The sequence below is a fragment of the Mycoplasma sp. 527 genome, from assembly GCF_053851595.1.
Map to the genome: position 1 here is coordinate 1 of NZ_JBSQAY010000006.1, position 40,819 is coordinate 40,819.

Sequence of the window (40,819 nt, forward strand, 5' to 3'; positions counted from 1 at the left end):
ATCTATTAATTGGTCTTCAATTTTAATAATTTCTGTTCAATGTTTTATATTCTTTATTTTAAAGCATATGGGATAATTTAATTGAGCAGTTTTAAAAGACCTTTCAACAAAAGACTTAAATTGCAAAACACTAGAGGTTTGAACTTTAAAGCCTAAGGATTGCAAATACTCAGTAATAGGTGTGTATGAAGACTCTTTTTCAAAAAGTTGTTCTCTTATCGGTCTTTATAATCCGTGGAATTCCTTGTGTTCTAAAAAGTTTTCAATCAGATTCATATAACCAATATTGGTTTCCTCTTTAGACATATGGACTGCTAAAAGCCTACCAGTGGCAGGATCAATAGCGTGGTAAGTATGAAAAGTTTCACCCAATCCCATTGTGTCTGGCGTAGCATCGATCTCAACGATCATACCTGGAGAAAGATTTTTCCAGGTATTTTTTATTACTGCATTTTTTTCTATTGTTTTAAGATTCTCTAATTTACTATTTATTGCATAATAAAATATTGTTTCTAAAACTTGCGTTATTTAAAATATTTTTTGCGTTTCTTTTAGCTTCTTTTCTAGTCGCTTTGTGCGAGTGCTCTGTTGCATAGCCCCTTTTTAAAGTGCGTCTGTAAAGAGTTTTTAAAGAGATTATTGAACCTTTTGTTCTATAATAAATTGCCATAGTAACATTTCTAGTTCTATCTATGGGTTGATCAAAAACAAAAGAACTAAAATCTCTGATTTTTTCAATTTCAGAATCTACAAGATCATCACTAAACTTTTGTTTATATTTATTTCCCTTATTTTTGTGCGAGACATTAAATGTCCCACTAAAATTTATAGATTTTTTAATTTTAGAGACCGTAAAACGGCTAACTTCGTGTTTTATGGCGATTTGGTTTATTTTTAATTTTTTAATTAGTTATATCGGTATAAATATCTTTTCTTTTTTTCTTAAAATCTGCTAAATTCTGGATTTCTATTTTTTTATATTTCCCGTTACCTCTTATAATTATTTTAAACTATAGGATGTTGAAAATAATTGAGAATTGCAATGTAGCAAAATAATTGAGAATTTACAAAAATTAATTTTTTTTATTTTTTAAAAAATATATTATAATATTTAAGCATTAATCAATTAATGCCCAGGTGGCGGAATGGTAGACGCTACGGACTTAAAATCCGTTGGCTGTAATGGCCGTGCTGGTTCAAGTCCAGTTCTGGGCACCAGAAGCGCCCTTAGCTCAGAAGGTAGAGCAAATGGCTTTTAACCATTGGGTCAGAGGTTCGAATCCTCTAGGGCGTACCATTTCAGGTGACTGACATAAACAAATAAAAGACAGATTATCTGTCTTTTATTTTAATTTCTTTGTTTAATACTAAATCTTATGAAATATGAAGTGAAACTGATTAGCGCAATGATAATAAAACCTATTCACAAATAAGGCGAAACATCAGCTATATCTTTTGCTCTTGTTAGATTTGTTTTTTGGCCTAATAATGAAGAAGACAAAGAACCATAAATTATAAAATTTCTAGCTATTTTTTCTAGTTCTAGGCTAGCAAAGCTAATGAAATCTAGTCTAATTTTTGGGCGAATAAAATTTCTATATATCAAAAAATTAGAGAAGCCTAGTTTTTTTAATTCTTTTATTTTTTCTATACTAATGTTATTAATTGTCTGATATAAGTTTCTTGATATTGAAGATGCACTATGGATACCAAAAGCAAAAACAAATGATGCTGACAATTCTTCAAAAAGATTTGAAAGCATTAGAAATATAATAACAGCAGGTATTGCTCTTATTAATATATTTAAATACTTATAGAAGATACTCAAATGTTTTCCTACTATTGATTTAGACATTAATAGCATTCTAAAATATGAAATAAAATATGTTAAAATGAAGGTTAAGAATACAAGAGACGCAAATTGAATAATAATCCAAAAAATTCCATCTTCGCTAAAGCTAAAAATTATATCTTTTCAACTCCCCTTAAACATATTATTTAAAAAGCTAGTAGCTTCGGTCTCATAAAATTTTTCATGAGCTAAATCTTTTATAGCTATGCAAATTAGCACAAAGGTAAGTAAAATAAATAGTGAAATAAAAGTTTTTTTGATTATATTATTAGTTTGATATTTCTTAAAATTGATATTATCTTGTTTTCGAGATTCAAATAGGAATTTGTTTATATTTTCACTAATAATTTCCACTAAAAACAAGAAGGAAACTAGTATTAACAAAGGTATTATTAGTTCTGTATAATTTATTGGCTGAATTTGAGGATTTATTAAAATTCCTATCCCTAAAAAACCAATATTAGCTAGTATTGCTGACCAACGTAAATTTGTTTCAAATGCATAGATGAAGTAACTTATGAATTTTTTTCTAAGTTGAGGTCATATTTCTGTTCAAAAAGCCTTTTGTCTTGAGTGTTGTGATTTTACCAAATGATAAAAAATACTAAAATTAGCATTCTCAATTATTTGTGAAAAATACTCATGCAATCAAAGTCATGTAAATCAACAAAAAATTAATGCTATCGCTAGTTTTTTATCAAAAGAAATTTTAAATAAATATACAAAAAACAATTCTGGAAAAATTCTTAAAGCAATTACTATAACTTTAGATGGAATAGCTATATATTTGCTATTGGTTTTAATATTAGAAAAATACGAAGTGAGAAATGCAAGCATGAATCCAATAATTGTACTTAGGAAAATTATTTTTATACTATTTCATAAAAACAAAAAAGAAATATAAAAGAGATTTTGTTTATATATATTACTAAAACTACTTGGAGAAAAAAAATCTCTTAAATTTTTAATAAAGAGGTTAATACCTGATGGTGCAAAACTAAAATTAACAATATAGATTGAAGCTATAATTAATAAAATAATAAAAACAAAAAATGCTATTTTTCAAACTAGCCGATATGGTCCGTTTTTTAAAATAGTATTGCCTAATTTTAACTGTTCTTTAAAAATGTTTCTTTTTAATCACATATTAACTAAATATTTTATTATAAGGCTGTATTAATTCCTTATCAACATCATTAATTATTTTGTAGCCATTAAATCCTACGGTAGGACCATAATCATCTTCGTTATTTCTTCATAAGTCTATTATTATATTTTTTAAATAGTTTATTTGTTCCGTATTGAAATCATCTTTATTAACCACTACAACATTATACTTTAGTGGATCAGTGGCCGTTAAAAATTCAATTTTAACATTCTCATCATCAGGGGTGTAGAACTTGCCCCTTTTATTATTGCGATAGGCAAACGAGGCCATTTCATCGAAAACAATATGATATTTTTTAAGTGAACCATTCGCTATATTTTTTGCTTCTCCTTGCGTATATTTTTCGATATTTTTTATTTTATCTTCAGCAAAAGAATTAAATTTATTGTTTTCTAGATTAAAATGCTTTTTGAATAATGCTTCTTGTAGAATATATTTTGAACCGCTACTTTCCTTACCGGTCACAATACCAAAATTTCTAAAAGTATTTCAATCTTTATTGTCTCATGCTTTTTTAATTTGTTCTCTTTCTTCATTTGTGCCTTGAATCATTATAATGCCACGATAGTATTCAACTAATTCATTATTTTTTGCATAGAAATATTCGTATATATTTCCGTTTCAACTATATTCTTCATCGGTTCATGCGGTATATGCTTTTTTATTAAACAATTTCTGTAATTTAGCAGCAATAATTCTTAATTTGTCAGTGTTTGATCCATCTGAGTAGCTATCATTAAAATTTTTATCAAATTTAAATGCCCTAGTCATAGTTTGCAAGATAGGAATAATATTTTGGTCATTGTTTCTGATGAATAAAGGAGTCGTAATGATAGCAATGTTGCTTGTTTTTTTTCTAACAATACCAGCTATATCATTATTTGCTGAAACGTATCTTACTTTAATTGTTGCATCCTTATTTATTTTCTTTTTAAATTCAGATAAAATTTTGCTAAAAAATAGATGTTTTTTATTACCAAAAAAAGGCTCATTTATAACAAATTTTAATGTTAAATTAGCATCCTGCTTTGCGCTGCACGCAATAGAAATAAAGGCAAATGTGGACATTAGAGTGCTTAGGCTTAGTATAAACGCTATTTTTTTATTTTTCATAAAACAAAAATCCCTTCAATTTAATTAAAAAGGGATGATGACCAAAAAATAAGAACTCACTACGCCAGTATTATCTGGATCAGCTAACGAGGGTATTTCTCAGCCTTAATGGGCACCCCTGTTCATAAATTTATGATTCAATTATAGTACTTTTTAGTTTGCAAAAAGGAAAAAATCTCTTTTTACTTATGTTGTAATTAATATTGGATTTAAGAGTAAGTTTTATAGATATGCTATTTTGCTTTGAAAATATAAAATATACTTTGGATATCATAATTATTTTTTGTTATTTAGCATATAATTTATATGCTACTAAGTACATTTAAAAGGGAAAAAGATGAGTTATTCAGTCGGTCAAATAATAAAGGCAAAAGTTTACAAAATTTCAAGCAAATTTATAACTCTTATAACCAAAACCAACCATGTTGGTTATTTAGGCATTTCTGAAGTTAGTGATTATTATATAAGTAATTTGAATTCATTTTTTAAGATTAATGACATTAAAGAACTAATAATTATTGATATAGCAGCAAATGGTGAACTTATTTTTTCATTTAAGCAAATTCATCCAAAGGAATTAAGAAATCCTTTTAGTTTTAAACTTGATAAAAATGGCGCTAAGTTTGATAAATTGCTTGATTTTACAAATAAAGGAATACATTATGGCGATTAAAAGTAAGATAGATTTTTTATCTGACCAGGTTATTGACTCTAAATTATTTAGTGGTAAATATAAGGATATTATTAACGATATTAATGATAAAATAAAATCCAAAGAAATTGAAGGATATAAAAATTTTGGTTTTTTTGAAATTGATAGAAATATCCAAAGGAGTGATTATTCAAAGATAAAAAAAATTGTCAAATTTTTTAATGATGAAAAAATTCAAACCTTTGTTGTCATTGCTCCACAACATATATGTATTCAATCAAAGAGTATAATAGGCCTAGCGAATTCCCGCTTAAGAAACAATTGTGGAATTGAGATTATGTATGTTGATGAAAGTTATGAAGGAATAGATATCTTAAACCTAATTCAATATTTAGAAAATAGGTCATTTGCAATTAATGTTATATCAAAAAATGGAGAGGATATTGAGAGCTTAATTGTTTTTAGAGAATTGGTTACATTACTTAATATACAGGTTGGCAGAAATAATGCAACCAATTATATTTTTATAACAACCAATAACAACTATGGAAAATTATTCAATCTTGTTCAAACAAAAAATTATAATCATTTAGTTTTATTAGATAATACCCCTGAAAGATATTTAAACTATTCAGCAGCAGTTTTATTACCTCTTGCTTGTGCTAATATTGACATTGATGATTATATTGAAGGTGCAAAAGAAGCAAATGAATATTTTAGTAACACAAATTTAGAAAATAATAGTGCATATCGTTACGCTCTAGTTAGATATATATTTAATAAACAAGATCGCAATCATGAAGAGAAAGACATTTTTGCAATTGAGAATATTGTTTCGGGATCTAAAATTTATAAATGTTTAAATGATTTATTTGCTATGTATCTGGTTTCGTCTTCATATCGAAGTTATAAAGGAATACAGGTTAACACATTTATTCATCCTTCTGATACTAAAACGTTTGCTAATTTGTTTTATAATAAGCAAAGAAGAATGTTTAATACTCATATTTTGGTTCAAAATCCCATGTTTGACTTCAATATAGCTATTGTTAATGACAATGATGGCGATGAACTTAATTTTTTAATGAAGAAAACATTTAACAATGTAAATAAGGCATTATTGCAAGCAACTAAGGATTATTATCTAGGTATTCAAATACCTTTTATAGATATAGTTATTAGCGATTTAGAGGATAAAACATTGGGTTGAATTGTTTCCTTTATTCATCGTGCATCAATAATGAGTGCACATCTTATGAAGATAGATCCATTTGAAGAAACCGGATTAAAAACGTTTAATATCGTTATGGCTAAAAAAATTAACGAATTAATGGGGGGACAAAAAAATGACTAAAATAGGAATTATTGGCGTTGGGGCCGTTGGTTCGGCCTATTTATATGCTTCATTGAATAAATCGATTGAGGCTGATTATGTATTAGTTGATGCCTTTGTTGAATATGCAAAAGCACAAGCTAAAGATCTGAATGATGCTGCATGTTCGATGTTACAAAGCGGTTCAACATTTGTGGCTGGAACTTATCAAGATTTAGCAGATGCTGAGATCATTGTTATTACTGCATCGGTAAAACCGAAGGATGGAGTTTTAAAAGATCGACTTGAATTATTAACAGATAATGCTAAATTAATTGCTGAAATAGGAACAAAAATAAAGCAATCAGGTTTCAATGGTATTACTATTATCGCTTCAAACCCGGTTGACATTATGGCTTCAATATATCAACAAATCACAAAATTTGCTCCTGAAAGAGTTATATCATCTGGAACAATTCTTGAAACCGCTAGAATGAAAAAATTCCTGTCTGAAAAAATTAATGTTAAGGCAGGATCGATTACTGGATTTGTTATTGGAGAACACGGAGCAAGATGTTTAATTCCGTTTTCAAAAATAAGAATAGGACTTGGTTCATTAAAGGATTGATTAGCAAATAATACAATTTCGGAAGAATGATTACAAAAATTAAATCAAAAAGTTAAGGATGAAGCATTTGAAATTATTACTGGAAAAGGAATTACAAATTTTGGAATTGGTGAAAATCTAGCCGAAATTACGCAATCAATTTTAACTGATCGTCAAGCAATTTATTCATTAGGAGTTAAACTCCCACAAGAGTATGAAAATAGTGGTGTTTATTTTGGATTACCTGTAATTTTAGGAAGAAATGGTTATCGTCATTTACCAAAAATTAGATTAACAGATGATGAACAATCCATATTTGATTCATTTTCAAAGGAAATGAAGGAAACTGTTGTTGAAATTCTTAAAAATTTAGGTATAGAACCAGATTTTAAGTAATGATTAAAGCTATTGTTTAAACATGGAAATCTCTCTTTAATTGGGAGTTTTTTTATTTATTTCTTTTAAGTTTAATTTATTGAGAATTTATAATGTCATGCCTATTTGTTAATATTAATATGATGTAAATTTATTTTTTGCATAATTGCGTTATATTAATATGTTAAAAATTACAATATAATATTAAAATATGAAGAAAATTCAATTTGAGCATTATTATGCCGCATATCCAAGATCAAGGATGAATATATTAAATGATATAAATTTGTTAATTAATCAAGGTGAAATGATTGCTATTATAGGAAGATCTGGTTCAGGAAAAACTACATTGTTTAATGCCATTCTAAAACAACTAAAAACTAGTCAAGGCAAACTTTTTATTAATGAATATGATATAGAGAACATTTCGAAACGACAATGAAAAAAAATAGTAAAGAGAGTTGGTTATCTTTCGCAAGAAACAAATCTTATTGAGTCGCTAAATGTGTATGAAAATATTTTGCATTTTTATTCAAAATATAAAAATGTGTTATTTTCCTTGTTAAAAATAATAACTAAATCACAAAAACAAGAAATTTATAATGTTCTCGACTCCTTAGGAATTTTAGATAAGATCTTTACAAAAATTTCTGATTTATCAGGCGGTCAAAAACAACGTGTTGAAATAGCAAAAATTTTGCTAAGAGACGTTGATATTATTTTAGCTGACGAACCAACTAGTTCACTAGATATTAAGACATCAAAGGATATAATGTCAATTTTAAAAAATATCAACATGAAATATAACACAACAGTTTTAGTTAATATTCATGATTTAAATGTCCTTAGAAATAATTTTTCTAAATATATTTTTATTAATAATGGTCAAATAATTAAGAATGGAGACCTTTATAATCTTTCTGAAAAAGAATTAGAACAGTTATATGAAAGTTAGATATTAAGAGGTATGTTTATTACTTTTTTATTTTTTAAATTGTTGTTTAATGTAAAATTAAGTAAATATAAAATGGAAAGGTGACTTAATGGAAGTACAAAGTAGTGATCGAAGTAGTGCAAATATTGTGTTTTCACTAAGCACATTTTGTTAATTATGTAGAATTACTGCTTCCTTAAACATATTTTAAATATAAAGGAGGTGAATAATGAAGAAAGCAAAGGTTAATAATATTGAGAGTCAAAATATTAAATTATCTAAGCAAGATTTAGCAAAAAATAATCCGATAAATAAGCGACTAGTTGAAGCATCTATTAGTGATGTAGAACTTTTATTTGAAAAATATAAATCTTCTAAAAATGGTATCAAGATTGAAAAACAAGTTGAGCAAAACCGCGATGAATATGGTGTAAATAAAATTTCCAAAAAAGGGGCTGACACTGCTGGAAAAAGATTAATCCGCTCTTTCTTTAATTTGTTTAATATTATTCTTTTTATACTCACAATTATTACTGCTGTAGTCGATATTATATTGCCAATAAGCAGTGGTAAGTATAATGAAGTTAATTATATAACTGTCATTATTATTCTGGTAATAGTTTTTGCCAGCAGTATTATTCACTTTATTCAAGAACAAAAATCTGCTTCTAGTGCCAATAAACTTATTGAAATTATTGAGACAACTTGTTTGGTTGAGCGTGATGGGGTTTTAAAGGAAATACCGATGGACGAAATAGTTGTTGGTGATATTGTCCATTTAGCAGCTGGTGATATTATTCCTGGTGATGTTAGAATTATTGCGGCAAAAGACTTATTTGTTTCGCAATCCTCGTTATCTGGTGAAAGCGATGCAATTGAAAAATATAGTATTATTGATGCACAAACTAATTATGATAATCTGACAGATAGACCCAATCTTGCTTTTATGGGTTCAAACATTATTTCTGGTTCAGCAAAGGCATTGGTGCTAGTAGTCGGAAATGATACTGTCATTGGTAAGGTGGCTTCAAAATTAAATGAAAAACAAGTCCCTACTAACTTTGAAAAGGGTATTAAAAAAATTTCTGTAATGTTAACCTGCATCATTGCTTTTGTTATTCCTATCATTTTTTTAATTGTTGGATTAACCCATCAAAAGATTGAAGGAAACAATGCATGATTTAATGCCTTATTATTTGGTATATCTATTGCTATCGGATTAATCCCTGAAATGTTGCCAATGATTGTAACTGCTTGTTTATCAAAGGGTTCAATCGCAATGGGTAAGGCAAAAACTATTGTTAAAAATATTAACTCTATCCAAAATTTTGGTGCTATGGATATCTTATGTACTGATAAGACTGGAACAATAACTCAAGATGAAATTATTCTTGAAAGACACCTTGATGTTAATGGGAAAGAGGATTATCATGTTTTAAAGTATGCTTTTTTAAATTCTTATTATCAAACGGGATTAAAAAACCTACTAGATAAATCGATTATTAATCGTACCCTTGATTTAGCTGATGAACAAAAATCATTAGATAATCTTGAACTGCATTATTTGAAAATTGATGAGGTTCCTTTCGATTTCAATAGAAAGCGTATGTCAGTGCTTGTAAAGTCTCTTAAAAATAATAAGGTTACATTGATTACTAAAGGAGCTGTTGAAGAAATTATTAATGTATGTAGCACAATTTATTTAGATGGAAAAGTAATTCCTCTTGATAAAAAGGTAATCCGTAAAGTTTTGAATAAGGTTGAAGAATTTAGCGAAGAAGGAATGAGAGTTGTTGCTGTCGCTTCCAAAAAGTCTAATATTGATGCTGTCGGAAAACTGAGTGTAAACGATGAAAAAGATATGACTTTAATAGGCTATCTAACATTTTTAGACCCACCGAAAGATTCTGCTGAAGATGCTATTAAGAAGTTACATAATTTGGGCGTAGAAGTAAAAATACTAACTGGTGATAATCCACTGGTTACAAAGGCGGTTTGTTCAAAAGTCGGCATTCCTTATGAAAAAATATTGCTAGGAAAAGATATTACTAAACTTAGTGATGTCGAGCTAGCAATCGAAGTCGAAAAGACACAAATTTTTGCTAAACTTAGCCCCGATCAAAAAGCTAGAATAATTACCATTTTGCGTAATAATGGTCACGTTGTTGGCTACATGGGTGATGGTATTAATGATGCACCAGCAATGAAGGTTGCTGACGTATCAATATCTGTAGATACAGCAGTTGATATCGCAAAAGAGTCAGCTAATATCATTCTTCTTGAAAAAGATTTAAATGTTTTGGCTACAGGGATAGTTGAGGGAAGAAAAACTCATGCCAATATTAATAAATATATAAAAATGACTGTGTCCTCAAACTTTGGAAACATTTTTAGCGTAGTTATAGCCTCAATTATGCTTCCATTTATTCCTTTAGCACCTGTGCAAATTATTTTTTTAAATTTAATTTATGATTTTTGTTGTGGAACAATTCCGTGAGATAATGTAGATAAAGAATTTATTCAATCTCCGCGGCAATGGGGACATAAGTCTATTTGGCGATTTATGCTATGATTTGGCCCTGCTAGTTCAATTGTTGATGTTATGTCGTTTTGTTTATTATTTTTTGTTATCATTCCACAAGCAATTAAACAAACAACATTTACCAAAATTAGTGATTATAGTAATTTATCTCTTGAACAACAAAAAGAATTTAGATTGATGTTTTGAGCCGGATGATTAGTCATCTCAATGTGAACACAAACTTTTGTTATTCATCTATTAAGAACTGATAAAGTGCCACTAATTAAATCTAACGCTTCTACTCCGGTGATTGTTTCAACCTTGACCGGAGTTGCATTGGTAACTGCTCTTCCTTATATTCCAAAGCTAAATACTTCCTTGCAACTAGCACCGCTACCCTCGATATTTTATGCTTGGCTTGCACTGTTGCTTTCGACCTATACATTTCTTGTGATAATAACCAAAATTATTTATCGTAAGATCTATAAGCATTTCTTATAATTAATAAGTCAACTTGGCTTATTTTTTTAATTTTGTAATAATCTAAGAAAAAGTTAAATATTAACACATTAATATATTAAAATTAATATTAAAAATTAGGGAAGGAAAATTTAAGCTAAAAAAAAATGAAAAAATTAGATGAAAATGTAATTATTTTTGGGATGGATAATTCTGAAAAACTAGCTAATGAAATTGCTAAATATTTAGACACTGATGTTAAAAAGGTTAATAAAGTTGTTTTTGCTGACGGCGAGAATTTAGTTTATCCCGACGAAACTGTTCGAAATAAAACTGTTTTTGTTATCAACAATACAGGAAAACCAGTCAATGATAATTTGATGAGTCTTTTGATATTTATTGATGCGCTGAAGCGTGCTAGCGCAAAAAGAATTATTTGTGTTACTACTTATTATGGTTATGCAAGACAAGATAGAAAAACAAGCGGCAGACATCCAATTTCAGCCAAACTTGTTGCTGATTTATTAGAAACTGCTGGTGCTGATAAAATTATTGTTGTTGATTTGCACAATGCATCAATTCAAGGCTTTTTTAATATTCCTGTTGATGATCTAAGAGGTCAATTTATTTTTGCTAAGGAATTAAGAAAAAGAAAAGATAAATTTGTTATTGTCTCACCTGATCATGGCGGCGCAGTTAGAGCGCGTCAATTATCAGAATGCCTAAATTCCGATGAACCAATTGCAATTATTGATAAAAGAAGAACTGGCCCAAATGTATCTGAAATTATGGGCGTTTTAGGTAATGTTAATGGTAAGAATGTAATCATCTACGATGATATTATTGATACTGGTGGAACTATTATACATGCAGCAGAAACACTAAAGGCGCAAGGCGCTAACAAAGTTATTATCGCTGCAACACACGGGTTATTTTCAAGAGGTTTTGAAATGTTCGAAAGCAATCCTATCATTGATGAAGTTATAATAACTAATTCAGTAGATCACTCGCATTTATCACATTTTAAGAAGCTAAAAGAATTATCAATGGCCGAATTTCTTGGTTTAGTTATTGAGGCTAATACTAATAGCACATCAATAAGTGAAATTTATAAAGAATATAGTAATGGAAGAATTTAGAAGAATTATAACTCAATATCTTTGCATTGAAGATGAAGACATAATTGCTAAACTTTATTTATATTATCAGTTAATTGAAGAGGAAAATAAGAAGTATAATTTAACTGGTTTCTACGGTGAAAAATTAATTAAAGAGGGCATTATAGAATCAATTCTTATTTTTAAAAATATAAATAAAAATATTGCAAATCTATGTAATAAGGAAGTTCTTGACATTGGTTCAGGAGCAGGTTTTCCTATTATCCCTTATTTAATATATAGTCAAAATTTTAATCTTACAATTTATGAGCCGATGCAAAAAAGGGTAAATTTTTTATGGCTTGTAGTCAAAAAATGTAATTTAAAAAATGTAAGGATTCTTAAAATAAGATCAGAAGAATCATTAGAAAAGGAAAGATTTGATTTTATAAGCGCAAGAGCAGTTTCAGAATTAAAGAATCTTGTTGAAATATCTCATCATGTTGGAAAAATAGGCTCAATTTTTTGTTTTTTAAAATCAACTAATTTTCAAAAGGAAATTGATAATTCTAAAAATATTAAGAATATATTAAAAATTGAATTTAATACTTTATGTTTAAATAAATTTTTTACTATCGATAATGTCTTGGTTTATTATGAAAAAAAAATTCCTACCCCTAATTTTATCCCAAGAAAATGGTCGATAATTATTAAAGAAAATTCCAAAAAATAAATTTAAATTTTCTGCTCATTATGTACATGAGCAGAATTTTTTGTTGCATATTTAAAAAAATTTATTAAATAATAATTTAATAAACTATATAATTAACATTACAAAGTTTGGGAAGGGGTGAGAGATGAAGAGATTATTTAAAGAAGTTTTTAGGTCACTTGCTAAAAACAAAGTTACATTAATTTGTTTAACAATCTTAATTTTCTTAACAACATTTTTATTTACTTTGTTAAATGATGTTAAGACTTCATATTCACGAACAATAAATGCATATGATAAGGTTTCTAAATTGCATGATTTAACTGTTGATTTAGATATTAATCCTTCAGGAGTCATCCCTAGCCATGGATATAATCAAATTGATAAGGATAATCATAGCGTTATTACTTCGCCAATAAAATTCGAATCATCTAAAAATGGTTCGGATGTTTCTTATACGATTAATTTGCCGGGAAGCGAGCACAATTTTATTAACATAAAAGATACTATTGAAAATTGAAACACCAATCCTAAATATTATTTGAAGACTGAAGACTTTTTAAAATTATATTATGAACAACTTTCAGGTCAAGTTTCAAGTGTCAGATTCGAGATTAATAAAGAAAACCCTAATCCCCAAAAGATTAGAGAATTTACTTTTTCAGGTGAAAATAGAAAATTTAAAGTTTATCAAAAAGAGGGAAATAAATATTCTTTGGTAACTAAAGTAAACAGAGTTAATACCGATGACTTAATAAGATTTAAAACAAAAGTAAAATTAGGTGATATTTTAACTATATCATATGGTCCCAAAGGACCTTTTAATCAACAAACAATTAAAGATAGCGTTGTAGAATCCTCGCCTCTTTATATCAATACCGTAACTAAGCAAGCATCATTTTTGACCCAAGATTATGATGAATGAAAAGCAGAAGGTGTTTTATATGTTATTGAATCTAATAAAGTCCTTGAATTAATGGGATTTGAAAAAAAATCAAATGATCAAAAGTGATATTTTAATGAAGAAAAAGCTAAAAATGCAAAAATTAAAATCGCTGGCAACCAAAAAACAACACAATGAAATATTATTAATGATGATATCCTTGTTGATGATTTTAAACTCGGGACATTTGCAAATGTAAATAAAATAGTTTCTAATTCTCCTCTATATATCGAACTAGCTTCTAATAATACTTATAAAATTCCGGAAGGATGAATAAGAAGAGCTGAGCGAATGGTTTCATATAATTGATATCGTTACATTTTAAATTGAAATGAAAGCAATCAAGAAGATAAGTCCAATTGAAAAGGATCGTACTTTAAATTTATTGAGCAATTTAGCAAAAATCAACCTAAAGAATATGGGCAACATTTATATTTCTCTTATTGAGATAAGACCATAACCACTACCTATAGTATTGGAAATAAATATAAACAAACCTTTGTGCAAACGGTTCCAATTGATAAAAATGATATTGATGTTACCTTTAAACAGCCGTGAAGTGGAGGGAAAGAAAATACACGAATTCCTAAAAATAAACAAAACCTTGATGCCTTTAATTTATGAAATATTAAGCAAGTAGAATTTAATAAATTAGGATCGCAGCCATTAAGTGATGAAGAATTTCAAGATGTATCAAATGTTAGCAAGCTTAATGTAGCTCAAAATTTTATTCGTAATAATGCTTTAAGTTTTGCTCGTTCTTCAATACTGGAAGATATTAAAAAAACTGTTGGTAAAGATAATTTAGGTATTAGAAAAACCATCACTGTTGAAACAGTTAATGAAGGCAACGCAAAAAAGAATGTATTTCATTTTGTTAATATTGGTGATAAGGATAAAAAAATACTAGGATTTGAAAATAATGTCGGTAAGTTATATAACGAAAGTCTTAATCCATCTATTTTGCATTCAAGTATTTCAAATGAAAATGTTGATAAATTCTTATTAAAGCCAGATAAAAATAGCAATCTTATAACTAAAATTCCTGCTGTTTATACTAGGTCGTTAGTTGAAACTATTTTTCGTAATTTTACGCCAAATAATGAATATTTTAATGCGGATATAAGATTTGAAAAGTACTATGATTTTCTTGAAAACACAAAAATTCCAACCCTAGTTGATGGAAAAATATTGGTTTTAACTACTGCTACGCCAGAAATAAAGCGCCCCGGAGGATCTACTGTCGTTGGGGCAATTGCAATGCCTAGACCAAATAAATATATATTTTTAGTTCAAAGCAATATTGATGGTTTTACAGACGATATCGTGTGAAATAAGGTTTTAGTTAATGACAAGGAATATTTAAGCTTGGATGAAGTTTATAATTACCTTGTTCAACAAGATTATACTGTTCGTGGTGAAATAGGTGCAAACGGTTGAGCCGTTGTTAATCCTCAATTTAGAAACGCAATAAGTTTACCAATATCATTCGGATCAATTTCACCAGATTTAACTCTTGAAATTACACAAAAAAATACAATTAAAACCTTAGTTGATAGATTACGTTCAGTTCTTTTAGATACAGATTTTGGAAAATTATTTGATCGTCGTGATGTATATCGTATTTTCAAAGCTGTCACCGATTCTGTCGAAAGCAATGGGTTACATACATTGCTTGCCATCGGAAAAACTAACCGTTTTATTTTAGAAAAAACAATTTTAGATATTATTAAATTTTTAGTTAAACCTCTGCCGCAAGATAATAACCAAAATCTTGAATACATAAATATAAATGCAAATGCTTTCATTCATAATTTCTTTGCAAAGATATTTTTATATTTTAAAAAACAATATTTACTATCGGCTAAAACTAATGAGGAAAGGGAAAACTATCTTGTTTCACAAATAAATAATCTAAGCGGAATTTTAAATTTTTCTAATTTATACATTATTCCACAACTCAAGATTTCATTAAAAGATCTATTTGTTTATATAAGAGATAAAGAAAAAATTTTCGATATTTTAACCGAAATATTTTCATCAATTGATTTTGTTAAATTTTCAGCAATAATAAACGATTGATACGATCGCCATCCATATAAACCGTTTACTGCGGTAAATGATACATATTGAACAATGTCTCATGAACGGATGATTATTTCTTTATTAAGTTCATTGAATGAAGAAAAATTCAAAAAATCCATTAAGAACCTTTTTAATTTAGTAGATTTTAGTAAAATACTTGATCCAGAGCAAAAAAGCAGCTACTACCAAAAATGAGTTCAAGCATACAAAAATATAAATCAAGACTTAGATAAAAATACGAAGGATGAGGCTAAAAAATTCTTTAAAGCCTTAGACGCTAATAAAGATGGCTCATATAAGAATATTAACGAAGGACTATTTAGTATTTTTTCAAATATAAATATTGAACAATTCACTAATTCACTTAATAAATTAATTAAGATTAATAAATATCCAATTACAGCTAATAATAAAATTTATAACGATTACAATACTGAATATTTAAATCAATCTGATTATTTGGCAGCATTTATGTCCTCTCTAAACCTTGTTGGCGAAAATGAAATTTCAGCAAGCAAAATTATTCAAATTCAAAATGCAATTATTAAAATTTTTAACTTTTCAAACAAAACAGAAAGTTTGGTTAAAGAATTAAATATTTCTATTCCAACCAAAGAAGAAGGAAAAATTTCATTACTAGATTTGGCTATTTTGCCTAAATTAGCATTGCCAAATAATTTGTCTAGCAATTTTTCTATTCCTTCGTCATATAATGTTCCTATTAATGAGTTTGATTTAGTTGATATCAAAAAGATTATTGCGAAGGTAAAACAAGCAATAAATTCTAAAACTTTATTAAAATTGACTAAATCTGAGTTTGATTTTGTTAAACAGCAAGCACTTGTTAATGATATTGAGCTAAATAATCTATCAAAATTACTTGCTAAACTTGAAAAATATTTTAATTTTGTATCTCTTTTAAAACTCAAATCTCTTAAACCAAGGGATAATAAGTTCGACTTTATATTAGAAGACAAAAATCAAAAGCCCGAATCATATGCTGATTTAGCCTATTTATCAGCAATTATTGATTCAAATGCTAAAGATAAAAAATCACAAATAGAAATCCTAAAAACCTTGCATAATTTTCTAGCTAAATATCTAGGTTCATCATTTCTTGCGAATGGTGAGGAATCAATTATTAAAAATATGTTTGTTTTATATAGCATATGAATTAAGATGGCTTATTTTTTGAATAGAATTGAGCGTATTGAGGATAAAATATCTATTGATCAAAATACTGGACAAAAGATTATTGAAAAGCAATATGCTAAAAAACTTTCTTATGCACAAATTAAACTTGTTCTAAATGAAATCTATAAACTAGCGCTAAATCCTGAATTTGTTAAGGCAATGCAAAACTTTGATAAAGTTATTAATCCAATTCCTAGTTTAGGAATATTAGGAAGCGATAATAAGTATCAAGCAACACTTTTAAAAATTCCTTATGCTCATGCACATACTAATTTAGCAAATCGTGAACTTATTTCTTTATTGAAAAAATCGCACGGTATTAATTTATTTAAATCTAATTTAATTAATGCTAGAATTGACACCAAAACTATTGATAAAATAATTGACCTTTTAATTAAGAATTCAAATGAACTTACTTATAACTTTGGTTACATTGCAACAGCCTCGCAAATTCCAACTTATTACAATAATTCATTAAAAATGTTTCTTGATTCATTCCTTGAAACTAATGACAAAACTCCTATAAAACCGTTAATTAAAGATGATTATGAACTAGATTTGGCATTCAAAAAGGTTATTGAAAATTCAAGACTTAATAATCATTTATCATTATTAAATATTCCTAATAATCTATTAAATCCTTTGACACTACTAAGTTTTCCTCAAATTCCTTTATATTATATTTTAAGTCCAAATCCAAACGAAGGTAATATTGCTTATATTGTTAAAAAAGTTTTAAATAATCTTAAGTCTTCGAATGTTAAGGATATATTTTATCAAATCGAAGCAATTACACAAAATTTTGAAAATTCTGCTTATTATGTTGAATCGAAAAACGATACTTCTATTGATTTAGACCTATCTAGATTTAATTATATTTTTAATCAAAAATTAAGAAATAGTAATGGTAAGGGACTTGATTTATTTGGTATTAATATTACCTCATCTTTAGAAAAATCAGTATATAAAATCATAGAACCTATTAAAATATCAAATTTAATTTCTTATTCAGATTCAGGCTCATATGTTGCTAAAGTTAATTATGGTTATGCATCTAAAAACGGTAAAGAAGTCTATAAAGGTGATATAAGCAAATATCTATCGAACCCTTATGCTATGCAATTATTTATTTCTTCATTAGATGAAAAGTACAAGGTTAAAGTTAATACGCAGGAGTATTTAATCATTGGTATTGATTCAACTGTTGATTATTTATATCCTGTTATTAATGAAGAAAATATTCAAGTAGATACTAATACCCAAGCAATTATTTATGTCAATTCAAAGGGTTTTGACCGTATAAATTCAGCATATCCAACTTTTGCTGTTAAGACTTATGCATTAGTTAAGGCGCCTGTTGATGAGAATGGAAAATATTTGCATAATAAATCGCCGAAGGAATTGCAGGAGCAATTTAATAATGATATTAATCTTATTAATCCTAATTCATTTAACAAAAAGGTTTATTTAAAAGATGAATTAGACAATATAAATCCTGAAAGAAAGATAAGAATTGTAACCATTAGAACTATTGTTAATTCAATCAAAAATGCCACATTCTATTTGATTTCTGTTTTAACTATCTTAGTTGCATTCATCATATACTTTATTATGAAGAGATATATTGAAGCGAGAAATAAAGTTGTTGGAATATTGCGTGCTCAGGGTTATAAAACCTCAAAAATAGCATTTGCATTTTGTGCTTTTGGTTGAATCCCTGCTTTTGTTGGTGGTTTACTTGGCTATATTGTTGGTTTTGCCTTACAGGGAACAGCAATGAATGTTTTGTCTTCATACTGGACACTTGAAAATAATATAATTCCTATTCACACCTCCGCCATCCTTGGTACAATAATTGCACCGTTGTTATTCGTTAGTTTCTTAATTTTCATAATAACAGCAATTTCTGTTAGAAAAAAACCTATTGAGTTAATGAGTGGTCTTGTTGAGGTTAAGGTTGGGAATTTTGCTCAAAGAATTTCAGCAATGTTTAGAAAACTGCCAGTTAAAGCAAGATTTATCGCCTCTATGGCACTAAATAATTTCTGAAAAATGTTCTCGCTATTCTTAGCATTTTCAACCACATCGTTGATTTCTATGTTCTTTTTATCGTCAAACAACATTTTTAATAAGGCTATAACAAAAACATATAAAGATAGACTCTATAAATTTAAGCTTGATCTTGAAAGCCCAACAACTGAAGGTGGGCCTTATGTTACTTATAATAAATCTGATATAAATTCATTATTATATGTTCCTAATGATTTAGCTGGATCATCTTCATCAAATGGTAGTCAACTTGATTATGCCAACCCGAATTTCCTAAGACCAGGCAGTTCATTTAATACCGATGTCCCACATATTCCGTATGCACCAACAGTGTTGACTAAATCATCGCTTGATATCTTGATTGACTTATCGGTTGAATTAAGCCCTTGAGATATTACTTATGCTAGTTTGCCTGAAACGCAAAGAGCTAGAGTCGCGCAAATATTTAAGCGTGTATCAAAAGAAATGCAAGCTACCCAATATTTAATTGATATTTCTAAGTTAAAAACCGGTAAGGATTATTTAAATGTTGAAGATAGTGACATATCAAATATTATTGCCGTTACTGATTTGGAAAAATTTCAAAAAGATCTTGCCAATAATAAGCCAGAAGATATAAAAAATCGTACGAGCTTCTTTTATTTCACTTCGTCGTCTTTATATCAAAACAATCAATCCAACGGAAGAATTAGCGAACAATTTAAATTTATTGAATGAGATCCCATTAATGAAACATACTTTAAACCAAAATCTGTTTCAACATCGAGATATAGACAGGAATATCGTAATTTCTTGGTTAATGCATACCGTCGTATTGAAGGTCTTGATTTCTTTGTATCATTTGGCGGTATTTATTGAAATGATGTAACTAATGAAAAATATACTTATGCTAAAACACTATATAATAATAAAGAAATAAAGATTTATGGATATTATGGTGATAGTAGATTCATTTCAATGCACAATGCTAATAATGAAGATTTACAACAAAAATTAGCTAACTATCAATATAATGAAAATACTACAATCCCATTGATTGTCAATACTGTTGCCCAAAAAAGATACAATCTTTCTATTGGTTCAAAAATTGAATTTGATTTATTAAACCATGTTGATCGCTTTAGTTATCGTGCGTTAAATCAAAAGCCACCAAGAACTAAATATACCTTTGAAGTTATTGATATATCCGAAACATACATTAATAGTGAATTTATTACAAGAAAGGACATCTTAGACAAAATTTTGGGTTATGACACATTGACTACTCGTTTGCAAAACGCACGTAAACAAGAACTAGAAAATGCTATATTCTTAAACCCACAAAATAAACAAAAAATTACTAGAGACTTTAGACGAAAATATGAAGCATTTAATGGTATTTTATCTAGTGATACAACACCAGTCCAAACAATCGATACCTTAACTACTTATTCATCAACCGGTTTTTGAGGTGCGACCTCTTCATTTGAAGTTGAAGGTGCAAGCGATCAAACTGTTTGAGAATTCTTTAAACGCATATTTATATCTAATAAAGATCTCAATTATATATCTGTTTATGAACACAATATTGATTCCTATAATGAAGCACACCCTGGAGCTAAATTAAGATATAAAGACGTATTATTTAGACTTCTTAATATAAATGAATCTCAATATGAAAAGATTGTAAAACAAGCTAATTCAAATGAAGAATTTAAAGGTTTAGCACGCAGTATTCTTACGAAATTTTATGGAATACAACCCGATACTATTTATGGTAAAAATATTATGTATGGCGCCTCATTTAACGTTAATAGTAAAGATATTGAAGCAGGTTTTATAGCTGATATTTCTGAAACTGTAAATGTTATTCTAATAGCCTTTATTGTTATGTCGCTATTGATTTCCATTATAATATTAATTGTTATCACTAATATTATGATTGCCTCAAATCAAAGAGCAATAGCTACGTTTTCAGTTTTAGGTTATACTAATCGCGAAAAGATTTCACTATTCTTTGCTAACTTTGTTCCGACTATAATATTTGCTTGTTTATTAATGATACCTGCAACATTACTATTGATTTCGGTATTTAATGCATTTATGATGGCTACATCTCAAATTGTCTTGCCACTTGTTTTACACTATTCAACAATTATTATCTCAGCAGCAATTTGCTTAACAGTGTTTATTCTGACCTCGATGGCTACTTGAAAGAGTTTAAATAAAATTAAGGCCATTGACACCTTGAAAGGAAAATAATGTGAAGAAGAAATAAAAAAGTTGAATCTAAAAATGAAGATTTAAATGTTTCTATGAATAATAAAAAAGAGATATCAATAGCTTCGAATGCTGATGGAATATCGGGACATCCATTAGATAGTGCAACGTTAAAAAAATATAAATTAGCAAATAATAAACCTCGAAAAAAAGATGGATTAGAAAAGGAAAAGAATAGCGATGGCAATATTGTTGAAGTTTTTGATGTTAAGAAAACTTATTTATCAGGAAACGTTGCAACCGATGTTCTAAAAGGTGTATCTTTAACCATAAAAAAGGGCGAAATTGCAATATTGTATGGTAAATCAGGGTCAGGAAAATCGACGCTTTTAAATATAATAAGTGCACTGGATAGACCAACTAGTGGTAAGGTTATTGTTAATAATATAAATTTGCCTTATCTAAATGAATCTAGACAAACGCTATTTAGACGCGATAATATTTCATTTATTTTTCAAAACTATAATTTATTGCAAAATCTAAATAGCTATGATAATGTTGAGACCGGCGCTTATTTACAGAAGGACAAGTCAAAACATTTGGATATTAAGAAATTATTTAAGGATTTCGACCTTGAAGAATGTATGTTTAAATACCCTTCACAAATATCGGGTGGTCAACAACAACGTGTTTCTATCCTAAGAGCAATAGCTAAAAATTCTGATATTCTTGTTGCTGATGAGCCAACCGGTGCTCTTGATGAAAAAACAGGATGAATTGTTTTAAAAATTCTTCAAGAAATCAACCGCGATTATGGAACTACGATAATTATTGTTTCACATGATGCTGATGTTGCACAAATTGCGGATAAAGTTATTTATCTTGAATTAGGACATATTAAGGATATAAAACATCAAGAACGAAAATGATTAATAAAAAAGGAAAAAGAAAATTAAAATGATTATAACTATATTATTTATTATATTTGGGTTAATACTATCAACTGCTATTATTACTCTATCAGCATTTTTGCTATCAAAGAAAATTAAAAAATCTTACATAGTATCCTCATATTGCATGTTATCATCTTGCTTACCAATGTGGATCGCTTTATTTATCTCTGCATTCACATTGACGAAAATAGTATTACTTGTATTCATATGTATTACGCTAATATTAATAATTGTTTCAGCAATTGTATTTGGTATTGCTAGAATAAAAGTTGCTACTCAAACCAAAAAAAGAAGAATAGCTGAAAAAAGAGCGTAATTAGTTGAAGAAAAAAAGCCAGTAATAAACTGGTTTTTTATTTTAATTTAAGAAAATCTTAATTATTTATCATCGTTGTTAGAAACACTTTTTATAATGTCGATACATGAGCCAAAGTAATATGGAACTGCAATTTCTTTAATGTTTTTTCAATCACTTCCAAAGATGTTTCTTAAATAATTTTGATATTCATTTATAACATGAAGTTTTATCCCATCTTTTTCAAAAATACGAATGTTATAGTTAGTATTTGTTAATCATTTTGTTAGAAAAAAATGATTAATTATTGGTGATGTTATAACAAAACCTTCATACATATCATCGTTTAGATCATTTACTAAATCCTTATAGTTTATCGATTTTTTTAAAGCCTTTAGGAATTTAGAAATAATAATTTTGTTTTTAATTTTAGGAATATTTGAATAATTCATAGTGGCATAATATTGTATAAAGCTTTTACTTTTATTAGAAAATTTATACATCTTTTTTATTTTTTTAATCGTTGTGGGAATGATTAAATTAATATCAACAAAAGGGCAATCATTGTATATATTTTTACTATCTTCAACAAATTTATTTTGTAACGAATAATAGTCAGAGTGTTTGACCGAATCAATTACCTTGTGTGGATATAATTGTCTTAGTTTTTCATATGATTCAAAAGTCATCATTACTTCATAATGATCAGTTTCATTTCAATATTCCAGGTTATTAACCACTGCTAAAAGACTATTAAAATCAAGACTATATCAGAGCTCATGCTTACTGCAAATATTAATAAATTCTTTCAAGATGTCAAGTTTATGGTTAAAAATTTTAGTCATATTTTAAAATTATAATTTAAATTTATTTTTACCTTAATTTATTTAATTTGCTAATTCTCTAATAAATATTGCTTAAGCTGCCTGTGTTAACTTGGTTTTGTTGTTAGCAAAATATATGTAAAAAGTGGTAAAATTTTGTTATCTTATTTAATTAATTAAATATGAATATTTTTATTTGTACATTACTATATTCAGAATGAAAGGCAAATATGTCAGAAAAATTTAAAAAACAAATAACCACTGAACAAAAAGCTAAGAGAAAAAAGGTCATTTGAGGAACTTTTTGAGCAACCGCCATTTCAGCTGTTTTAGCAGCTGGTATTTCTATTCCACTTGTTCAAGCTTCGAAGGCCCTACCTGCTCCAACTCCGATATTGGATGAAAAAAGCTCAATTATTAAAATCATTCAACCAGATGGTTCTATTAAAACTTTAACATATGGCGAGCTAGACAAAAATCCTACTCTAACAAATAAAAACAAAAATATTTTTGATTCTATTGAAAAAAACATTGCCAAATATCTTTATGAGAAAGAGTATGAGGCTTCTTTATGATATCAAGCAGTTTATAATGCCGACAAAGCAAAAACAGATGAAAAATCTTTTGCCCTAGATTCGATTGATAAAATTAAAGAAAAAGTGCAAAAAGAAATTGATGATTTAAAAAGACAGTATCAAAAGCAATATGGCCTTGAACAAAAATGAGAAGAAAAATTCTTAGAAGAGATTTCGAAGCCATCATGAGGATCATCAAAAAATGAGAAACAAGCTTTGGAATACCGAGTTAATTTAGAAATCAACAAAAATGCTTATCGTAGATATAAAACCGAAGTTAATACTGATTGAACATATAATGAATTAAAAAATGGTATACTAGCCAATAAAGATGTTTTTTATGAATACAATGGCAAAAAAGTTGAAATAGCTAAAAAAGGCCAAAAAATATTTTTGCCTTTTGCTCATGAAAACAAAAATTATGTATTGCCAGCAGAGGATTCAATTGAGTCACAAACAAATTCACAAGCTTCAATCAAAATTCCGATGTTTGTTACAACATCATTTGTTAAGGAATTTAGAAATCCTGAAAGATTTATCAAGCCGTGAATCGACAGAAAACAAGCCATTTTATCAGAATTTTCATTGTCTGCTCATCAAGATACAACTGGTGCTGAAAAACCATGGGTTGTAACAAAGGCCGAAATAATTAATCTTCTTAAGTTTTCAGCATATCCGCAAGATAATACGCACAATAAATTAAAACTTGCAATTGATGCATTAAATGATTTTAGAGGATTTAGCACATTAATAAAAAACGATAACATTACTTCAGATGATGAAAGACATGCAAAAAATGACCAGACATTAATTGAATATTTATCAGCCGATAAGGCAAATGCTTCAAAATTTGGATCAAAGGGTTTTGTTAATTTAAAACAAGCAATTTCTTCAAGTGAACCATCTTCATACTTTGGACTACTATCAATTTTACTAGGTGACGCACAAACTGATAAAGGTATTTATAAATATACTGAAAAGAATGATTTGTTTAAGGATTTAAAGAAAAAGCTAATTGAGGTTTTAAAATCGCTTAGTGGTTATAATAATCTTGAAACAGAATTTAAGTCAAAACTTGAGAATGCATTGAATGCGGAACCTGCTTCAAAAGAAAAAAATGCTGATTACGTTGAGGAATATGCTAAGTATAATAACGAAGTTGAGAAAATAATTAATAACCTTGAAGATAAGGAATTTAACAAATTATTTGGAAATGCATTTAAAGATGTATTTGCGAAAGGTAATAAGGACAATAAAATTAACGCTATTTACAAGGTCGGAAAAAATTTTGTTTCAGTATCTCCAAAAGGAATATTAATTCAAAATTTACACAAGTTTGATACAGTGGAAGCTGTTCAAAAATTAATTGTTAAAGATTTAGCAATTAAATCAAAAGCAAATTACAAAAATACATTTACTAGTGAATTATTTAATTTAAATACTATTTTTGCAGATATATTGGATACTACATATCAAATTAACGATCTTCTTTCACAAGATACATTCAAAGAATATTTAAAACAACAAAAATTTACTCCTATTGATTCGGATAAAGAAAAAAACTTTGATGATGCAGATATTAAAGGAGCTTTAAACTATATTTCAACACTAGAGCAAACAAATAAGGCAACTATTGTAAATAAAAAATATGGTCAAATAAAAGATTTTATTAAGAAACAAATTAATGATAATCTTGTAGCTGACTTCGAATATGATACAAATACAAATAAATTTATAATTAAACCACATGATAATAAAGATATTATTTCTTATTTATTTGACATCATAGTTAAATATGTTTTAGAATAGAAAAATTTTTATAAGGAAAGGAAAAAAAATGAAAAAACTTTCAAAAGTATTGCTTAGTTTATCACCTCTAATATTTTCTGGTGTTCCATTACTAGTATCATGTGCAAATAATAAATCACAAAATAATACTGAAACCCCGGGTTATCAATCAGGTTTTTTAAAACAGCAAACATCAAAGAATCAAATGATTTTATCAGTTGTTGATACATATCTTGAAAAATTTTATGTTAATGATTTAAAAAATATTAATCAAAAAGACAAAATTGCTTTTGCGATTGAAAATAAAAATAATCAGCTTCATAAAGATTTATATGACTTATTTAAATATTATGCCTCTGTTTCACTAAATACTGATGCTCAAAAGTTTTGAAATCTAAAACATGATTTTATTCGATTAAATATTGATACTAGCACCTATAATCCAGCCCCCGAAAATATTCCTAGCGAAGATGAATTTATATTTTTAATGAAGAATTCTAAGTTCTTGCAGGAAAATCTTAGATTAGAGTTAGAAAAAATGCTAGTTTCTAAAATTTATCTATTAAAATCAAGAGATGAGTTTAAAAAACTATCCGTTAATCAAAATGGCCTAGATAAATATCAAGTAAGTCTTGAAGAGGAAATAAAGAAAGATTCAACTACATTGTTAAAAAAAGATATTTATGATGCCCTTGATTTTTCAAGTAATAATCTTTATCTAATTAAGTATCTTCTTGAAACCCCCCTTATCCAAAGATGATCATTTACTGATACAAAAGATATGAATTTAAGAATTGGTAAGGCAAATATTTCAACCTTTAACGATTTTAACAATCTAGCATCATATAATCCTAAAAAAACTCAACAGTATGATTACAATCCGGTTGCCAAACATCCCGAATATATTTTAAAAACTGGTGCTTCAGAAGGATTTGAACTTAAAACATTAAGAGCATTTAACGGAATTGTTGCTAATTCAGAAACAACAGGCGATTTATCAAACTCATTTTACACAGCCAAAAAGTTTACTTCACCTGTTTTTGGTTTTGTAGATCCAAAAACTAAAAAAGTATTAGACCAGGACTATTTTAAATTAGCAAAAATTCTTGCTCAAGAAAAGAAGTTACCAAAAATTAAGGCCACAGCATCACTTAAATCTAAACAAGATAAGGAAGAAAATTTAAAAGTATTTAATGCTAAGGATATTGAATTTGAAGGCCTTACAAGACAAAATGATAATGAAAAAGTATTTACTAAAGAAATAACTTTAGAAAGCAAAAAATATACTCTTATGTTTGAATTAAAAGACTCGATAACTTTTAGTGGTCAAATTCTAAGAGCACCAATGAGATTGAGTATTAAGGAACTTGGATCGAGACATTATTACGATTTTAGTGCTGAATTAGAATATAAGGATAAGAAATTTATAGACCAAACTAATGCAAATGATTATAACCTAGATAAGTATCCAACATTTATCGATGTTATTAATGATAAAAAAATTGATGCTTCATATGTAATTAAATTAGCACCATTATATTTATCTAAAAAAGTAAAAAATCTAAAAAATGAAATTGTTGATAAGAAAATTTTTACTTTTGAAAATACCCCATGAAATGATGCAACGCAACAAAGTATTATTGCTAACTATATTGTTGTCTCAAAAGGAAACACTTTGTTTAGAGAGGCTAATAAATATATAATAGACAATCTAGGATTTAAGTTAACAGAGCTAAACCCAATTGTTTTAGAATTATTTAAAGTGGAAGGATTAATTTAAAAAAAGAAAATTATGGAAAAAGATACATTCCAGAGAATTATTGATAGAGAAATACCCGCAACAATTATTTATGAGGATGCTGATGTTATTGCTTTTCTAGATATTGATCCAGTAGAAAAAGGCCATTTCTTGGTTGTACCAAAAGAGTTTTCGCAAAACTTATATGATATTGAAGAAGAAGACTTGGTTAAATTGGTCAAAAAAGCTAGAAAATTAGCTTTATTACAAACAGATAAGCTTAATGCTTCTGGTTTCAAATTAGTTATAAATAATAATGAAGCTGCTGGACAAGCAATTTTTAGAACACATATTCACATCATTCCTTATTACGATTAGGATATTATTTTTGAAAGATTATATAAATTTATGGAAAGAAAATATTCAGAACAAGAACAAATAAGAAGAAACAAAATTTCAATATTAGCGCAAAAAAATATTAGAGCATTTAATTCAACTATTAGACCAACTATTTCATCGCAAGAAATAATGAAATTGTATGAAAGCAAAACAAGAGAAGCAATTGATGCTGAAAATAAATTTGTTGTTTTTAATGGTAGGGTTGTTGCTCAACGTGGTCCTTTTTTAGTATTACAGGACCGTAATGGTAAAATGCAAATTTATATTGATAAAAAAATATTAGATGAATTTTCTCAAGAAGTTTTAAAACAATTAGATCTAGGTGACATTATTAGTGTTGAGGGTTTTATCTCTAAAACCCATACTGAAGCATTAATGATCAAAGCCTCAAAACTTGTTTTATTAACAAAGTCATTAAAGCCATTACCTGATAAATACCATGGTTTAGTTGATGCAGAAGAAAGACGTAGACATCGTTATGTTGATACAATAGTTAATGAAGAATCAAAAAATACTTTTATCTTAAGAACCAAAATTATTAAAGGTGTACGTGAATTTTTTGATAATTTAGATTATCTCGAAGTTGACACTCCTGTATTGCAACCGATATTAGGTGGAGCTGCAGCTAGACCTTTTAAAACATTTTATAATGCCTTAAACCGTGAATTCTATTTAAGAATAGCCACAGAATTGCCATTAAAAAAATGTATTGTTGGTGGCCTGGAAAGAGTTTATGAAATTGGACGTATTTTCCGTAATGAAGGGGTTGATAGTACACACAATCCTGAATTTACCTCAATTGAATTTTATGAAGCATATTCAGATATGTGAGGAATGATGGAAAGAACGGAAGGCGTATTTAAACACTTAACCACAAAGTTAAATATTAAAAATGTTAAATTTAACGGCTATGAAATAGAATTTAAATACCCTTTTGCAAAGATTAATATGGTTGATGCCGTTTCGCAAAAAATAGGAATTAATGTCCGTAATTTAAGTGATGCTCAGGCCCTTGAATTAGCTAAACAACATGGAATCAAGACGCAAAAATATTATAAGTTAGGTCACGTTATTAATGAACTATTTGAGAAATATATCGAAGAAACATTAATACAACCTACATTTGTTTATGGCCATCCCATTGAGATTAGCCCCTTAGCATTTAAAGAATTAGATGATGACCGTTTTACTCAAAGAGCAGAATTATTTATTGGAACCAAAGAATTTGCTAATATGTTTACTGAGCTTTCAGATCCTATTGATCAGCTAGAAAGATTTGAGTCCCAACTTGAGGAAAGAGAAAACGGTAATGAAGAAGCAAACGAAATTGATTGAGATTTTGTTAACGCTTTAGAATATGGTCTTCCGCCAACAGGTGGCTGCGGAATTGGGATCGACCGTTTGGTAATGCTTCTAACTCAAAATGATTCAATTAGAGATATTCTCTTATTTCCACAATTAAAAGAAATAAAATAATTTTAAATAAAATATGTTCCACAATAAAGGACATATTTTATTTATTTAAAAATGTGTTAATATAATATAACTAAAATAAACTTATGGGAAATAAAACGTTTACTCAAACAATCAAAGAAGAAATTATAAATAGACCATTAAAAAAACAAGATAAATTAAACTTGTTAAGTGGTGTTTTTGCTACGTCAAAAATAGAAGAAAATGCTTTTAAATTAATCATTAATAATAAAATAATATTTGAATTTATTAAGCAGCTTTTAGTAGAACAATCAATTCCTTATTTTTTAGAAAGAAAAAATGAGTTTGTTATTGAAATTGCAGATTTTTATAACGGAAAATTAAAATATGAACGTGAATATTTTTCTGGCATCTTTTTGGCATCGGGCTCAGTCTCAAATTTTGAGAGTTCTTCAAATCATCTTGAATTGAAGTTTTATAATTTTGATAATGCTTTACAATGTTTGACTATACTAAATAAATATAATCTTGAATTTAAATTATTAAAAAGAGAAAATAAATTTTTAATTTATTTAAAAAAAATTGAACATATTTGTGATTTTTTAAAAGCCATTGAAACGGTTAATTCATATTATCAACTTGAAGAATATAAAATTGAACGAGATTATTTTAATAATATAAATCGCATTACAAACTTTGATATATATAATCAACAACGAATTGCTAATGCTAATATCCAGTTTTTAGAAAACTATGATTTTGTGCAAAAAAATAACCTAACATTTCTTTTTACTAAGCAGGAATTAGCTTTCTTTAAAATTAAAAAAAATAATCTTGATAGTAGTCTATCTAACCTGGTGGAACTATTGGCTAATAAAAAAATTTATAAGTCAAGATCATCATTAAATCATTCGTTAATAAAATTAAGAACATTTGTGAAGAAATATAGTTCAAAAAATGTTAAACTAGCCAAAACCTAGAAAAAATAATATATTTTAAAATTAATTTGCATAAGTTTCTTAGCAATTTAAATGCTATTTTTAGGTTTAAAATCGAATGAATTGATAAAAATCCGTCGCTTTTATTAAATTAATAAAATTTAAAAAGTAGTAAAATTTATATTGTGAATTACACAAATCAAAACTCACATTTCACAACTGAACAATAACGATTAGTTTTCTGATCGTTATTGTTTTTTGTTTTTAAGTAAAAAAATGAAAGGATAAATAATGAAAAGAAGTAATAAAATTTTATTCTCATTAAGTGGTTTATCACTTTTTGCAGTCCCTATGTTTTTGGCATCATGTGGTCCTTCACATTCTAGTGCTAGATATGACCAAGTTTATGATGGCAAATTAAAAATTGCTACTGGTTTTTCTGAAAATAATGTTCAAGGTATTGGATTAAAAACTATTGTTAGTGAATTTAACAAATGATTAAAATCTGGTTCAGCTGAAGAACAAGCTAAAAAGACTGAAAAAGGTTATTTACCTGTTGAAATCGTTTTTACACCAAATGGTTATTCAACAAATGCCTTAGAAACTAAATTAAGTGCAAAAGAAACAAAAGAATTTTGAAATATAATGATTAACTACCCAACTGCTGCATCTATATTGGCAAAGTTGGACATGAATTTGGCTTTACCAAATGATGTTTATGAAAATTTGAATATTGCCGAAGCATTTAAGCATGTTAATGATGAAATTGGTGGTAATCTAGAATCAAAAGAAAAATGAGTAGTTCCATTTTCAAGATCTTCTGAAATGCAATCAGTTAATAAGGTTCTTTTAGGTAAATTATTAAAAGAATTAGAAGCTGCTGGTGTTAAAATGGGCGAAGATGCTTTGACTACAAAAGTTAAAGAATACATTAAATATTATGAAAAAACTTCGGAAAGTGATGCTAAATATGTAGATGCTGAGTGAGAAAAGAGCAAAGCTACTGATATGCAAGCTGCTAAAAAAAGTATCTTAGAACTAAATTTAACACTTGATGACTCAATTTTTCAAGAATATGATAAATTAATTAATTTTGCTATTGCTGCCAAAAAATTATATCCAAATGATTTAAATAAACCTATTTTAGGCATTGACTCATTAGCATCAGTTGTTAATGTTATGAATGTTGCTATCACTAAGGGTAATGTAAGTGAACAATATATTAATCCTTCATCAGGTCATGATCTTACTGGTGGATATGATTATGAATCATTTAAACAAAATGGCACATTCCAAAATGAATTATTTAAAAAAATAACAAAAACTATTTTTGATGGTATTAAATCTGGAGCAGTTTGAATTGGCGGTGGTGGAGCTTATGGTTCAAGCTTATTAACTAAACATAATATGGCAATAAGCATTGGTTCAACAGCCGGATACTCACATACATATATAAGTGGTAATACAGAAACAATAAATTATATTAAGGATCAAAAAAATAAAGTTGAAAAATTATATGAACTTGTAAATAAAGACGAAAAAGATAGTAAAGATGTTGTATTAAAATTCAGATCAGGAAGACATACAAATAATATCTATGCAAATAATTTATCACAAGGTACTACTGTTGGCCAATATGATAAACAATTAGCATCTAAAGAAGTCGGGGCAAAATTAGCTGATGAATTTAAGAAAAATAATAATTATCGCTTATTAGCCGGAAGCGTTGAAAAAAATAACCTAGTTTTATCAAGCACACTAAAAATTGCACTTAGTGCTGAAGAAATAAAGAAAGTAGTTTCATTAGGTCCAACATTTGTTAATGATGGAAGTTCATATGTATTAGTTGATAAGAGTTTAATTTCACAATTAGTATTTACCGCTGAAAAATTATTGAATTTTGATGATGCTGATTGAATTAGTACTCCATTGGTTAAAGATGCTTCTAAAGATAAAAAATCAGTATTTATTCAAGGGCCTTCACTTGTTTTGATTCATGCTAATGAAAAAGAAGATAAGGCAACCCAATTATTTGTACAATGATTGTTTAAGGAAAAAATAGCATCAATAAGTTTTACAAATAAAGGTAAAACTACTAAATATGAAGATGTTAAGCCAATTGATGCATTTAATTACTTTGGTAGCTATATTTCGCCAACCGCAGATTACATTAATCAAGATGTAAATAAAATTAAAGGTTTAAATAAAGCATCAAAAATTGCATTTGAAAACTTCAAAAAAATCCAAACAAACAGCAATGAATATCAACCGGCAGAAGACGTTTATTCAACATCTTCTGATAAACTAAGAGAATCAATTGGTTCCGCTGGTAGAGCTATTGTTAACAAGGTTTTAAATAAAAAACCAGTTAAATTTGAAGATTTTATTAATGAAATTCTTAAATTATTTGCATAATATCAAAATAAAAAAATACAAAATTTTTGTGTTTTTTTAACAAAAGGGAAGAAATGAAAAAAATAAAATTATTTTTATTAGCACCAATTTTTACCTTTCCACTATTGTCCGTTTCTTGTCAAAATGAAAAAACAAAAGAATACTATGATAATTTAAAATTAAATGCTACTTTTTTATTTGAACCTAGCAATTATCACAGTGTTGGGAAAACATTAGATAATGTTATTGAAACTGAAATTATTGATGATGTGGAAAAAGGGACAACTAAAAAAATCGCTTTATCATTATGAGAAAACTTTGGGGCTGTTGAGGGGCAAGTAACTCAAGTATTTGATGGTGATACTATCGAAGTTACAATCAAAAAAAATCTGACCTCAAAAACAACCTTTGAGAATGGACAAAAAATTAAGATTAGAATTCCATTAATTGATACTTTAGAGCAAAATACTAAGGATACAACAGAGCGTGAAAGAAAATTATCAAATCTTGATAGTGCTTATGTTGAGGGTATTCTTCAAGGTAAAAATGTAAGACTAGTATCTGATAATTGGTCTAATAATTCATATAGTAGATACGTTGCGTATGTATTCTTTGGCGATTCATTTGAAAAAAACTTTAGTATTGAAATGTTGGCTAATGGTTGGACATTACCAAGAATTGACGCTTTAGATTTTAAAACATTTGTTAATGATTATGAAAAAACTGAAAAGAGCGCAGTATTATCTTATTTATTACCTTATGCTGCAAGGGCTTTTAATGACGGATATTTCAACAATAAAGGATTTTATGCTAAAGAAGGTGTTAATATTTCTGTCGGCGGTCAAGACCTTAACCTTAAATTTAAATTGCCAGTTGATTTGTCAAAAGAATATCAAGCTCATGGCTCTGATTTGATTAATGATGCGTATCAATTTATGTATCCATTTAATATTGAGAAAAAAAATAAACAAAAATTTGTTAATCCACAAAATAATATTTTTGAATTTTTAGGAACTAAACAATCAAAGAAAGAAGCAAAATAAATGAAAAAGGAAAATAAAAAAATAACGCAAAGCCATATTCACGGTTTTTCTCAAGAACGTTATCAGGCTAAAAAATTAGTTCCTGCGATCGAAGTCAAGGATTTAGTCATTGACTTTGGTGAATCACTAGCTGTTGATAATGCTTCTTTTGCGATTGAAAAAGGAGAGTTAGTTACATTACTAGGCCCTTCAGGTTCAGGTAAAACTACTACTCTGAATGCCATTTCTGGATTATTGCGTCCTACAAGTGGAAAGTTATTTTTCTCTGGTGTAGATGTTACAAAGTTTTCACCTCAACAAAGAGAATTGGGGTTAGTGTTCCAAAATTACGCTTTATACCCTCATATGACTGTTTATGATAACATAGCATTTCCACTATTGAATGATAAACACTGAAAAGAAGAAATTATTGAAAAATCAAAATTAGCTCAACAAAAAATATTTGAACTAATATTTAAGTTCTATGGTGTTTCTGAAGAACTTATTTCTGAAACAAGAACAAAACTATACCACACTATTGATAATCCGCGCGAAACAAGAAATTATTTAACTGAGTTAAAAACACAATATAACAATATTATTGATAATGAAGTAAATAACTATAATTTCATTGTTACTAAAAAAACAGCTATCTTATCTAATCTAACTAAAAAAGTTTTAAAAGATATTAAAGATGTTAGGGAAGAAACAAATAAGTTACTTAATGACTTAGAAATTGAACGCGCTGCAAGAATAAGTGAAATTAAAGAACAAATTGAAATTATGATGGTTAGAGATAAGTCAGGGTGTGGCGACTTATTTGAAAAGCAAAAGAGTATTATAGTTGAATTTTCTAATAAACGAAAAGAAATTAAACAACATCTTAAAGAAAAGATTAAGAATCTTAAAAATGAGTATGTTAAAAGATATAATGAAAGTAGACTTGAATATACTCAAAAGGTCAATGAAGCAAAACAAATTTTAAGAGAAAAAATTGCTGTTCAAAAGATTGATCCTATCGGAATGCAAATTAAGCAAATTAAGGAACGTTTAAAACATACGAAGATTGAGACGGAAACAGTATACAAAGAAGCTATTCGTTCTTTAATTATTCCAATTTTAGAAAGCAATAATATAAAAACAAGAAATTTAAAGAAGTCATTAAATGAGTTGATTGCTTTATTGCCGGATGATTTACAAAAAGAAATTAGAATTTTAGGCAAAGATGTTTTAACAATAGAAGAAGCAATTATTAGAGATGTTTTAGATGTTGCTCAAAGAGTTGAAATTACTAAAAATTTACGTAAGAGACCAACGCAGTTATCAGGTGGGCAACAACAACGTGTTGCTATTGCTAGAGCTATTGTTAAGAAACCAAAGATTCTTCTATTGGATGAACCTTTATCAAACCTTGATGCTAAGCTACGTGTTTCTACAAGAAAATGGATACGTTCTATTCAACAAGAACTTGGAATTACAACAGTCTTTGTTACCCACGATCAGGAAGAAGCTATGTCTATTAGTGACAAAATTATTTGCATGTCTACTGCCAAAGTTCAACAAATTGGCGCTCCAATGGAACTTTATTTAACGCCTAAAAATGAATTTGTTGCTAAATTCCTTGGTGTTCCTGAAATGACTATTTTTGAAACACCAATTAAAGATGGATATGTATATTACGAAGGACAAAAATTAATTAAAGCCCCTGAAAATTACAAAAAAGCAACTATTGACTTAGGATTTCGCGGTGAATCGTTGGTTGAAGACGAAAACGGAATTATTACTGGTGATATTAAATTAGTTGAATATCTAGGAAAAGAAATCCAAGCCCAAATTTATATAAAATCAATTGATAAGATTGCTAATGTTTTCCTTTCAGCTAAAACAAAATATGAAATTGGTGAAAACGTTAGATTAAGTATTAAAAGAAAAGAATTGTACCATTTGTTTGATGTTGATACAAAGGAAAGAGTTTAATGAACACTTACTTTTGAAAAAAATATCGTATCAAAAAGACAGGGGAAGCTCTAAGTATATTAAATACTAAAACACCATTTTGAAAACCATTTTTATTGATGTTGCCTTCCTTAATTGCCTTGGCGTTTATGATTATTATTCCATTTATTCTTGTTATTATTGTATCATTCCGTGCCCCAACATCATTTAGAGGATTCGGATGATCAATAGCAAATTATTATCAAACAAAAGGAAAAGCAGGGGTTTTTAATGATCCTAAATTTGATGTAGCAGTTGTTAATTCATTGCTATATGCCGTTGTAGCTCTACCAATAGGGCTTTCAATATCAATATTAATAAGTTCTGCTATTACAACGGTAATTAGAAGATATGCACGTAGTTTTTGACAAACTGTTTTCTTCTTGCCATACATGACTGGTGCTGTAGCTGTTTCGCTAACATTCTCAGCTATTTTTGGTAAAACAAGTGAAGGTGCTATCTTTCCACTGTTGTATGGTTCAGGTAATAGATGAAATCCCTTTATAGTGATCTTGATCCGTGGGATTTGAGGAGGATTGGCCTTTCAAGTGTTAATTCTAACCACATCAATGTTATCAGTTAATCCTGACTTATATAAATCGTCAGCAATTGATGGCGCAAGTAGTGGGTCTCAATTCTTTAAAATTACCCTACCTTCAATTCAAAAAACAATTTCATTCTTATTTACGATAGGAATTATTAATGGTATTAAGGTCTTTCCGTTGGCCTTATATAATAACGATGCCTCAGCTTCTATTACAGAAAATGGTAGTACGTTATTGCTTTACATTTTTCAAGCAACAAAATCTGGAGAATTCGGAAGAACCGCTGCTGCTTCAGTGTTCTTATTTATACTAGGTACCTTAGTTTCATTTACATTGAAGAAATCAGTATCATCAATTTTTAAACTAAAAACTAAATTGGGAGAAAGAAATGTTATCAACAAGCTTAAAGCTGAGATACAAAAGAGAAAAATCAGCTTTAAAATCTAAACAAGAATTAATGTCCAAGCCTTATTCAACAACAAATGTATGAGGCAAAATATTCTCTTGATCATTTAAAATTGCTATATTAACATTCTTTAGTTTCTTAGTTGTTCTTCCGTTTTACTTTATGATTGAGCAATCGCTTGTTGACCCAAGATTTTATGGCCAACCAGGTTCAAAGATTGCTTGATGACCATTTGATTATGAAAAATTCTTGTCAAATGGTAAAGAGTTTGGCGGCAATTTGGGAACTAGTTTTTACTTTAGTAATTTCCTACAATCGCTACAGGAAGGTTATCTACAAGCACTAGTATTCACAGCTGGATTTACAGCTTTATCTGTTGTTGTCAGATTATTCTTTGCAACTACACTTGGTTATGCATTATCTCTTAGAAATTGAAGAGGAAAAAATGCATTTTTCGGAATGCTATTATCATTGTTAGTTATTCCTGAAATTACTTTATTGTCTTTACAATATACGTTAGTTTCTAAAGCCGGTTGAATCGGTACTAAAAATCCATTAATTATTATTTCAATGGTTGTCCCATTTGCTACATCAATTTTTAATGCATATATGTATAAAAACGCTTTTGAAGCTATTCCAAATTCAGTTAAGGAATCATCAATGCTTGACGGGGCAAGTGGAATTAAGTACTTTTTTAATGTAGCTTTACCTATGGTTAAAGCCACAACATGAACAGTTATTATTTTGACCGCTCTTGCTTCATGGAATTCATATACATGACCTGCATTATTGTGAGATGCAGCACCTGGTAAAACTGCTGGTTATTATGCACCAATTAACTTATGATTATTTACAACCGGTAGAGTTGAAGTAGATGGTGGTGAAGCACAAATAATTTTATCGGTAAGAATGGCTGCCACAATTTTAGCTATTTTGCCTATGATGATTGTGTACTTTGTTTTAAGAAAGAGAATTATGGCTGCTATTTCTAGACAAGGAAATGCAACAAAAGGATAAACTATGGATTATAAAAATTACAGTATTATAAATGATCAACAAAAAACAAAAAAAGTTGGAAAAAGAGTTTTGAGTTTTGTAGGAATTTTAATAGTTGTTGTTGCTGGTTTAGTTATACTAGGATTCATAATCTATGGTTTAATTGTTGGTGTAACTAATATATTCACTCAAGACACATTAAGATTATTGAGTTAAAATAGAATATACAAAATCAAATTAAAACAGATCTTTATAATAGGTCTGTTTTAATTTGTCTATTTTTTGCTAAATTTAATATAAAATATTAAATTATGAAATTTTTTAAATTCAAATCAACTGAAATGCGTATTGCAGAGCAAACATTAAAAAAAATTAATCAATTAGAAGAAAGTATTGCCAAATTAAGCGATGAGGAACTGAAAAATAAAACAATTGAATTTCGCGAAAGAATTAGATTAGGCGAGAGTCAGGATGATATTAGACCTGAAGTTTTTGCTGTTTCACGTGAAGCAACAAAAAGAATTTTAGGCAAAAGACCTTATGATGTGCAAATGATAGGTGGTATTATTCTTGATTTAGGTTCTGTTGCAGAAATGAAAACAGGTGAGGGAAAAACTATTACATCTATCGCTCCCGTTTATTTAAATGCTATTGGTGGCAATAGTGTTATTGTTTCAACAGTTAATGAGTATTTAGCAGAACGTGATGCTGAGGAAATGGGGCAAGTTTTTAAATTTCTCGGTTTAAGTGTTGGTATTAATAAAGCACAAATGCATACTAATTTAAAAAGAGAAGCTTATGCATGTGATGTTGTTTATTCGGTTCATTCAGAATTAGGTTTTGACTATCTAAGAGATAATATGGTTATGTCAAAAGAAGAAAAAGTTCAAAGAGGACTTGATTATATTTTATTAGATGAGGTTGATTCTATTCTAATTGATGAAGCTAAAACACCACTGATTATATCCGGTGGTGATCATGAAGAAAGTACAATGTATACTATTGCAGATTTATTTGTAAGAACATTAAACCAAAATGATTACTTTATTGACGAAGAAACAAAATCTGTTTATCTTACTGATGAAGGAATTGAAAAAGCAAATAAATATTTTAATTTAAGAAATCTATATGATCTTGAAAATTCGGAGCTTGTTCATAGAATTCAAAATTCATTAAGAGCTCATAAAGTTATGAAGCTTGACGTTGAATATATTGTTAGAAATGATAAGATCGAACTCGTAGATTCGTTTACTGGTCGTATTATGGAAGGTCGCGCCTATTCCGAAGGTTTGCAGCAAGCAATTCAAGCGAAGGAAAGAGTTGAGATTGAATCAGAAACAAAGACACTTGCTACTATTACATATCAAAATTTCTTTAGATTATTTAAAAAAATTAGTGGTATGACTGGTACTGCCAAAACGGAAGAAAAGGAATTTATTGATATCTATAATATGCGTGTTAATGTTGTTCCAACAAATAAACCAGTTATTAGAAAAGATGAAAAAGATGAAATTTATGTTGATATGCATTCTAAATGAATGGCCGTTGTTAAAGAAGTAAAAAGAGCCTTTCAGCGTAAACAACCTATTTTGATTGGAACAGCACAAGTCGAAGATTCTGAGGTTCTGCATGAATATTTATTGCAAGAAGGCATACCACATACTGTTTTAAACGCAAAACAGGATGCTAGCGAAGCTGAAATAATTTCAAAGGCTGGCCAAGCAAGTGCTGTAACTATTGCTACTAATATGGCAGGACGTGGAACGGATATTAAGCCAACAAAAGAAGCTATTGAACATGGCGGTTTATACGTTTTAGGAACAGAAAAAGCCGAATCACGTCGTATTGATAATCAACTTAAGGGTCGTTCTGGCCGTCAAGGGGATATAGGTTATACTAAATTCTTTTTATCGTTAGATGACCAATTAATTTTGAGATTTTCTGTTCAAGATAGATGAAAGGAAATATTTAAGGAATATGGTTCAAATCCTATTCCTGGCGAATTAATTCGTTCAGCCTTTTTAAAAGCGCAAAAGAAAATTGAAGGTTTTAACTATGATAGTCGTAAAAGTGTTTTAAATTTTGACGACGTTATTAGGCAACAACGTGACCTAATATACGAACAACGCGACTTAATTTTGGAACGAGACGATTTGGGTTCAATTATATACAAGATGTTTAATGTGGCTGTTAAGCAAATTGTTAATAATCCTTATTTTGTTAAGAAAAATGACACAATGGATTTTGACAATTTTGCCGAATATCTAAATCGTAATTTTATGCTATTAACTCAGCATCAATTTGAACCAGGTGAAATTATAAAAATGGATCGTGAAGAGTTAAAAAATTATATAACAAATATCTGAAAAAAGGAATATGACCGTTTAAGACAAAACATAATTGAAAAATATGGTTTAACTTCATTAGTAAAATCAGAAAGAAATATTATCCTAAATGTTTTTGATTCAGGATGGCAAGACCATATTAATGTTATGGACAAATTGCGTCGTAGCACTCATTTAGTTCAGTATGCTCAAAAAAACCCATATCAAATTTACACTAAATTAGGTTCAAAAAAATTTAAGGAACTTACTGATAGAATAGCAATGGAATGTAGTATTAACTTATTGAATAACTATGAGGCATTGCCTTCCTCAAATAGCCAAATTGATTTTCCTTGATTGGCAAATAATATTAATCCAAACAATATTCAAGAAAGCATTAATGCTGCAAATGAATTTATTAACTTTTTACTTGAATCAGAAAGAAAACGGCTAGTTTCTGAAGGAAAAAGTGCAGAAGAAATAGTTGAAATTCTTAATAATCAAAAGAATGAAGTTTTGCGCGAATTTAAACTAAAATTAGAGGGTTTTGATTCCACAACAAAAAGAACAAATTAAATTAATTTGTTCAAAAAAGTGGCTGTTTTGCCATTTTTTTATTTCTTAGTTTAATGATTGAATAGCGAATTAAATAAAACTAATTTATGTTAGTGATATTTTCGCAGTAAATATCTTTTTTATTAGATCAATGACGTAAATTAGAATAATGTTAAGTAGTAAAAAGTGCCTTCATAAATGCCTTGGCTTTGTCTAAATTTTGGTCATAATTAGAGCATTAATCGCGAAATTATGCCAAAACAAAAAAAAAAAAAAATACTATAAAATATACTTTATAAACTCAATTAAACATAAGGAGAAAAATGAAAAAAAGCAAATTACTTTTTCTAGGATTTTTACCTGTTT

At 28.2% G+C, this 40,819-nt stretch carries 26 protein-coding genes, 2 tRNA genes and 1 riboswitch; of the genes, 24 read left to right on the top strand and 4 right to left on the bottom strand.

Annotated features, from left to right (window positions below):
- Positions 1–225: 225 nt before the first annotated feature.
- Complete coding sequence (locus ACWXVQ_RS02785; RefSeq protein WP_455966384.1) at positions 226–411, bottom strand: hypothetical protein; 186 nt, start codon at positions 409–411, stop codon at positions 226–228.
- A gap of 720 nt (positions 412–1,131) precedes the next feature.
- On the opposite strand from ACWXVQ_RS02785, the gene ACWXVQ_RS02790 reads away from it, so the two are divergent.
- Together ACWXVQ_RS02790 and ACWXVQ_RS02795 are read left to right on the top strand one after the other, a co-directional pair.
- Positions 1,132–1,218, top strand: a tRNA-Leu gene (locus tag ACWXVQ_RS02790).
- A 3-nt stretch (positions 1,219–1,221) separates the two neighbouring features.
- Positions 1,222–1,297: transfer RNA gene (locus ACWXVQ_RS02795), tRNA-Lys, on the top strand.
- Positions 1,298–1,348: 51 nt separating this feature from the next.
- Here ACWXVQ_RS02795 and ACWXVQ_RS02800 read toward each other — a convergent pair.
- Positions 1,349–2,689 carry an ABC transporter permease subunit gene (locus ACWXVQ_RS02800; RefSeq protein WP_456011997.1) on the bottom strand — a complete coding sequence of 447 codons (1,341 nt, stop codon included), beginning with the start codon at positions 2,687–2,689 and terminating at the stop codon, positions 1,349–1,351.
- Positions 2,690–2,999: 310 nt separating this feature from the next.
- Positions 3,000–4,133: an ABC transporter thiamine pyrophosphate-binding lipoprotein p37/Cypl gene (cypl, locus tag ACWXVQ_RS02805; protein ID WP_456013560.1), complete on the bottom strand. Its 1,134-nt coding sequence runs from the start codon at positions 4,131–4,133 to the stop codon at positions 3,000–3,002.
- 39 nt (positions 4,134–4,172) lie between these two features.
- A riboswitch (TPP riboswitch) is annotated at positions 4,173–4,263 on the bottom strand.
- 207 nt (positions 4,264–4,470) lie between these two features.
- Between cypl and ACWXVQ_RS02810 the strand changes: the two genes are divergently transcribed.
- From ACWXVQ_RS02810 to ACWXVQ_RS02855, 10 genes are all read left to right on the top strand, one after another.
- The gene (locus ACWXVQ_RS02810; RefSeq protein WP_444704808.1) at positions 4,471–4,806 is read left to right on the top strand and encodes a hypothetical protein; all 336 of its coding nucleotides are present in this window, start codon (positions 4,471–4,473) and stop codon (positions 4,804–4,806) included.
- Entirely contained in the window at positions 4,796–6,139 is a 1,344-nt protein-coding gene (locus tag ACWXVQ_RS02815; RefSeq protein WP_455993683.1) for a hypothetical protein, read from the top strand. The genes ACWXVQ_RS02810 and ACWXVQ_RS02815 overlap by 11 nt, the downstream gene beginning before the upstream one ends.
- Positions 6,132–7,100 (top strand): lactate/malate family dehydrogenase, encoded by a 969-nt coding sequence (locus ACWXVQ_RS02820; RefSeq protein WP_438340352.1) that lies wholly within the window; start codon positions 6,132–6,134, stop codon positions 7,098–7,100. Before ACWXVQ_RS02815 ends, ACWXVQ_RS02820 begins: the two co-directional genes overlap by 8 nt.
- 190 nt (positions 7,101–7,290) lie before the next feature.
- Complete coding sequence (locus ACWXVQ_RS02825; protein WP_455993678.1) at positions 7,291–8,034, top strand: phosphonate ABC transporter ATP-binding protein; 744 nt, start codon at positions 7,291–7,293, stop codon at positions 8,032–8,034.
- Positions 8,035–8,242: 208 nt separating this feature from the next.
- Positions 8,243–11,035 (top strand): magnesium-translocating P-type ATPase, encoded by a 2,793-nt coding sequence (gene mgtA, locus ACWXVQ_RS02830; protein ID WP_456013562.1) that lies wholly within the window; start codon positions 8,243–8,245, stop codon positions 11,033–11,035.
- A 125-nt stretch (positions 11,036–11,160) separates the two neighbouring features.
- The gene (locus tag ACWXVQ_RS02835) at positions 11,161–12,132 is read left to right on the top strand and encodes a ribose-phosphate diphosphokinase (protein WP_438340349.1); all 972 of its coding nucleotides are present in this window, start codon (positions 11,161–11,163) and stop codon (positions 12,130–12,132) included.
- Entirely contained in the window at positions 12,119–12,823 is a 705-nt protein-coding gene (rsmG, locus tag ACWXVQ_RS02840; RefSeq protein WP_455993676.1) for a 16S rRNA (guanine(527)-N(7))-methyltransferase RsmG, read from the top strand. The genes ACWXVQ_RS02835 and rsmG overlap by 14 nt, the downstream gene beginning before the upstream one ends.
- Before the next feature lie 124 nt (positions 12,824–12,947).
- The gene (locus tag ACWXVQ_RS02845; RefSeq protein WP_456013563.1) at positions 12,948–21,314 is read left to right on the top strand and encodes an ABC transporter permease; all 8,367 of its coding nucleotides are present in this window, start codon (positions 12,948–12,950) and stop codon (positions 21,312–21,314) included.
- Positions 21,314–22,228 carry an ABC transporter ATP-binding protein gene (locus ACWXVQ_RS02850; protein ID WP_456013564.1) on the top strand — a complete coding sequence of 305 codons (915 nt, stop codon included), beginning with the start codon at positions 21,314–21,316 and terminating at the stop codon, positions 22,226–22,228. The genes ACWXVQ_RS02845 and ACWXVQ_RS02850 overlap by 1 nt, the downstream gene beginning before the upstream one ends.
- A gap of 175 nt (positions 22,229–22,403) precedes the next feature.
- The gene (locus tag ACWXVQ_RS02855; protein WP_456013565.1) at positions 22,404–22,541 is read left to right on the top strand and encodes a hypothetical protein; all 138 of its coding nucleotides are present in this window, start codon (positions 22,404–22,406) and stop codon (positions 22,539–22,541) included.
- 62 nt (positions 22,542–22,603) lie between these two features.
- On the opposite strand, the gene ACWXVQ_RS02860 is transcribed toward ACWXVQ_RS02855, so the two are convergent.
- Positions 22,604–23,365, bottom strand: coding sequence for a hypothetical protein (locus ACWXVQ_RS02860; protein WP_456013566.1), 762 nt, complete (start codon positions 23,363–23,365; stop codon positions 22,604–22,606).
- Positions 23,366–23,574: 209 nt separating this feature from the next.
- On the opposite strand from ACWXVQ_RS02860, the gene ACWXVQ_RS02865 reads away from it, so the two are divergent.
- From ACWXVQ_RS02865 to secA, 12 genes are all read left to right on the top strand, one after another.
- Complete coding sequence (locus ACWXVQ_RS02865; RefSeq protein WP_456013568.1) at positions 23,575–25,728, top strand: HinT-interacting membrane complex protein P80; 2,154 nt, start codon at positions 23,575–23,577, stop codon at positions 25,726–25,728.
- A 28-nt stretch (positions 25,729–25,756) separates the two neighbouring features.
- Positions 25,757–27,487: a HinT-interacting membrane complex lipoprotein P60 gene (locus ACWXVQ_RS02870; protein WP_456013569.1), complete on the top strand. Its 1,731-nt coding sequence runs from the start codon at positions 25,757–25,759 to the stop codon at positions 27,485–27,487.
- 12 nt (positions 27,488–27,499) lie between these two features.
- The gene (gene hinT, locus ACWXVQ_RS02875) at positions 27,500–27,823 is read left to right on the top strand and encodes a histidine triad protein HinT (protein WP_438340342.1); all 324 of its coding nucleotides are present in this window, start codon (positions 27,500–27,502) and stop codon (positions 27,821–27,823) included.
- Between the two features lie 30 nt (positions 27,824–27,853).
- Positions 27,854–29,320 carry a lysine--tRNA ligase gene (gene lysS / locus ACWXVQ_RS02880; protein ID WP_438340341.1) on the top strand — a complete coding sequence of 489 codons (1,467 nt, stop codon included), beginning with the start codon at positions 27,854–27,856 and terminating at the stop codon, positions 29,318–29,320.
- Positions 29,321–29,403: 83 nt separating this feature from the next.
- Positions 29,404–30,258 carry a DNA-binding protein WhiA gene (gene whiA / locus ACWXVQ_RS02885; protein WP_438340340.1) on the top strand — a complete coding sequence of 285 codons (855 nt, stop codon included), beginning with the start codon at positions 29,404–29,406 and terminating at the stop codon, positions 30,256–30,258.
- Positions 30,259–30,507: 249 nt separating this feature from the next.
- Positions 30,508–32,631: a P68 family surface lipoprotein gene (locus ACWXVQ_RS02890; RefSeq protein ID WP_456013571.1), complete on the top strand. Its 2,124-nt coding sequence runs from the start codon at positions 30,508–30,510 to the stop codon at positions 32,629–32,631.
- A 53-nt stretch (positions 32,632–32,684) separates the two neighbouring features.
- Positions 32,685–33,653, top strand: coding sequence for a thermonuclease family protein (locus ACWXVQ_RS02895; RefSeq protein ID WP_456013573.1), 969 nt, complete (start codon positions 32,685–32,687; stop codon positions 33,651–33,653).
- Positions 33,654–35,609 carry an ATP-binding cassette domain-containing protein gene (locus ACWXVQ_RS02900; RefSeq protein WP_456013574.1) on the top strand — a complete coding sequence of 652 codons (1,956 nt, stop codon included), beginning with the start codon at positions 33,654–33,656 and terminating at the stop codon, positions 35,607–35,609. It abuts the gene before it with no gap.
- Complete coding sequence (locus ACWXVQ_RS02905; RefSeq protein WP_438340336.1) at positions 35,609–36,619, top strand: carbohydrate ABC transporter permease; 1,011 nt, start codon at positions 35,609–35,611, stop codon at positions 36,617–36,619. Before ACWXVQ_RS02900 ends, ACWXVQ_RS02905 begins: the two co-directional genes overlap by 1 nt.
- Complete coding sequence (locus ACWXVQ_RS02910; protein ID WP_455993653.1) at positions 36,561–37,595, top strand: carbohydrate ABC transporter permease; 1,035 nt, start codon at positions 36,561–36,563, stop codon at positions 37,593–37,595. Before ACWXVQ_RS02905 ends, ACWXVQ_RS02910 begins: the two co-directional genes overlap by 59 nt.
- Positions 37,596–37,598: 3 nt before the next feature.
- Positions 37,599–37,790, top strand: coding sequence for a hypothetical protein (locus ACWXVQ_RS02915; RefSeq protein ID WP_456013576.1), 192 nt, complete (start codon positions 37,599–37,601; stop codon positions 37,788–37,790).
- A 95-nt stretch (positions 37,791–37,885) separates the two neighbouring features.
- A complete protein-coding gene (secA, locus tag ACWXVQ_RS02920; RefSeq protein WP_438340333.1) occupies positions 37,886–40,474 on the top strand; it encodes a preprotein translocase subunit SecA in 2,589 nt (862 codons plus the stop codon).
- Positions 40,475–40,819: the final 345 nt, after the last annotated feature.